Here is a 57095-nt window from a genome sequence, read left to right as displayed (position 1 = left end):
TACGTTGATCACGTAGGCGGTCTTCTTCATCTTCTTGAAGCTCTCGGCGTTAATCATGCCCAGGGTTTCGGGGGTGCGGGGCATGTGGATGGTGATGAAGTCAGAGCGCTCTACTAGCTCATCCAGTTCAACCAGTTCTGCGCCTAGGGCTGCTGCGCGGGCTGAGGTGACGAAGGGGTCGTAGGCGATAATCTCGGTGCCGAAGGCCTTGAGGCGTTCTGCAACCAGGCCACCGATTCGGCCCAGGCCGATAATGCCGATGGTCTTTTCAAAGAGCTCAACGCCTGAGAAGGCGGAGCGCTTCCACTGGCCTGCCTTCATGGAGGCGTCGGCGGCGGCGATGTTACGGGCCAGGCCCAGGATATGGCCGACGGTGAGTTCGGCGGCGGAAATGACGTTGGAGGTGGGAGCATTAACCACCATGACGCCTGCCTTGGTTGCGGCCTTGATATCGACGTTGTCGAGGCCAACGCCCGCGCGGGCAATGACCTTGAGCTTCTTGGCGGCGGCGATGGCTTCTGCATCGACCTGGGTGGCTGAGCGCACCAGAATGGCGTCTACATCGGCAATGGCGGGGAGGAGTTCGTCGCGGTTGGCGCCGTCGCAGGAGCGGATTTCAAAGTCGGGGCCCAGGGCTTCAACGGTGGCGGGTGAGAGTTCTTCAGCGAGCAGAACGACGGGTTTTGCAGTCACAGGTGGTTTCCTTAGATAGCGGGTGACGGTTAGAGAAAGTGGGGCAGCTGGCGCTTCGGACCCTAAGGACGCCGCTGGTAGGGGTGCTCTGGTGAGAGCAGGAGTGCGGTGGTTAGGCTACAGTTCACCGTACGGCTGTAGCTAAATCGCTCCCCCAGTTTACTGGGGGTTGGCAAGAGCCGGCCACCTTGCCCTGAGTGGGTGAGGTAGCCGGCTCTTGAAAGTTCACTGCTGGTGCAGATGAGAGTAGCTTGGCTTAGCGGGCAACTGAGCCGTCGACGTAGTCTGAGTCAACGGAGTTGTTCCAGGCAAAGAGCTTGCGCAGTTCGCGGCCGGTTGCTTCGATGGGGTGGGCTTCGCCCTTGGCACGCAGTTCCTTGAACTCGGGGCCGCCGGCTGCCTGGTCTTCCATGAAGCGCTTGGCGAAGGTGCCGTCCTGAATATCGGCCAGAACAGCCTTCATGTTTTCCTTGACCTCGGGGGTGATGACGCGGGGACCTGAGACGTAGTCGCCGTATTCTGCGGTGTCTGAGATGGACCAGCGCTGCTTGGCGATGCCGCCCTCAATCATGAGGTCAACAATCAGCTTGAGCTCGTGCAGCACCTCGAAGTAGGCGATTTCGGGCTGGTAGCCAGCTTCGGTCAGGGTTTCGAAGCCGTACTGGATCAGCTGGGAAGCGCCACCGCAGAGAACTGCCTGCTCGCCGAAGAGGTCTGATTCGGCTTCTTCCTTGAAGGTGGTTTCAATGACGCCTGCGCGGGTTGCGCCCATAGCCTTGGCGTAAGCCAGGGCCAGGTCGAGGGCCTTACCTGAGGCGTCCTTTTCAACTGCGACCAGGGCGGGAACAGCACGTCCTGCTTCGAATTCGCGGCGGACGGTGTGGCCGGGGCCCTTGGGGGCGACCATAGCAACGTCGACGCCCTCGGGAGCTTCGATGTAGCCAAAGACGATGTTGAAACCGTGGGCGAAGAAGAGGGCGTCACCTTCGTTGAGGTTGGGGGCGATGTCGTTCTTGTAGACCTCTGCCTGAACCTGATCGGGGGTGAGGATCATGATGACGTCTGCTTCGGCAGCTGCTTCGGCAACGGTCAGGACGCGCAGGCCTTCTGCTTCTGCCTTGGCGCGTGACTTTGAGCCTTCTGCAAGACCGACGCGGACGTCTACGCCTGAGTCACGCAGGTTGAGGGCGTGGGCGTGGCCCTGGGAGCCGTAGCCGATGATGGCGACGGAGCGTTCTGCGATGTTCGCCAGATCTGCGTCGTCGTTGTAGTAGATCTTTGCCATGGTGTTCGATCTCCTTGATCGCTTGTGGGGCAGCAGTGGCTGCCAAACCTTGGTTGTCATGAACCGTCAGTCTCTAGCCTAATAGCTTCGGCTATTTTTGAGACACAGGTTTCATATTTTGGAATAGTGTTTTGTGGTGACCCTTGGTCTAGCCGCGCAGGGCCTTCTCGCTCATTGACCGAGGCCCACGAGAGAGCCCGATAGTGCCAGCACGAACAATCTCACGCACGCCGAAGGGTTCTAACACTTCGAGCAGGGCGTTGATTTTGTTGGCAGAACCGGTGGCCTCGATAATGACGGACTCGGTAGAGACATCCACAATCTTGGCACGGAAAAGGTCGGCGGCCTGGGTGACCTGGATGCGGGCTGCCGCGTCCGCCTTGACCTTAATAAGAATGTGGTCGCGTTGAGCCGACTGTTCATCGGGCAGTTCCACAATCTTCAGCACGTGAATCAGCTTATTGAGCTGTTTGGTGACCTGCTCAAGTAGCACGCCCTCAGCATCGACCACTACGGTGATGCGGGAGATACCCGGAACTTCGGTGGGGCCCACGGCCAGGGAGTCAATGTTAAACATGCGGCGGGCAAAGAGGCCTGAGACTCTGGCCAGCACGCCGGGCTTATCTTCTACAAGAACCGAGAGGGTGTGGCGGCTCATAGCATCTCCTCATCTTCGCCCCAGGAGGGTGAGATATCTTTAGCAATCTGAATCTGGTCGTTGGACACACCCGCAGGCACCATGGGCCAGACCAGGGCATCGGGGCTGACATTGAAGTCCACGACGACAGGACGGTCGTTAATGGCCAGGGCCTGTTTGATGGTTTCCTCAACATCTTCATCGCTCTCACAGCGCAGGGCGGCGCAACCATAAGCTTCAGCCAGTTTGACGAAGTCAGGCACGCGCTCGGTACCCATGCCGGTCTTGAGGTGGGTGTTGGAGTAGCGGCCATCGTAGAAGAGGTTCTGCCACTGGCGCACCATACCCAAGGACGAGTTGTTGATAATGGCGACCTTGATGGGGATGTTGTTCTGCACGCAGGTGGCCAGTTCCTGGTTGGTCATCTGGAAGCAGCCGTCACCGTCAATAGCCCACACAACCGAGTCGGGGAAGGCAACCTTGACGCCCATAGCGGCGGGGACGGAGAAGCCCATGGTACCCAGACCGGCTGAGTTGATGAAGTGGCGGGGGTTTTCGCTCTGGATAAACTGGGCCGACCACATCTGGTGCTGGCCCACACCGGTGACGTAGTAAGCATCGGGGCCAGTAAGCTCACTCAGCTTTTCGATGACGTACTGGGGGGAGCCCAGACCATCGTCAGTCTTGGTGTAGCCCAGGGGGTAGGTTTCCTTGAAGCGGTTAACCAGCGCCCACCAGTCGGTCAGGTCGGGAAGTTCAGAGGCGAACTCGCCTTCGAGAATCTCGTTGAGTTCGGGCAGCACGTAGCGTAGGTCGCCCACGATGGGTACGTCGGCAATACGAATCTTTGAGATTTCTGCGGGGTCTACATCGACGTGGATGACCTTAGCGTGTGGAGCAAATTCCGAGACGACGCCGGTGACGCGGTCGTCAAAACGGGCGCCCAGGGCAATGAGCAGGTCGGACTTCTGCATGGCGGTCACTGCCGGGACGGTGCCGTGCATGCCGGGCATACCCAGATTCTGGGGGTCTGAGTCGGGGTAGGCGCCGCGGGCGGTCAGGGTGGTGACGACGGGGGCGCCAGTGGTTTTAGCAAGCTTCAGCAGCTCGTCGGACGCTTCAGCGCGGACGACACCGCCGCCCACGTAGAGGACGGGGCGCTGGGACTCGGTGATAAGCTTAGCCGCTTCGCGAATCTGCTTGGAGTGGCCGCGGGTGACGGGGTTGTAGCCGCGGGGGTCGGTGTTAGCAGGCGGCCAGGAGAAGTCCATCATGCCCTGCTGGGCGTCCTTGGTGATATCGACAAGGACGGGGCCGGGGCGGCCGGTCGCCGCAATTTTGAAGGCCGTGGCGATGCAGCGAGGAATCTCTTGGGCATCACGCACCATAAAGGAATGCTTGGCGATGGGCATGGTCATGCCCACAATGTCGGCTTCCTGGAAGGCATCGGTACCGATGACCTTAGATGAGACCTGACCTGTGATGCACACCAGGGGCACAGAGTCCATATTGGCGTCCGCGATGGCAGTGAGCAGGTTGGTGGCACCAGGACCCGAGGTGGCAATAGCTACGCCAACTTTGCCGCTGGCGATAGCATAGCCTTCTGCCGCGTGCCCTGCCCCCTGCTCATGGCGCACCAGAATGTGGTTGAGCTTTTCAGAATCAAAGAGGGGGTCATAGGTGGGCAGAATCGCGCCGCCGGGCAGGCCGAAGATATCGGTAACACCCAGTTCTTCGAGGGAGCGGACGATGGCTTGAGAGCCGGTCATGCGCTCTACCTGTGAGGTTTCTGAGCTGCTACGGTTGCCCAGGTTTTTAGCTAGATCTGCAGGGTTGATGGGAGTTCCCGCTGTCATTGGTGATCCTCGCGATGGTCTGAAGATGATCTTGTGTGTGAGCGGTGGATGCGCCCGTTGGGTGTAGGTAGTGCCGGGTTGCGGATAAACCTAGAAAAAAACCCTCCGCCTGGTTGAGCGAAGGGTGCGCACGCCGTAAGACACATCAAAGACTTATGTTGCGCACTCGTTCACGAGTCGCACCACAAGAATAATCTGTGACTGCTGGCGTGTTGTCATACCCTTTATTGTTCGTGCCCAAGGGCACACCGGTCAAACTGGTCTTAGAATGTGACACAACATTTTCACACGTCAAGATACTGCAATATAGCCTCTGCGCATCATTCTCGGCGATTCGACACAAATTTGCACATCGTCATTTAAAGACTTTTAGGCAATCAGTAGCACTTTTCTGGCCAAGACTTCAGCTATAGCACGTAGACTGATGACATGACTGAACCCCAGCTCACCAGTAGTGAAATCGCCAAGGCCCTGCATACTGTCTTCGATAGTCAGATTATTAACTATGGAGCTTACAACCTGGTTTTTGCTACAGGTTCATCTATCTACCGAAACCCAGATGTAGCATCCCGCCAGGAAGAGGATCAAAGCCATTTCCTCATTGGTTACAGGGACACCCCGCGAGAGGCAGTCATTGCCCCACTCTCGCTGCCCGAAGTTCGCGGCACCGGGACGCCCACCTCTATCGACAACACCAACGCCGCACGCACCTTTAGCCTTTCAGAGTTTTCCTTTGGGCTAGAGTCCACGAATGGCACCTCTTTTTCACTCACCTTCGAGCCTCACATGACTGTAGCAACCTCAGAAGGTAGCGGCGTACTCGACCAGGCACTTGATATCGAAGATTTCAAGCGGGTCATTATTGAGGCTTGGGAGCTATAGCTCTCGCCCATCCACACAAACTGCCCTCAGTGAAATGCCGGTCAGCCCGGTCAGTATATACAAAGAAGCCCAACCAGCTAGCCGGTCGGGCTTCTTTTTCTGTGCGCCCCCTGGGACTCGAACCCAGAACCCATTGATTAAGAGTCAATTGCTCTGCCAATTGAGCTAGAGGCGCATATGTACTTGTCAGGCCGAGAACCTGTCTCAGCAACGGGTTCTACTATACGCACCTTTTATGGTGCGCGCAAGCCGAAATCAGCATTTGTGAGCACCTCCACACAAGATATGATTACCCGCCCGCAAAACCTCTTTTAGACACAAAGAAGCCCGACCGGCGAACCGATCGGACTTCCCCTTCCGTGCGCCCCCTGGGACTCGAACCCAGAACCCATTGATTAAGAGTCAATTGCTCTGCCAATTGAGCTAGAGGCGCATATGTACTTGTCAGGCCGAGAACCTGTCTCAGCAACAGGTTCTACTATACGCACCTTTTATGGCGCATGCAAGCCGAAATCAGCATTTGTGAAAACCTTCATAAAAACTGAAATTTGCACCCTAAAGTCAGAGGCCCCCTGCCCTAGTAGCAGGAGGCCTCGACGCACTACTTACGATACTCGGCAATCATCTCTGGCGTAATAACGTCCATGACAGCGGTATTTACACGTTCAACGACAGGCTCCGTGACATTAGCCTCGGGTACGTCGGTCTCTGCCGACGGAGCCTCTGCTAAAGATTCAGTGATAGCCCCAATCTGGGCAGCATGCTCACCGGCAACATCATCCAGCACCTCACCACCGCCGTGGTGTTCATTGAGGCTTTCGATGATATGAATGAGCATTTCGCGAAATTCAGGGTTTGAGAGCTCGCCGGCAGATCCAAGCTTGCGGTCAATGTTCTCTGCTTCGGCCAGCACGCGCCGCCCCTCTTCGGTGATACCTAGAAGGTAGCTGCGGCGGTCAATAGTGTTACGGATGCGGAAAACATGCCCGTGCGCTTCGAGTCGCGCAAGGGTCTTGCCCATGGTCTGCGCCTGCACGCCCACCAGGGCTGCAACCTTTACCTGTGAAATCATGCCTTCGCGGGCAATGACGCCAAGTGCTGTCACGCCAGCATGGGTGAGCCCAAGCGACTTCAGCTGATCATTCCAGCTGTATTCCAGCATGCGCGCTGCAGTTGAGAGGAGTCGATTAATCGACCAATTACGAATTTCTGGCATAGCACCATTATAAGCATACTCAGTACTTATATACCTAGACATGACAGGTGCTTGACACAACCGCCTGTACACTGAGTAATTGTTGAACGACCCCGTATCTCAACTCAATCCTGAGGAACGTGCCCCTGATAAGCTGTGAACAGTGGCATGCTCCTGCTAGCTACACCCCCTTCTCTGATCACCTTTGTGAAAGGACGCCCGTGGAACGACTTGCCCAGGGAACCCCCGCACCCCAGTTCACCCTACCCGCCGCTGGGGGCGGAACAGTCTCTCTGGCTGACTATGCCGGCCAGAAAGTTGTCGTCTACTTCTACCCCAAGGCTTCTACCCCCGGGTGTACTACCCAGGCCTGCGACTTTAGAGACAACCTGGCATCGCTCACCTCACAGGGCTACACCGTCCTGGGAATTTCCCCCGACGGAATCAAGGCCTTGGACACCTTTACCGAGAACCAAAGCCTTACTTTCCCCCTCCTCTCTGATGAAGACCACGCTGTCGCAGAAGCCTATGGCGCCTGGGGTGAGAAGAAAAACTACGGCAAGACCTACATAGGACTGATTCGCTCTACCATCGTCATCGATGAACATGGGGTGGTTGAGGTGGCCCAATACAACGTACGCGCTAAGGGTCATGTGGCTAAGCTCCGCCGGGATTTAGGTATTGACTCTTAGGTCAGGCACGCGTATTTAGCAAAATCTGCCAAGTTGATGTAGCATAGACACTGTTGTGCTGACAGCACCGCATGCGCGAGTGGTGAAATTGGCAGACACGCAGGATTTAGGTTCCTGTGCCTTACGGCGTGAGGGTTCAAGTCCCTCCTCGCGCACACTGACGAAACACCCGTTCAGCCCGGTTTATCCACGGTTGGACGGGTTTTTTGATAGCCAGAACCTGGCGGCCACAGCCTAGATCAACGACCCTCAGAACGAAGGGGATTCTCTTATGGCAACTCCAGCCCTCACCCGTCGCACCCTGATTCACTACGGTTCACTACTTACCGCTGGCTTTGCCCTCGCAGCCTGTTCATCATCACCAGAAGCCGAGCCATCTGCGTCCGCCTCCGCCACCGAGGGCGCAGGGCCAACCTTCCGCTTCGCTCAAGGCGCCCAGGTGCTCACCCTAGACCCGGCAGCCACTTACCGGGTCGAAAGCCACCGCATCAGCGCCCAGATCCTAGAGCCCCTAGTGCGAGCGGACGTCAATACCGGAGAGCCTTCCCCCTCCCTAGCCCAAAGGTGGGAGGTCAGTGAAGACGGCCGCACCTATACCTTTACCCTGGTAGAGAATGCCACCTTTAGCGAGGGCACCCGGCTCACGGCTGAGGGCGTAATAGCCAATATTGAACGCTGGGCGCAGCTGGGCAAGGCCCCCCTCACCCGAATAACCCAGCCCTTCCATCAGCTCTTCGGCACCGTTCAGCTCGCTGAAAACAACAGCTCAAGTCCCCTGGTAACCGGTTGGTCAGCACCAAGTAACACCAGTCTCAAGCTCACGCTTAGCCGTCCCTCCCGCAGCTTCCTCAAGGCCCTCACCCAGCCTGCCTTTGGGCTGGTTTTACCCAGCAGTATCGGGGCGGACGGCTACCTCACCAGCACCCCCATAGGGACCGGAGCCTTTATGCTCAGTTCCTGGGATGACAGCACCGCCGTTCTTACCCGTAACACCGCCTACCGGGGTGAGATTCCAGACCTAGCAGCCATCGAATTTCTCACCATCCCCGATGCCGAAAAACGCTACTACAACTTACTTGAAGGAAGCATCGATGCCTACGATCAGGTAGCCCTCAAAGACTATGTGCCCCTGGCTCTTGATGGGTACCCGGTTCAGTCCCGCGACCCCTATGCGATTGCCTACCTAGGCATCAATCTTTCTCACCCCACCTTCGACGATGCTCGGGTGCGCCAGGCGCTAGCCCGCGCCATCGACAGGGCCGCTATCGTCGAGGCTTATTACCCTCAGGGCACCAATACCGCCCCCGACTTCATTCCCGCCCTCTTCCAGATGAAGAACGAGGACATGGAGCAGGTCTATACCTACAACCTCTCCCGTGCTCAAGAACTCCTCAGAGCAAGTACCTACGCCAACCAGGCCATTGATTTCTACTACCCGGTTAACCTCTCTCTGCCCTCCCTACCCTCCCCCGAAGGTATCTACTCGCTGATCTCGGCGAACCTGGTTGAGGCAGGCTTCAACATCGTGCCCAAACCCTACCGCTGGTCGGACGCCGGCTCCGAGGACGTGCCTACCGCCCACCCCGACTACGGGCTAGAGCTGACCGGCTTTATCGGAGCTTTCCGCGACCCCACCGCCTTTCTGGGGCATGTGCTGACCCCGGCGGCGTCCGCGCCCATCACCATCAGCGAACCCAGCCCGAGCGCAAGCGCCAGTGCCACCACCTCCCCCTCTTCCACAGCAGCTACCACCGAACCGACCAAGACTACTGCCAGCTACTCCAGTATCCGTCAGGCCATCGACGAAGCCGATACCCACACCGATATCGCCGAATGGCGGGAAGCCTACAAGGACATCAATAACCAGGTAGCCAACCTACTCTCTGCAATTCCTCTGGTCTACCCGGTCTCGGGCGTCACTCAGGGGCAGCGGGTGCGCACCTACACGGTAAGTGCTACCTGCATCGATGATTTCTCAACCGTGCACATCGACGACTAGCCCACCGCAGGCGCCCGCAAAAGTACGTCAAAGAACCGTGCGTGTTAGGTACGTCGCTCTATCTGTACTACTCTAAAGAAGAGAACGGGGCCGATGGGCCCCACCCCAGCCGGTGTCCAGCGTCGGGCACCACAGTCTTAGAGTGACGGAGTGTCAATCACGTGGCAAACGAAGTACAGACCGACGTCGTCCTAGTGGGCGGCGGTATCATGAGCGCAACCCTGGGCGTCCTACTCAAAGAAGTAGAACCCACCTGGAATATCACCCTGCTGGAGCGCCTCGATCAGGTAGGGCAGGAGTCATCTAACCCCTGGAACAACGCGGGTACCGGCCACTCAGCGCTCTGCGAACTCAACTACGCTCCGGCAGGCCCTGACGGAACTGTCGACCCGGCTAAGGCTCTGGGTATTAACGAACAGTTCCAGGTCTCCCGCCAGCTCTGGGCTTCCCTGGTTGAAGAGGGCAAGATTAAGGACGCCAGTTTCATTAACCCTGTGCCCCACATGTCCCTGGTCTTCGGTGAAGACCATGTGCGCTATCTAGGCAAGCGCTTTGAGGCCTTCGAGAACCAGAAGCTCTTTGAGCGCATGAAGTTCTCCACCGATTTCGACCAGATTCGCCAGTGGGCTCCCCTGGCTGTGGAGGGTCGCGACCCCAACCAGAAAATCGCCGCTACCTGGTCTCCCGAGGGTACCGATGTGGACTTTGGCAATCTTACCCAACAGATGGTGGATTACCTGGTCGAGCAGGGCGTCACTGTTCAGTACGGCCAGCAGGTCACCAACCTTGAGCAGCAGAGCGACGGTCGCTGGCTGGTCAAGGTCAAGAACCGCCTGAACTCCGAGCACAGCCAAACCATCCGCGCCAAGTTCGTCTTCTTGGGTGCCGGTGGTGGAGCCCTCAACCTCCTGCAGAAGTCAGGTATTAAGGAAGGCAAGGGCTTCGGTGGCTTCCCCGTCTCCGGCCTCTTCTTCCGTAATACCAACGAAGAAACCGCTCTCAAGCACAATGCTAAGGTCTACGGTCAGGCTTCAGTCGGTGCCCCACCCATGTCAGTGCCCCACCTCGATACTCGCTACGTCAACGGCAAGCGCTCCCTGCTCTTTGGCCCCTACGCTGGTTTTAAGACCAACTTCCTCAAGCAGGGCTCCCTGCTCGATATGCCTCTCTCTCTGCGCCCGGACAACCTGGTCCCCATGATCCGTGCGGGCCTGGACAACGTGGATCTCACCAAGTACCTCATCGGTGAACTCCTCAAGAACCGCGACGAGCGCGTAGCCTCCCTGCGCGAGTACTACCCCACCGCGGTAGCTGACGAGTGGGAGCTCATCACCGCTGGCCAGCGTGTGCAGGTTATTAAGAAGGACTCCAAGAAGGGCGGCATGCTGCAGTTCGGTACCGAACTCATCGCCTCGGGCGATGGCTCGATTGCGGCCCTGTTGGGTGCCTCCCCCGGCGCCTCAACCGCCGCCCCCATCATGCTGACCCTGTTGGCCCGTTGCTTCCCCGCCAAGATAAACCAGTGGGAACCCCGCATCAAGGAACTGGTGCCCGGCTACGGCGTCAAGCTCAATGACAACCATGACCTGGCAGACAAGCTCTTCGCTCACACCGCCCAGGTGCTGGGTATCGACAACTAGCCCGAAGGCGTCCGCCCACCGAGCAGCTCACCACATCGTACGCTGCCCCGACCTCACCGGCCGGGGCAGCGCATCTTTAACGGGGTTGCTCAACTGCTGGCGCACCTTTTTATCATGCTACTGATAAGATGTTTACTGATTAAATCACTGCATGCCCTAAGGACGACACCATGGCTCTCGAAGAACAAACCATTAGCCGGTCCGTGACCGAGGATGCCCACAAAGAGGTGTCCAAGCCCGCCAAACTCTCGGAGATGAGCGGGTCAAGCTGGAAGTATATTTTCAAACGCGCTCTCAGCGAATTCACGAACGACGGCTGCACCGACCTTGCAGCCGCTCTCACCTACTTTACGGTGCTCTCAATCTTCCCCGGCCTTCTGGCTGTAGTGTCTCTCCTCGGTGTCTTTGGGCAGGGTCAGCAGACCACTGACGCGATTCTCAACTTCCTTGAAGACTACGCCCCGGCTGAAATGCTGACTCTCCTAGAGGAACCCATTACCCAGCTCACCAGCTCAACTGCTGCTGGTCTGGCTCTGGTTACCGGTGTGGTTGGTGCCCTCTGGACAGCATCAGGTTACATCGGTGCCTTTGGCCGCGCGATGAACAAGATTTACGGTGTGGTCGAAGGGCGTCCTATCTGGAAGCTTCGCCCCTTCAATCTGCTGGTAACCGCTGCTATGGTGCTGATTGTAGTTGCAATGATGCTGGTTCTCCTCTCATCAGAAGACGTACTGACCACAGTTCAGAACGCTATTCCCGCTGTTGAGCTCGGTGGTTTCATCGGTATCTGGATGTGGCTTCGCTACCCCATCATGCTGGTTCTAGCTGTTATTTTAATTAGCCTGCTCTACTTCGCGACCCCCAATATCAAGCAGCCTAAGTTCCGCTTCCTCACTCCCGGTGCCGGTATCGCTCTCATTGTGATGGCAATTGCAGCACTTGGTTTCACCTTCTACGTTTCGAACTTCGGTTCCTACAATGCCACCTACGGCCTGATTGGTGGCGTTATCGTGATGCTGCTTTTCATTTGGATCATGAACAATGTGCTGCTGCTCGGTGCTCAGATTGACGCTGAAATTCAGCGCGGCCGCGAGCTGCAGGCAGGTATCAAGGCTGAGGACGAGCTCCAGCTGTCCCCGCGTGATGACACCATGGCGATCAAGCTCCAAGAAAAGAAGGAGAACCTGGTCGAAGAAGGCCGCAAGATTCGCCTAGCCCACAACGGTGTTGACTTCGAACAGATGGCAAAGAAGCAGGAAGACAAAGACTCCGAGTAACATACAGTTTCTGAACTTCTCTGTCCGCTATTTTCACTCCGGCTCCTACTGTGTGTAGGAGCCGGAGTTTTATGCTTAAGGGTATGTACGAGCCCTGCTTTTCGATTGAGACGCTTTCAGCCCCCACGCTCGGCGCGGACGTACCACCTCGCCCCTGTGAGGGCCAGCAGGTGGTGGCGGTGCACGGCTTTGCCGCCACCCCCGAGGTGACCTGGCAGACGACAGGCTGGGTGCGCCAGTTACACCGAGCTGGGGCTGACGTGCATCTGGTGACGCTGCCCTATCACCGGCTGACCATTGCACAGCACGCAGATGCAGACGAAGTAGAAGAGCGGGAGCAGACCCGACAAGTGGATGTAAGCTGGCGGCAGGGCGGTCTAATTACCTCTTTAGCTGATGCCCTGCACCAGGCCCTCTCTCCATTAAAATCACCGGTTCACCTGCTGGGCTATTCTTTGGGCGCCCGCATCTGCTGGCAGGCTGCCCTGAGTTACCCGAAGCTAGTACAAACCCTGACCTTGGGGGGAATGCCCCTAGATAGCCACCTGACTGGGCTGCAGACAGCTCTGGCCCAGGGCAACAGGTCAGGCCAGCCCCTGCCCGCTGGCTTGCAGGCTGTCCTAGCGGCTAGCCCTATACCTCACGCTCATCTGGCGTCCTTCACCGCCCAGCCGGTTGAGCCCTTCAGTGCTCAAGACCTACCGGCCTGCCCCACCATCCTTTTCGCGGGAACTCAGGACGACCTGACCACAGACCTGCCTGCCCTTGCCGCTACCCTGCCGCACCCGGCGTCCGCCTATCTGGAGCTAGCTGGCCGTGACCATATTAACTCCCTGACCAGCGGCCAAGCCCGCCGGGCAGCTGCCGACTTCATAGCGCGTCACGCGGTCTCACCGGCTGGCAGGGAACCTAGCCACACGGTAGCGTAGAGGGTAGCAGCAGGTAGCTCTATCTGCCCCGATCCCCGATATTCCCTCCCGCTACAAAAGGAGCCCCATGCACAAGGTCAAGGCCGTTGTTTCGCTGGCCAAGGATCAGCCCGTCGAAGTTGTCACCATCAATGTGCCCGACCCCATCAAGGGTGAAGCCCTGGTCAAGGTGCTCACCTGCGGTGTCTGCCAGACCGACCACCACTACGTCCAGGGCGGAGTCGGCAATGACTACCCCTACCTGCTGGGCCACGAATCAGCAGGAATCGTCGAAGCCGTGGGTGAGGGCGTGACCAATGTAGCTCCCGGTGACCTGGTGATTCTCAACTGGCGTGCTGTCTGCGGCGAGTGCCGCGCCTGTAAGAAGGGCAAGCCCCAGTACTGCTTTGCAACCCACAACGCGACCCAGAAGATGACTCTTGAGGACGGCACCGAGCTCTCCCCCGCCCTGGGCATCGGCTCCTTTGCCGAGAAAACTCTGGTAGCAGCCGGGCAATGCACCAAGATTGACGCTGAGCTAACCGAAGACCAGTACGCCGCCATCGGCCTGCTGGGCTGCGGTGTTACCGCCGGTCTGGGCGCTGTGCTCAACACCGGTGAGGTTGCCCGCGGTGAGTCCGTCGCTGTGATTGGTTGCGGCGGTGTAGGTACTGCCGCTGTTGCCGGAGCCAAGCTGAGCGGGGCGACCACCATCATCGCTGTAGACATTGACGACGATAAGCTAGCCCGCGCCAAGGAGCACGGGGCCACCCACGTCATCAATTCCAAGAACCAGGATCCTGTTGCCGCTATCAAGGACCTGACCGAGGGCTTCGGAGCCGACCTGGTCATTGACGCGGTGGGTGTTGAAGCCACTTTCAAGCAGGCCTTCGAAGCCCGCGACCTGGCCGGACGCGTTGTCCTGGTGGGTGTGCCCGCCCCCGGTACCACCTGGGAAGCTCCCCTGGACGAGGTCTTCGGCCGGGGTGGCTCCATCAAGTCAGCCTGGTACGGCGATACCTTACCCTCCCGCGACTTCCCCATGTTCGTGCAGCACTACCAGCTGGGCAACCTCGACCTGGACGGTTTCGTCTCAGAACGCATCAGCCTGGACCAGGTCAATGAGGCCTTTGAAACCATGAAGACCGGCAAGGTTCTACGCTCGGTTGTTGAGCTCTAGGGAAGGAGGCTCCTTTGTCAGAACGCATTGAACGAGTAGTCACCTCCGGTACTTTCTCCCTGGACGGGGGCACCTGGGAGGTCGATAACAACGTCTGGATTATTGGCAACGACAGCTCGGTAGTCATTATTGACCCCGCCCACGACGTCGACAAGATCTCAGCTAAGGTAGCTGGCCGCACGGTAGAAAAAATCCTGCTCACCCACGCCCACGATGACCACATCCGCTCAGCCAAGGAAGCCGCCGACCGTTTCGAGGCTCCGGTCTACCTGAACCCGGCAGACCGGCCACTGTGGGAGATGGTCTACCCTTCCTGGGACTTTGATGGGGAGCTGGCAGAGGGCGACACCATTACTATTGGCTCCACCGAGCTGAACGTCCTGGCAACGCCCGGCCATTCCCCCGGCTCCGTCTGCTTCTACGCACCCTCCCTCTCCTGGGAGAACAGCGAGGGAGTGGTCTTCTCGGGCGATACCCTCTTCCAGGGAGGTCCCGGGGCTACCGGACGCTCCTTCTCCAGCTTCGAAACCATTATCGAGTCAATCTCAACCAAGCTCTTGACCCTGCCCGAATCCACCGCTGTGCTCACCGGACACGGGGACTCCACCGGTATCGGTCTAGAAGCTCCCGAGCTGGAGAACTGGATTAAGCGCGGCCACTAGCCGCGAGGGCGTCCGCTCTCTCAACCTATAGCAAGGGGGCCCTACCGTCAGCTGACGGTAGGGCCCCTTGTGTTGGGAGTGATGAGGGTCGGCACTAGGGCAGCAGGGCCAGACGCTCCTCGTAGGTGCGACGCCACAAGAACCCGTAGAGGTGCCCCAGGCAGAAGTAGATTGCAGCAGCGATGAGAGGAATAATCAGGGCCACCTGATAGCTGTAGGATCCGCTCAAATCAGCTGCCCACACGAATCCCACCGCAATACCGCCCAGGGAACAGGCCTGCAGGGTAGAAAGAGCCAGGTCCAGGTTTTTACGCACCGAGAGGCTGGTGGCCACTGAGTCCATGGTGACCAGGCAAATACCGTAGGCAAGACCCACGCTGATCAGAGGAATCACCATACCCATAGCAGAGGTGGGCAGAGACAGGGTCATGGCAGTGAGGGTCAGGCCCACCCCGCTCACCAGCCAGGCCCCCCACCCGAACATGGGCAGGCGCTCAAAGAGCACAAACAGGGCAGAGATAACCGCGCACAGACCGAGTAGGGCTATGAGGAAGCCGGTGATGCCTATCTGGTCGGTTGAAATGGCGTAGGCCACGATAGCTGCCTGGGTAGCGCCCAGGGACAGGCCCAAGCAGATGGTGCCTAGCTGGGGTATCCAGAGCAGGGAGCGGCTTACACCGCGCAGGGGCTTGCGGCGGTTGCCCCCGCTAACGTCCCGGGTCTCAACCGGTAGATTTTCCGGGCGCCACAGCAGCATGAGCAGGCCCAGCATATCGAGCACGATGACCGAGAAGAGGGCCGACTGGGCGGTGAGGAAAACCGTGGTCATACCGGCCAGCACAGCCCCGGCGGGCAGGGCGATGACGTCAAACATGGTCTCTAGAGAGATGGACGCGTTGAGCTTGCGGCGGTCCTTAGTGGTCAGGTACTCGGCACTCCAGTAACTTCGCATCATGGCACCCAGGGGAACGGTAGTCACGCCGGTTACCGCGCAGGCGGTGAGAAACCTGCCAATAGAGCCGTTACTGGTCTCTGCAAAGCGCAGGGATTCTAGCATCAGCCACATGAGGGCCAGAATGTTGAGCACGGTGACGGCGAAGAAGATTCTCCGCTGGCCCCAACGCTCAGAAATAGATCGGTAGACCGGCACCATCAGGGCTGCGCTCAGCCCTACCGTACCTGCGGCATAGCCTCCCAGGGTCGCTTCGTTATTCTGCACGGCCAGCATCATCATCACCGCCAGCATCACCATAGCTGCAGGCAGTCGCATGAGCAGGGAGAAGAAGAGGAAGCGCCAACCGTGGGTGAGCAAAAGGTCGCTCATCCGTGTGCGGGCATACTGGGCCGAGATACGTAGCCGTTTGATGCTCTCGCGCAGGCTGGTTCGTAGGTTGGGGTTGCTAGCCCGCTGTCGGTCGCGCCGATAGCCTAGCCCCGTGCGAGGGGATGAGCTACGGTTCTTGGGGTTACGGTGGGGGCTCACGCTGCTCCTGCATCTGCGACGAGGGAAGATCCCTGGGGCGAGCTGGTAAGGACGATGTGCTTGTTAATGCGGTTCTTCATCTCGGTCACGTGCGAAATCAGGCCAATGACTCGCCCGCGCTCGCGGAGTGAGTCGATGGTGGTCATGACCTCCTCAAGGGTTTCATCGTCCAGGGAGCCAAAGCCCTCGTCCACAAAGAGGGTATCAATGTCGATACCACCGTTAGCCTGCTGAACCACATCGGCTAGGCCCAGGGCCAGGGCTAAGGAGGCCATGAAGGTTTCACCACCTGAGAGGCTGTCGGGGCGGCGGCGGGCATTGTGCCAGGCGTCAAAAATATCCAGAGCTAGACCGGATTTCTTGTTGCGCCCCTCTGCCCTGTCGCTGTGTTCCAGCCGGTAGCGGCCGTGGGTCATCTTTTCCAGGTGCTCGCTGGCTGCTTCTGCTACCTCGGCGAGCTGGTAGGCCAGCACGTAGGAGGTCAGGGTCATGCGCAGGCGGTTGTCGCTGCCCGGGGCTGCTGTGGCGGTAGCGGCAAGTTCTCCTTTGAGATGGGCATCCTCAAGCAGTACCCGGCTCTGGTCTAGGGCGGCCTCGAGCAGGCCCAGTACCTCTTCTAGCTCAGCGCTAGCCCCGGCCAGGCGGGTGGCCTGGCTAATCAGGGTATCTCGTTCGGCGTTGAGCTGGGCGATGCGGGTAGCAAGTTGGGTAAGTTCTTCGGTCGTGGGTGCCTGCTCCCCGCTGGCCTGAAGCCTAGCAATCTTTTCTAGAGCGGGACTGCTGAGTTGGGTTGTAACTGCCAGGGTGCGGCCCCGGTGGGCGGTGAGCTGCTGTTCAAGCTGGCTCACCTGGGACTTGTCCAAGAGCTGGTTTTTCACCTGCTGGGCATCGTCCAGGCTAGCTTCGGCTAGGGCTCGGCGCAGGTTTTCTTGGGCGGACGCCAGCGCCTGCTGTCGGCGGTCCTGGTCGGCGTAGGCTGCACGTAAGGAGGGTAGTTGCCTGGCCAGCCGGTTGAGAGTGGAGATACGGTCGGAGAAACTCGGGCCTTGGCGGTGCGGCGCTAGCTCGGCTTCGAGACTTTGTCGCTGATCTGTGAGCTGTTGCAGTTTCACCTCTTCACCGGTGAGCTGGCGCTGGGCCTCGGCCAGTTGTAGCTGCTTTTTCTCAAGGTCCTTTTCTAAGGTGTCAATACGCTGGGCTAGGGTCTTGCGATGAGCTACCTGGGCCTGGGCTAGAGCGAGCTCTTCCTGGGCTGCGGTGACTGCGGCCTGGGCTTCTTCAGGTTCGGGGGTGCCCTGCTCTACCAGCTGTGCCAGGGTACTCTGGGCTGCCGTTAGGGCGGCAAGGGCCTCTTGGGCCTCTGTCTCTGCCCGATCGCGGGTGCGCCGTGCCTGGGCGAGGACCTCTTCTGTCACGGGCTGAGTGGCTTGATCGTAGCTGGCAGGGGCAGGGTGCTCTGTGGACCCGCAGACGCTACAGGGTTGCCCCTCGGTCAGGGCTTCGGCCAGAATCTGGGCGGCGGCATCGAAGCGTTGGCGCTGGAGGCTATCGGCATGGGCGGACGCTGCCCTCCGGCTTTCTTCTGCCCTGAGGGATAACTGGCGGGTGGTATCTACGTGTCTGCGGGCCTCCACCATACGCTGGGCTGCGGTGAGACGGTCGCGGGCACCGGTCAGGAGAGCACGGGCGGCTTCCTCACGGGCAGCGGCCTGCTCGGTCTCCGCGTAGTCCTGGCGCTGCTTCTCAAGGGTTAGGCGGGACTCTTCAAGGCTCTGGGTTAGCTGGCTGTGGCGGCTGGTGAGCTGTTTGAGGGTAGCGGCGCTGGTTTTTTCTTGGACGGCTAGGGCGGCGCTATCTTTTTCTGCCTGCTGATAGCGGGTGAGCTGGTCAATGTGAGTGCTGGCCTGGTCACCCAGCTCCTGGCTGGTGGTTTCTGCCAGGGGAGCCTCAAGTACGGCCTGGGTTTGGGTCAGTAGACCGTATTCCAGGGCACTTTCGGTCAGGTTTTCCCGCGCGGACGCCAGCAGCTCACGGCTGCTCTCCAGCTGGGCTTCTGCACGCTCTACCGCTTGCTGGTAGCTGGTTCTCGCCTGCTCTTCGGCAGTTACGTCAGGAATCAGTTCGGCAGCTACCCGGTGTTCTTCAAGGCGGGCACGGCTTATAGCTATCTGGCCCTCTTGGCCTGCTAGAGTTGCCTTCTCTTGGATGAGGTCACGATAGGTCGCCCAGTCTTTCTGTAGCTGGGCGGTTGCAGTATGCCTGGCTGCGAGCGCTTCACGCTCTTGGGCGCTAACATCTCGCCGGTCTTCTAGCTTTTGTGTCAGGTCAGCTAGCTCGCTGAGCACCTGGCCTAGGTGGGCGGGAAGGTCAGCTACCGAGGTGGCACCTGTTTCTGTGGACGCGGCAGGGCCTTGCTCTGCGTCCGTTTCGATTTGTTCTTCGGTAACTGTCGGGCCGTCTAGTCCTAGAGCCTGGCGGGCCTGGTCTACTCGGGCAGCCTGTTCGGCGCGTTCTGCCCTTTGCTCTAGCACCTGTAGCTCTCGCTGGGCGGCTTTGGCTGCGGCGTCGGCGTCCTTGGCGTGTTCGTGGAGCAGGGCCTGGACCTTTTCGAAGTCCTCGGTGCCAAAGAGCTGTTTGAGGAGCTGTTCCCTTTCACCAGAGTCAGCTACCAGAAAGCGCTGGAATTTGCCCTGGGGCAGTAGCATGACCTGGTTGAACTGCTGGGCGTTGAGCCCTAGCACGGAGAGCATGAAGTCGCCGGCGTCCTTATGGCGGGTGATTGCCGGGTCGGGTTCCCAGCTGCCGGTGGTAGCGTCGAACTTCTCGATCAGGGTCTTGGCCTGTTCGGTGATGGTGCCCTGACCGCGTTTCTTGGGGCGCTCGTAGGCCGGGCTGCGGTCGATACGGTAGCGGTCGGTGCCGATAGTGCAGTCGAGGATAACGCGGGGCTGCACGTGAGGCTCAGCGAAGCGGGATTTGAGGTCGGTTCGCCCCGATGAGGTGGTGCCGTAGAGGGCAAAGCAGATAGCGTCGAGGATGGACGATTTGCCGGAGCCGGTCGGGCCGTTGAGCAAGAAGATTCCCTCGCGATTGAGGTCATCGAAGTCTAGGGTTATGGTGCCTGGGAAGGGGCCGTAGGCGGTGAGTTCTAGTCGGTGGATTCGCATTTAGTCGCTCGCTCCCCTGGTGCGTACCTGGTCAAGGACGTCGGTCAGGTAGGTGGTTTCGGCTTCGTTGAGGGCTCTGCCGCGGACGTGGTCGTAGAAGGACTCACAGATGGCCTGTACGCTCTGGGGCTGGCGGGTGCGGCGGTAGCTGTGTTCCTGGGCGGAGCTTATTCCCTCGGGAGCGAAGTACAGCTCTTGCACGTGGGCGTAGTGAGCCTTGAGCTGGTCAAGGGCTCCAGCCGGTCGCTCAGCATCGGTGAGGGTAATACTGACAAAAGCCCGGCCGTAGGCCGCCACGGTGCTTTCGGCAAGCACCTCGTCGAGGGTGCCCTTGAGGGTCTTGAGCACCAGGTGGGTTTGCCAGGTATGTTCATTCACCTCGATAGTTCCGTCAGGAGCTACGTCGATAATCCAGGCCCCCTTACGGTGGTTTTGCTCGCTAAAAGAATAGGCCAAAAGAGAGCCGGAGTACCTGACGGTATCGGTAACCTTCTGCCGCCCGTGCAGGTGCCCCAGGGCGGTGTAGCTGGCAGCGGCAAAGGTGCTCGCCGGCACCTGCTGCACCCCGCCTACCGAGATATCGCGTTCTGACTCTGAGGGCTCTGAACCCGTGGCAAAGCAGTGGGCAAGCACCACCGTGGCGGCAACCTGGCGGGTAGCGGCGTCCTCTTCCACCCTCCTCATAGCTTCAGCCAGCACGCTCGCGTGGCTGGCCTCGGTGCCCCAGCGGGCAGCAATCGGGCGCGGCTCTAGGTAGGGTATGCCGTAAAAGGCCACCTCAACGCCCCCGGCGGACAGCAGGACGGGCTGGCCCACCTGGGTTTGCGAGGTCACCAGGTGCACGCCCGCAACACTCAGCAAAGAAGAGCCAAAGCCCAGGCGAATAGCCGAGTCATGATTACCACTAGTTGCTACCACCTGGGCCCCGGCCTGCACCAGGCGGGTGAGGGTACGGTCAAAGAGCTGCACGGTCTCGGTGCGGGGCTGGGCCTGATCATAGACGTCCCCGCTGATCAGCACCACGTCAATACCCTGTTCCTGAATCAGGTTCACCAGCTCATCGAGCAGCTGCTCGGCATAGGAGTGCAGGGAGGTACCGTGAAAGGTGCGGCCCAGGTGCCAGTCTGAGGTGTGCAAGATACGCATACCACCAGTTTAGTGGTCCCGCTCTTACCCCGCTTTAGAATAGGGAGCATGACTTCTGTTTTTCCTGCCCCCGATGCCCTCTCCCCCGCCTACCGGTCGGCCCTGCGTGGCTCCCTGCTGGGTACCGCCCTGGGGGATGCCCTGGGCTACCCCCTAGAGACCAGCACCGTAGAACAGATTGCTGAGCACTGGGGCGGGCGTACAGGAGCCGACCTTATCGCGGCTATCGCCCGGGAACCCCTGCTCGTTTCAGATGACACCCAGCTCACCCTGGCAACCCTCGACGGGCTCACCGAGGTGCTGGAGTGGAACAACGAGGGCCAGGCAGCCGACGAGCTGGCCTGCATCTGGCTAGCCTACCTGCGCTGGTACACCGGCACCGGCCACCCGGCGCCCGAGACCGCCCCCTACTCCCTTCCCCGCCCCCTCGATGCGCTTCAGGTGATGCGCCAGCAGCGGGGCCCGGGCAAGGCAACCCTGGCAGCCCTTGCCACGGGGGAAATGCGGTTTATCTCTAAAAACATCAACCCGCAGGCCCTGGGCACCGGGGCGCTCATGCGCTCTGCCCCCTTCGGTTACCTGCCGGTGGCCGATGACGCTACCGTCATCAAGCTATCCGCCCACGCCGCGGCCCTCACCCACGGCCACCCCGAGGCCGTCATCTCTGCGAGCGCCTACGCCCTGCTCATTCGCTATCTGCTGGGTAGCACCAGCCAGGGTACCGCGCAGGCTCCCCGCCCCGGTGTGCTTGAAGCATGCACCCAGCAGGTGCTGAACTGGCTGGGCACGGTGGAGCAAAGCCAGGCCCTACCCGGCGATGCCGCGCTCACCCGCACGGCGCTGGGCACCGCCGTCCGCCTGGCTCAGCAAGAAGCGCAGGTGGCGGACGCCTGCCCCCACTTCGGCGAACTCCTGGTGGCCCCCGATGTGCTCGGCTACGCCCTCTTCTTAGCTCTGCGGGCAGAGGCGGACGTCGCTGCGGAGAAGCTGAACCAGCAGCAGGCAGTGAGGGAAGCCCTGGGCGCGGCAATTGCAGTCACCGGCGATTCAGATTCAATCGGGGCTCTGGTCGGCTCCCTGCTCGGAGCGCTCTGGGGCGACACTGCTTTCCCGGCAGACCTCGCCCCTGCTACCGACGCCGCAGAAGCCCTGAACCTGGTTGAGGTAGCCTGGTTCAAGCAGCTTGGGGTGTAGGTAAGGGCAGGCAGGCTCGCAGCGAAACTGCTGGCTGCGGGGCTGGCGTGAATCGCTTGTGAGCGCTAGCGAACCAGCGAGAGGGTCGGCAGTGAGCGTGAGCCTGTCTGCCCTTCTTTCGCTAGGGTTCCTAAGCTGCAAGCACCTCTGTGCGGTGGTCCAGGTACCATTCGTCAGCGCGTTCCACGGCCAGGCGTTGGATAGCTCCGCCCATGCCATTGCGCATGGTGTAGGCCAGGGACTGCAGCGGTAGCAGGCGGGCCACTATTTTGGCGCGTTCCAGCTGGGTTTCATCGAGCGCTTTAGAGAGGGAACCCCAGCCGTAGAAGTTACCCAGGGCGGCATGGTCAACGGCCGCGTCCCCTACAGAGGCGTGGTCCCAGTCGATAACGCCGACCAGTTTGTCGCCGTTCCAGAGAATATTGTGGCCGGCTAGGTCGCCGTGGACGAGAACCGGTGAGGCAGGTTCCAGAGCCAGTACCCGATCTATGGCTGCGTGAGCTACCTTCTGGGCGCCGGTGAGCAACTGAGGTACGACCTGCTCGCGCAGGAGCACCTCCCAGTTATCGCGTCCACCCCAGTGCTCGTGCACCATGTCAAGGTAGGGCCCGTAGCCGCTGAAATCTACCGAGTGGATAGCTTTGACCAGGGTGGCAAGCTGCTTGGGCGGGGCCGAACCCTGCAGGCGAGGCTCCCCCTTAATCCAGGTTAGCCCTACAGCGGTGAAGCCGTTCCGGGTGATAACCCGGGTGATGGGTCGGGGTACCGCAAAGGGAAGGTCCTGGGGTAGCCGCCGCAGGATCTCGGTGCGGCGGGCTACCAGGTGCCCGGTCTGCTGGGTTTTGGCGATACGCACACTCAGCTCCGCCCCCATGTTGACGATGATGTGGGCAGAGCCGGTGGTCCGGATGTCCCAGCGGTCGCGGGGAATGTTCAAACCGGCTTGCTCCATCACCGCCGTGACCACGGGAAGAGCCTTCATCTGTTCAATGAGTGTAAGGTGCGCTGCCATAGGGTACCTCGTACAGGATTGTTACTGGGCCAGGGCGGCCTGTAGGTGGGGAAGAAGCTTGGCTAGGGCCTGGCTCCGGTGGCTGATGGCATTCTTGACATCGGCGGGCACCTGAGCGCAAGAGAGGCCAGCGTATTCGCCGGTGAAACCGTCGGCTGCCAGGATCGGGTCATAGCCGAACCCGCCCTCACCGCGGGGCTCGCGCAGCAGGGTTCCGGCAAGCTCCCCCTCCTCCACAGCCTCTTTACCTTCGGGGGTAACCATCGAGGCGGCGCAGACGAAGCGGGCGCGGCGGTGTTCATCGGCGATATCTGAAAGCTGCGCTAGGAGCAGGTTGAGGTTGGCTTCATCGTCTCCGTGCCGGCCGGCCCAGCGAGCGCTGAAAATACCGGGGGCACCGCCCAGCACGTCGACCGACAGGCCTGAGTCGTCGGCAATAGCAATCAGGCCGGTAGCCGCGGCTACCGCGCGGGCCTTCAAGAGGGAGTTCTGGGCAAAAGTAACGCCGTCTTCAACCACGTCGGGGGCACCTGCTGCACCGGCGTCGATCACCTCGGTGTCAACGTCCAGCCCCTCGATAGCGCCGCGCAGCATCTCGCGGAACTCGCGCAGTTTCCCCTGGTTGTGGGTGGCAAGAACGATTTTGGCGGGCATTAGTCCTCCAGGGCTTCGCGCTGGATCTGGGCTAGCTGCGCGGTGCCGTGCAGGGCCAAATCGAGCAGAGAGTTCAGTTCGCCGCGGTCGAAGGGGGCGCCCTCTGCGGTTCCCTGAACCTCAACGAACTTGCCTTCGCCGGTGACGACCACGTTCATGTCGGTCTCGGCGCGCACATCTTCTTCGTAGGGCAGATCAAGCATAGGAACGCCGTCGATGATGCCCACAGAAATTGCGGCAACAGAGCCGGTGAGGGGCTTAGCCTTGGCCGGGATAATGCCCTGGGTCTGGGCCCACTTGATGGCGTCGGCCAGGGCGATATAGGCGCCGGTGATAGCGGCGGTGCGGGTGCCGCCGTCCGCCTGGAGCACATCGCAGTCGAGCACGATGGTGTTCTCGCCCAGCTCAGCGGTGTCGATGACGGCGCGCAGGGAGCGGCCAATCAGTCGAGAAATTTCGTGGGTGCGGCCGCCAATCTTGCCCTTGACCGACTCACGGGAGTTACGGGTGTTGGTGGCGCGCGGTAGCATGGCGTATTCTGCGGTGACCCAGCCGGTGCCCTGGCCCTTGAGCCAGCGGGGCACGCCCTCGGTCAGTGAGGCGGTGCAGAGCACCCGGGTGTTGCCGAATTCAATCAGGGCCGAGCCTTCGGCGTTCTTTGACCAGCCGCGGGTGACGGTGATGGGGCGGAGCTGGTCGGGAGTGCGGCCGTCGCCGCGTAGGGTGGGTGCTGCCATGTTTTCTGTCATGGTTTCAGCCTAGCGTCTGTTGCCCGGGGCGCACAAAAACACGGGCGCTTTTCTGCACCCGTGTTGTCTGCGTTGGCTACTTGTGGGCAGGGGCGGTAACTAGCTCCCCTGGTGGCGGCTAATGACGTTCAGGGTGGTGGTCTGCGGGTTGCTGGCATATTCCTCGGGGCTACGGCGGGGGTTGACCCGGTAGGTTGCCGAGGCCTCAGCCACCGATATCGGCCCGTCAAAAACGCTCTTGGCTTCGGCCAGGGCAATAGCGGGGTCGTTCCAGATGGGCAGGTGGGTGAGCAGTAGATTGCGGACGCCTGCCTCGGCTGCCGCTTCACCGGCACGTTTGCCGGTCAGGTGGATGCCGCGCAGGGCGTCGTCGCGGCCCTCCTGGTAGGCCGCTTCGCAGAGGAAAAGGTCTGCCTCGCGGGCTGCTTCAATCAGGCCGATGCAGGAGTCGGTGTCGCCGGAGTAGGTGAGCACGGTCTTGCCTTCACCGGTTTCACACTCGATGCGCAGGGCGTAGGGCTCCTTGGTGGGGTGTACGACCACGTGCGGGGTCACTGTGAAGGGGCCGATTTTGACCTCGGCGTGGTTGGTCCACTCATGGAACTCAAACTCGGTGTGCATGCCCGGTTCGATGGGCAGGCCGTGGGTGTTGACCAGGTACTGGTGAATATCGCTGGGCCCGTAGAGGGGAATGGGTCCCTTAGACCAGCCGTTGGGGTTCCATTTGACCGCTACGTGCAGCCCTGAGAGGTCGATGCAGTGGTCGGGGTGCAGGTGAGAAATCAGGATGGCGTCGATATCTTCGAGGTTGATGTGGGTCTGAAGGGTGCCCAGGGCTCCGTTGCCCATATCGACGATAATGCGCCAGGTCTTTCCCAGGTCATCAATAGTCGAGACCATGTAGCAGCTGGCCGCTGCATTGGGCCCGGGGAAAGAACCGGTACAGCCTATGACGGTCAATCGCATCAGTGGCCTTCCTTCTTCTGTGTGTGTCTGTGGGTTAGGGAGTGTCTGTGGTGATGGTAATGCGCGGGGTGGTAACAGTCTGGGTGATGAGTTCGGGAGGAACGACTGCCAGGGAGCCGGTGGGGAATCGTTCTGCCACCGAGTTGGTATGGCGTACCTTGGCGACCTCGGGCCCTAGGAAGCGGCGGGCTAAGTGCTCGAAGGTTTCGGTTTCACCGGTGGCCAGGAATTCGTGGGAGGGCGGCAGGGCGGCAGGGCGCTCTAGGCCAGCTCTTAGCAGAGCCTTGTAGACGTCCTTAGCCGACTCTTCCGAAGACGATACCAGGGTAACGTCATCGCCCATGATGTAGGAGATGACGCCGGTAAGCAGGGGGTAGTGGGTACAGCCCAGCACCAGGGTATCGACCCCGGCCTCCTTGAGAGGAGCCAGGTATTCTTCGGCAGTCTCAAGGAGCTCAGGGCCGCTGGTAATGCCCTTTTCAACGAACTCTACGAAGCGGGGGCAGGCCACAGAGTAGATTTCAAGGTCGCTCATGACCGAGAAGGTGTCTTCATAGGCCCGGGAGGTCACGGTAGCTTCGGTGGCGATGACACCGATTTTACGGTTGCGGGTTGCCGCCACCGCTCGGCGGGCGGCGGGCTGGATAACCTCAACCACCTGAATACCGTACTTGCGGGTGTAGCGCTCGCGGGCGTCCCTCAGCACAGCGGCCGACGCCGTGTTGCAGGCAATCACCAGGAGCTTGACCCCGGAGTCCACCAGCTCGTCCATGATGCGCAGGGCATGGGCTCGCACCTGGGCGATGGTCAGGGGGCCGTAGGGGCCGTGGGCGGTGTCGCCCACGTAAATCACCGACTCGTGCGGTAGCTGGTCCATGATGGCGCGGGCAACGGTTAGGCCGCCCACTCCCGAATCGAACACGCCGATGGGGGCGCTTGCGGTGGGTTCGGCAAGCACCTGACTACCCCAGGGGGTTACGAGTTTCGGGTTGGTTTCGCTCATTACACACCTGACATTAGCTAAAGGTTGAAGAAAACTGTAGGGCGCCCATCGCAGCGACCAGCTTTTGAGTGGACTATCACGCCCCGGCGCCCGCGCGGGGCGTCATAATCGGTCACGAAAGATTATTTACGGTGCGGACGGCCCCGCCCCGGCCTCGTCCAGACCCAGCAGGAGGCTCTGCATGAGGCTTTCTTGCAGCCAGGTGACGAAGTTATAAAGCAGGGCCATGTAGTCTTCGGTGCTCTCTACGCTGCCCCAGTCGGTGTGTTCGCCGATGCGGTCGGCGTCCTCAGCGCTGTTAATCCCTAAACGGGTGCCCAGGGTCAGACGCACATCGTTGAGGGCGGCTGCCCAGCTGTTGGCTCTTTCGGTATCTAGGCGCACAACTCCGGCCTGCAGGTCCATGGAGGCCTGGGTGAGGTGTTCAATCTTGGCCCGGCGCAGGGAGAGGTCGGTGAAACGGCGGTATTCGTCGGCAACTTCCGGATCGTCGCTCGCCACCGGCAGCATACGGGCAACAGCGGGGTCACTGGGCACGCTGGCGGTTTCAGAAATCCCCACCAGGGCCGCCAGGGGGTCAGCATTGGGGTCTTCTTCCGGCTCCAGCGCCAGGGCGACGTCCTCAAACAGGCGGGTGAGAACCTGCACCTCTTCAGGGGTGAAGCGGGCGGTAATGCCACGGGAGGTTGGGGTAAAAGGTTCAGCCATAAGACTATGCACCTGCCTGCTCGATGGTTGCCCACAGACCCCAGGTATGCAGGGCGGTGGTGTGCCGTTCGGCCTCTTCTTTGGAGCCGCTAAAGACGGTGGCCCTACCTTCGGTGTGTACCTGCATCATGAGCTGGTGGGCTTTTTCGGTGCTGTAGCCAAACTGGGTGCGCAGCACGTAGGTCACGAAGCTCATCAGGTTAACCGGGTCGTCCCAGACAATGACCGCCCAGGGCAGGTTGAGCTGGGTGCTCTCGTCTAGGGCTAGATCGAGCTCAAGATCTGCCAGGGTGTCTGTGGCTGAGGCAGCCGAAGGCATAGGGTGCACTCCTTAGGTCATTTGTACCTTATCTATCATAGGGCTCTTCCGTCTCTCGCACCTCAGCTCGTTCACTGTGGGAGCAAGCAAAGCTGAGGGACAGGGCTGGGCTTAGGCACAGACAAAAGGATAAAGTTATACCCGTGACTCAAAAAACTTCCCTCCTGACCGACCACTACGAGCTGACCATGGTGCAGGCTGCCCTAGCCTCAGGTGCTGCCCACCGGCGTACCGTCTTCGAGGTTTTCACCCGCAGGCTTTCGGGCGGACGCCGCTACGGCGTCTTGGCAGGCACCGGCAGGTTGCTTGAGGGGCTAGAGAACTTCCGCTTTGATACCGAAGAGCTGGAGTTTTTGGCCTCCCGTAAGGTGGTCAATGAGCAGACCCTGGATTACCTTGCTAACTTCCGTTTTTCCGGTTCTATCCGGGGCTATGCCGAGGGTGAGGTCTTCTTCCCCCACTCCCCCGTGCTTCAGGTCGAGGCCTCTTTCGCAGAGGCCTGCCTGCTCGAGACCTTTATCCTCTCAATCCTCAACTTTGATTCTGCTGTCGCCACCGCGGCCTCCCGCATGACGGTTGCCGCCGGCAAGCGTCCTTGCCTGGAGATGGGCTCCCGCCGGGCCCATGAGCAGGCCGCGGTATCTGCCGCCCGCGCCGCCGTCATCGCTGGGTTTACCGCCACCTCTAACCTTGAGGCTGGTCGCCGCTACGGCCTTCACACCGTCGGTACCAGCGCCCACGCCTTTACCCTATTACACGACTCAGAACGCCAGGCCTTTGAAGCCCAGCTAGCTTCTCTGGGGGTGGGCACCACCCTGCTGGTCGATACCTACGATGTTGAGAAGGCCGTGAACCTTGCCGTTGAGCTGGCCGGGCAGGAGCTTGGAGCGGTTCGCCTTGATTCTGGCGACCTAGTGGCCCAGGCCCAGAAGGTGCGCGAACAGCTCGATGCGCTGGGAAACACCGACACCAAGATTACCGTCACCAGTGACCTGGACGAGTACGCTATCGCCTCACTCGCCGCTGCCCCCGTCAACTCCTACGGGGTGGGCACCAAGCTGGTCACCGGCTCCGGTGTTCCTACCTCTTCCATGGTGTATAAGGTGGTTCTGCGCGAGAACTCCCAGGGAGTAATGGAGCCTGTCGCTAAGGCGTCCTCGGGTAAGGCGTCTGTGGGCGGCAAGAAAACCGCCGTCCGCCGTCTTGATACCACCGGCACCGCCACAGCCGAAGTGGTGGGGCTCGATATTGAGGCTCCGGCTGACTCCAACGACCGCCCCCTCATGGTAGACCTGGTGGTGAACGGGCAGATCCAGCCCGGCTTTACCGGGGCTGAAGGCGTACGCCGAGCTGCCGAGCGTCATGCCCGCTCCCTCACGGAGCTGCCGGTAGCCGCTACCCGTCTCTCCCCCGGCGACCCGGTCATTCCCACAGAATTTGTCTCTTAAGAAGAAGGATCACACGATGTCAAAAGCACTCATTATTATTGATGTTCAGAACGACTTTTGCCAGGGCGGCTCGCTCGCTACCGAGCGTGGCGCAGAGGTTGCTGCCCTCATTAGCGAGTATGTAGAGAACCACCACAGCGACTACGAGGCGATTGTTGCCACCCAGGACTGGCACGTTGACCCCGGCACCCATTTTTCTGAGAACCCCGATTTCAAGGACTCCTGGCCGGTGCACTGCAAGGCCGAGAGCCAGGGTGCCGAGCTGCACGAGGATCTCGATACCGACTACATCGAGGCCTACTTCCGTAAGGGCGAGTTTGAGGCCGCTTACTCGGGCTTTGAGGGGCTGCTGGCTCCCGAGGATTCTGTGATGACCGGCGAGCGCGAGGCCGGTGCCCCGGCTCAGGACGATACCCCCAAGGTGTCGCTGGATGACTGGCTGGCTGAGCGCGATATTACCGATGTTGATGTGGTGGGCATTGCCACCGATTTTTGTGTGAAGGCTACTGCGCTGGATGCGGTAGATGCTGGCTATGAGACCCGTGTGCTGCTTGATTTGACGGCTCCGGTTGATGAGGACGCCCTCGATGAGGTGAGCGATGAGCTTGAGGACGCCGGGGTGACGGTCGCCGAGGTGCTGTAGCCCAGGAAATTTGATGTTCTAGTGGCTGTGCTTGTGGTACTAGCAGGCTGGCTCGGGGCTGGGGTCTACGGCGACTGATGGTTGTGATGCTAGCAGGCTGGCTCGGGGCTTGCTCTACGGGGGCCGGTGGTTGTGGTGCCAGCAGGCTGGCTCGGGGCTGGGTCTACGGCGACTGGTGGTTGTGGTGCTAGCAGGCTGGCTCGGGGCTTACTCTACGGGGGCCGGTGGTTGTGGTGCCAGCAGGCTGGCTCGGGGCTGGCGTTTAAGGGTGCCTGCTGGCACCACAACCATCGGCCCTAGGCAAGAGTACCTACTTACGCCCCACGAACCAGTCCTGCAGCTTGTCCAGGCGGGCCTGGAGTTGTTCTGCTGAGGCCTGGGCGACGGCGGGCCCGCCGCAGATTCGGCGTAGTTCGTTGTGGATAGAGCCGTGGGGTTTGCCGGTGCGGGCTGCCCAGGCGGCAACATTTTTAGCCAGCTTGTTGCGTAGGTCTTTGAGCTGGCGGTGGTCGACGACCTGGGGGGCGGCGGACGCCGGTCGGCGGGAGGCGTGGTCTTTTTGGCGGGCGCGGAGCAGGGTGCCTACCTGGTCGGCGTCGAGTAGGCCGGGGATGCCGAGGAAGTCTTGTTCTTCGTCGGAACCGATTTCAAGACCGCCGGAGGCGAATTCGGCGCCGTCGAAGAGGACGCCGTGGAAGGATGCCTGGGAGCCGATGGCTTCGAATTTGCCGCGGGTGAGCTGGTCGCTGGCGACTTCTTCTTTGTTGGCTTCTTCGATGAGGTGGTCGTCTAGGCCTTCGTTGAGGGGGTCTACTACTTCATCATTTGCGCCCTTGCGGTCGAGGGCGTGGTCGCGTTCGGTTTCCATTTCGTTGGCCAGCATCATGAGCTGGGGTACGGAGGGTAGGAAGACCGAGGCGGTTTCGCCGCGTTTGCGCGAGCGCACGAAGCGGCCGATGGCCTGGGCGAAGAAGAGGGGGGTGGAGGTTGAGGTGGCGTAGACGCCGACGGCTAGGCGGGGGACGTCCACGCCTTCGGATACCATGCGTACGGCGACCATCCAGCGGGCCATACCAGCTGAGAACTCTTCGATGTTGTTGGAGGCTTCTTTATCGTCGGAGAGAATGAGGGCGGGTTTTTCGCCGGTAATTTTTTGGAGCTGTTTGGCGTAGGCGCGGGCGTCAGCGTGGTCGGTGGCGATGACGAGGCCGCCGGCGTCGGGGACGGTGCGGCGTACTTCGGTCAGGCGTTTGTCGGCGGCGGCGAGTACGGTGGGGATCCATTCGCCGTCGGGGTTGAGTGCGGTGCGCCAGGCTTGGGCGGTGACGTCCTTGGTGAAGCCCTCCCCCAGGTTGGCGGCCATTTCTTCGCCGGCGGAGGTGCGCCAGCGCATCTGGCCGGAGTAGGCCATGAAGATGACGGGGCGCACGACGTGGTCTTTGAGGGCGGGGCCGTAGCCGTAGGAGTAGTCGGATTTGGAGCGGCGGATGCCGTCGGCGTCCTCTTCGTATTGGACGAAGGGGATGGCTGCGGTGTCGGAGCGGAAGGGGGTACCGGTGAGGGCTAGGCGGCGGGTGGCCGGTTCGAAGGCTTCGCGCAGGCCGTCGCCCCAGGAGAGGGAGTCACCGGCGTGGTGGATTTCGTCCATGATGACCAGGGTGCGGCCGTTTTCGGTGCGGGCCCGGTGCAGCATGGGCTTGTTGGCGACCTGGGCGTAGGTGAGGGCGACGCCCTGGTAGCCGCGGCCCATGGTACCGTCTGAGTTTTTGAAGTTGGGGTCGATGGAGATGCCGACGCGGGCTGCGGCGTCAGCCCACTGGCGTTTGAGATGGTCAGTGGGGGCGACCACGGTCATGCGGTTGATGGTGCCGCGGTTGAAGAGTTCTTTGGCGACGGTGAGGGCGAAGGTAGTTTTACCTGCGCCGGGGGTTGCCACGGCCATGAAGTCGCGGGGGTTCTCTGTAAAGTACTTGGTCATGGCTTCGGCCTGCCAGGCGCGGAGCTTGGGGGCGGTTCCCCAGGCGGCGCGGTCGGGGTAGGCCGGGGGCAGGGGCGGGTTGGAGCCTTCGCCGAAGAGTGGTAGCTGGCTGTCGTTCATCTCATATCTTCCCTTCCCTCTGTGGCTGCCCTCAAGGTTTTTGGGCACCACAAAAGTTTAGCCCCATTCGGGAGCGAATGGGGCTATGAGTCATCTCTCGATGAGTCTGGTTGACTAGGCTACCGGCAGGGCGGGTAGCAGGTTGCTCAGGGTTTGGCCGGCGAGGTTGATGGTTTCAGTTCGGCCGTCGGTGGCGTTGATAACGATGGCGCCCGAGACTACGGTGAGGACGACTTCAAAGTCGGCTTCGGGGTTGTCCCCGTAGTAGACCGGGGCCTGGCTGAGAAGTAGCTGGGCCAGGGTTGAGGTGCTTGAGCCGTCGGAGGTGAGGGTGATGGTCTCGTTGGTGGTGTAGGTGACGCTCACGGTCTGCTGCTGGCCGTTGGTTGTCTGCGCTCCGTAGGTTGCGGTCATCTCTGCGCTGTTGACGCCGGTGGCGGTTACGGCGCTGCCGCCGCTCTGCTTGACCAGGTGGCGGGTTTCGCCGTCACGCGCGCTGTCGATGGGGAAGGGGTCCCAGCCGTCGGGGAAGGTAACCACGTAGTCCAGGCGGAAGGAGGCTCCCGCGGCGAGGACGGCGGTGCCCGCTACGGGTGCTCCGGTGGTGTCTTCGGGGCTGGAGAACCAGAGGCCGGTGCCGCCGTAGGTGCCGGAGTTGAAGCCGCCCAGGCTACCGCCGGGGGTGAAGGTGCCCTCACCGTTGGCAACCAGGCCGGTTGCGCCGTCCGTAATGAGGCCGGTGGAGTCGTCAAACTGCACGTCACCGGTGGAATTGCTGGTACCGCCGAATATTGAGGCTACGCCGACGTTAGTGTTGTAGCCGGCGCTGGCGTCCTCGATAGCGACCTGGGAGAAGAGCCCCCAGCGTACAGTCAGAGTAGGGGTAATGACGCTGGTGCTGGCGGCGTAGGCAGGCACAAGGGCTGAGGACGCGACGACGGGCGCCGCCCAGAGGCCGGCTGTGGCCAGGGTACGGCGCGAGGTTTGGGGTGAGGTCATGTGTGTTTCCTTAGAGGTGGTTCTGAGCGCGTGATGGTGTGTTAGTTTTCGTCGTTGTCGCCGGGTGCAAGGCCCTCGTAGATTTCCTTGCATTCGGGGCAGACGGGGAACTTTTCGGGGTCGCGGCCGGGGGTCCACTTTTTGCCGCAGAGGGCGCGCACGGGCTTGCCGGTGAGGGCGGACTCCATGATTTTTTCTTTGCGCACGTAGTGGGCGAAGCGTTCGTGGTCGCCGGGTTCGACATTCTGTACTTCTTCGCGTTCCAGCAGGGCGGTGCCGCCGGAGTGGGCAGTTTCGGGGAAGGGGTCTTCGATGCCGGGAATCGATGACATGCCGGGTCTCCTTTATCTCAAGGCACGTGGTCTTGACTACCAGTGTAGTGCCCCCGTCAAGACGGCGCCCACCCCTTGCTATAGAGCAGGGGGCGGACGCCGGTGATGGGTTGCCTGCTTCTAGCAGGCCGAGAGATGGTTTAGCTGTAGCGGGCTACGCGCTGGTAGATATCTGCCGTGTGCCGTTCGTAGTTTTTGGCTCCGGCACGGACCCCCAGGAAGAAGGCCGCTACCCCGATCAGGGCGGTGACGATAGCCCCCAGCCAGAACCAGACCATACTACCGACAATGTCGGTAGCAGCCATACCGATGAGGGTCGGCAGTGAGAGAGCCATGGGGATGAAGAGCAGGAAGCCACGTGCCATGGTCTTGGCCATACCATCGGGCTGTTCCGGGGTCTTCCAGGGGCTGGTTCCCGGCGGTACTACCGGTGCATTGAAGGTGGTGTCCAGGTAGTTGGCCATGCCGTTAGCGATGTAGTAGGTTCCCAGAGCGCTCACCAGCAGGGGCAGGGCCCAGGTGGCGTGACCGGTCAGGAAGGCGAAAGCCAGGGTGCCCACCACAATCATGGGCAGGTAGAGCAGCATCATGCCGTAGGCCCGCCCCAGTCTGTCATCTATACCGCGCAGGGGTGAGATAGCGTGCAGGGAGAAGGCTGACCCTTCAAAGGAGGCCAGATTGGTCTGGGAGCAGCCTGCCATAGCCGGTATGAAGGCGGCCACCGCGATCAGAGGCATAGGGTTGGCCGCAGTCTCTGCCTCCCCGTTGAGGGCGAAGGTGAATGAACCTGAAAGTATGATCATCAAGATATACATGAGCGGCATCATGAGCACGTTGAGGTTAGCGCGGGAGTCTTTCAGCATCATGTTCAGGGTACGGGCGGCGATAGCACCGCGGACGGTGGCGGGGAAGCGCCCCAGAAGCCCCAGGTTACCCTGAGCCACGGTTTTCCCTTTCTCCTGCACTCCGATGGAATCCCCCACGCTGGCCATGGTCTTAGCCGCAAAGAACTGCCAGATGACCCAGGTGAGGGCACAGTAGACCAGGGTGAGCGCGGCAAGAACTGTTGCCAGGCCAAAGCGGCCTGCCCCAACCTGCGGGGCGATAGCCCAGGCTGAGGCTACAGGAGTCCATTGCAGGTAGCTGAGAATCTGCCGGAGCTGGTCGGTGTTGCTGGTAATGCCCGTGATAGTCGCCAGCATCAGGGGCCCGGCAAACACTAGGGCGGTAAAAGCCACGATGGTCAGGACGTTGCTCACCGAGCGTCGCGAGCGGACGGGGATTGAGGCCACTGCGGTCAGGCGTCCGCCCAGAATGGCAAGAGCAAGCCCCAATAAACCTGCCGGGATGAAAGCCAGGGTAGCCGCCAGCGAGTAAAAGTTGGAAGTAATGAGAGCCAGCGTGGCAAGTACCGTCAGCACACCGGGCAGGCCTATGAGCGCCCCGATGGCCTGACCGGCCATCAGCTGGCGGACGGTGATGGGGTAAGGTGCCAGGCGCTCCGGGTCAAGGGTGGGGTCAGCTCCTGCCGCGACCAGGGGAATGAGCCACCAGGCCAGGGTCAGCAGGGCACCGCCCACCCCCAGAATCAGCAGGGAGTCTGCCTGGTTCTGCAGGGTGAACCCTAGACCGGCTACAGCTGTCAGGGCACCGAGCCCGTAGAGCAAGCCAAAGACCAGGCCCACAATGGACCAGACATTGCCCTTACGGAAAATCGCCAAGAAATGGTCAAGCTTGAGTTTTAGGAGGACTGCAACCATGAGATTCCCTCCGATACAACGCGTCCGCCCACCAGCTCAACAAACCGCTCTTCTAGGGTTACGCCGCCGCGCACCTGCTCCACGGTGCCAGAGGCCAGAATGCGGCCAGCGTTCATGATGGCCACGTGGTCGCAGAGGCGCTGGACCAGGTCCATCACGTGGGAGGAGATGATGACGGTTCCACCACCGGCCACATAGGCCTTGAGAATATCCTGAATGTTGGAGGCAGAGACCGGGTCGACTGCCTCGAAGGGCTCATCGAGCACCAGCAGGGAGGGGGCGTGAATCATGGCGCAGGCCAGGGCAATTTTCTTGGTCATACCGGCTGAGTAGTCGGAGACCTGGCGGCCAGCTGCCCCGGTCAAGTCCATGGCAATGAGAAGGTCACGGGTTCGCTCGGCCACGGTTGCCTTATCGAGCCCGTGCAGGCGGCCAGCGTAGGTAAGGAGCTGCTCGCCGGTGAGCTTGTCAAAGAGGCGGACGCCGTCAGGCAGCACACCCACCCGGCGTTTAGCATCTAGGGGGTTGGCCCAGACGTCCAGACCGCCCACCAGAACCTGCCCGGCGGTGGGCTTGAGCAGACCCGTTGCCATGGAGAGGGTGGTGGTCTTACCTGCGCCGTTACGCCCTACCAGCCCGTAGAAGGAGCCTCGGGGCACGGTGAGGTTGACTCCGTCTACCGCAGCCTGTTGGCCAAAGACCTTCACCAGGTTGGTGATCTCCAGGGCTGCGTTGCCCCTGCTGGCTTCTGCCACTTCAGCTTCTACCGGCGCTGAAACTGGCTCAGTCAAGCCGCTGCTGGGTGCCTCTACAGGCCGGTTGTGGGTTTGGTCGTAAGGTTCATTCTGCGGGGGAAGGTTCTCGTGTGCCATATCTCCACTGTAGCTAGCATCACGGGCCTTTCCCTCCCCCGTTAGGGTGATTCCTTAAAAAAGAGCCATCATCAGGGCTGAGCGGGCCTTTGTGACGCGAGGGTCGGCTGAGCCTACGACCTCGAACAGTTCCAGCAGGCGTTCGCGCACCGTGGTTTTAGTCTCCGCATCCACGGCCTTGAAGAGGGCGATAAGACGGTTGAAGGCGTCTTCCACATGCCCGCCAGCTACATCTAGGTCAGCAACGTTGAGCTGGGCCTGCACATCGGTAGCGTCGGCGGCAGCTTTTTGGCGTTCTTCTGCCAGGTTCAGAGTAGAGACGCGGTGGAGCAGGTGAACCTGAGCCAGGCCGATTTTAGCGTCCGTATCCCCCGGGTTCTCGTTGAGCGCGCGGGTGTAGGCGGCTTCAGCTCCCTGATAATCACCACGGTCCAGAGCCTCGATAGCTTCCCGGTGCAGGGGCGGCAGGGGCTTCTCAGCCTCCGACAGTACCGGTTCGAACCCACCGGGCAGACCCTGCTGGGCGGCGAGCTGCAACACCTGGCCCAGCACCTCGGTCAAAGCCTGGGGCTCAACGGGACCGTTGAAGAGCGGGGCCGGGCGGCCAGCAAGCACAGCCACGGCCGCAGGCACACCCTGAATCTGGAAGGCCTGCCCGATCTCGGGGGTCTTGGTGATATCAACGGCAGCCAGCAGCAGATTGCCGCCGGCAGAGTTCACCAGGGCCTCGACCTGCTCCAGCATCTGGACCGACGCCGGTGAGTGAGGCGCCCACAGGGCAAAAATCACAGCACCCCGGTTGGACTCCTGCACCAGCTGCTGGAACTGGGCCACATCGGTTACGTCCAGTCGCCAGCTGGCTGCGGCGCTCTCCTCAGCAGGCTCAGCGCTGGAACCTGCCGAACCCGTAGCCCCCAGATCCAGGGCGTTTCGTACCGAAGCGGGTAGGTTCTGATCGTCAATCCCGGCCATTGGCCTTCCTTTCACAACGACAAATATCTCTACACTCTATGGTGCCAAAGCTCAGCCGGTGAGCGGGCACCCCTGCCCTAGTTCTAGCCCAGGGCAGAATCACGATAAGGTTGAACACAGTAACTACACCACTACCCGAGTAGCCAGCATGCCCTCATCTTTTTCTCTCTCCCGACTCCTGCGGTCTCTGACCGCCCGCACCAGCCGCGCACAGGCGTCCGCGCAACCAGATTCCCCGGCCAACACCGAAGAAAGCGGCACCAGGCAGTCACAGAACAACAAGTTCGCGCTACCTGCTATACCGGGTGCCCGGCCCCGCCACCGCCTCCAGGTGCCCGAAGAACCGGCCCACCTCAAAGAGAATAAGGACGGCGCCGCCCCCGCTCCCCCAGAAACCCACGCCCTCGCCCCCGGCAAGGGACGCTACATCAGCAACCCAATCTACTTTGGTTTCATGCTGGCCGTCGGTGTGGGCCTGGCCTGGATGGGCATGTACTTCGTGCTCAACATTGGCGCCCTAGCCGGTTGGCTGACCGGCGCAGTGTTCATCGGTCTGGGGCTAGACCCGGCTGTACGCAAACTCGAACAGTGGGGCCTCCCGCGCGGGGCAGGCGTCACCGTCGTCTTCCTCTTCTTCGTTGCGGTAGCTGCCGCCCTCATCTTCTGGATAGTACCCATCATCGCCCGCCAGGCAGTTTCCTTCATCACCGGCTTCCCCCAGCAGTTTGAGAACTTCCTCAACTCAGATCTTTTCTCAGGTCTCGATGAGCGTTACCACATCCGCTCAGCGGTAGATGCCGAGGTAGAGAAGTTCTTTGAACAGGTCACCTCAGACACCTCTGTGGTGAGCGGCTTTATGAACTCCCTCATGAACGCGGGCTCCACCCTGGCGGAAATCACCACCGGCACGATTATCGTGCTCTTCCTCTCCATCTACGTGCTCGCCTCCCTACCCACTATTAAGGCCTGGTTCATCCGCCTGGCTCCTGCCTCCAAGCGTGAACGCGTCGGCTACCTCACCGAAAAAATCACCAGCTCTGTTGGCCAGTACGTCATGGGCCAGGCTCTCGTGGCGATTTGCAACGCCACCTGTGCCGCCATCATCATGCTGATCGTGGGCGTTCCCTTCGCCCAGCTGCTCATGCTCTTCGTCCTGCTCCTGGCCTTCATTCCCCTGGTCGGTGGCGTCAGTGCCGCCGTCCTGGTCTCGGTTGTCTCACTCATCGACAGCTGGCAGACCGCCCTCTTCTTCCTTATCCCCTACCTGATTTACCTGCAGATTGAGGCCTACTTCATCTCCCCCCGCATCATGAGCAGGGCAGTGGCCGTGCCCGGTGCTGTAGCTATTATCGCGGTGGTTGCCGGTGGCTCCCTCTGGGGTGTTCTCGGTGCCCTCATCGCCATTCCCGTCGCAGCCTCCCTGCTGATTCTGGTCAACGAGGTACTCGTACCCCGCCAGGACCAGCTCTAACGAACCATCTGCTTTCCTTAACCCGGTAGCACCCTGCCTTTGTGCAGTCGCCGCTACCGGGTTTTTCTGCGCTTCTCACGCGCCCTAGGTCTGGTGCAACCCGCCGGGTTCTACCAGAATCTACGGGTTGCCCAGCACCGCTCGTGCCAGTGGCGGCGTTCCTCGATAGCCCGCTGGGCACCAAACATGTGGTCCTGCTGCCAGACCACCAGGTGCGCTACCCCGGGCTGGATAGGCCGTTCACATTCGGGGCACTTATAGGTTTTCAGAGCATTGATAGAAGGGATGTACTGCACATACCAGTCCCCGTCTTGGGCCCGCTCCACTCGCGGGGCAGGGTCAAGGATACGGGAAATATCGCGCCCAGCGGGGCGGGCTTTCTGCCACTTGCTGGGGGCGGCCCCGGAGTTAGAGTTGGGGCGGCGGGGCTTAGATGAAGAACGACGAGGCATTCCCCCATTCTTTCATGCACCGGTGTGCCCGCCCAAGCCACCTGTTAGAGTGGTACGGTGCGTTTAGTTATAGCTGATTGTTCCGTAGACTACATGGGCCGTCTCAATGCCCATCTACCCCGTGCTACCCGCCTGCTCATGATCAAGAATGACGGCTCGGTGCTGATTCACTCCGACGGCGGCTCCTACAAGCCCCTGAACTGGATGAGCCCGCCCTGCCGTCTGCATATTTCCCCTCGCGAAGAGTTCGAGGGCACCTCGGTAGCCGAGGATCTTGACCCCGATGTGAGCGAGCTGTGGACCGTGCAGGCCGCCAAGAGCGACGACAAGCTAGTCATTCGTGTCTTCGGCACCCACGGGGAACTCAGCCACGACCTGGGTATTGACCCGGGCCTTATTAAGGACGGCGTTGAGGCCGACTTACAGCGCCTGTTGGCTGAACAGATTGAGCTTCTTGGTGCGGGCTACCGCCTGGTGCGCCGCGAGTACCCCACGGCAATCGGCCCGGTGGATATTTTGGCCAAGGACGCCGGGGGCGTCTCTGTGGCAGTCGAGCTCAAGCGTGTGGGTGATATCGACGGCGTAGAACAGCTCACCCGCTACCTAGAGCTCCTCAACCGTGACCCCCTGCTAGCACCGGTTCAGGGTGTCTTTGCTGCCCAGCGCATCAAGCCCCAGGCCCGCACGCTGGCAGAAGACCGCGGCATCCGCTGCGTTGCTCTCGACTACGATGCAATGCGCGGAGTAGATGACGTAGAATCCCGCCTCTTCTAAGACAAGAAAAAACAAGGACGCCGCCCTCCCCCATCTCTGGGGAAGGGCGGCGTCCTTTCATCACAGAAATCTAGTTAGATCTGTGCGTGCTTAGCTGCGATGGTGACTCGATCGTTAGAGACGGTCAAGAAACCTTCGTGCAGGCGGGTGGTCTTCTTCTCACCGCTGGTTGCCTCGATCAGAAGCTCACCGTCTTCAGCGAGAAGGGCCATGGTGGGGATGTGACCTGGCATGATACCCAGGTCGCCATCGACGGTGCGTGCGCGCACGTACTTGGCTTCGCCAACCCACACGACTCGTTCACGGGAAACGACTTCAACTTTCAGTGCCATGATTACTTGGCTCCAGACTGTGCCTTGATTTCCTCGTAACGGCGCATGACGTCGTCCATACCACCGATGTTGTAGAAGGCCTGCTCGGGGATGTGGTCAACATCACCGCGGCAGATCATCTGGAAGGATTCGATGGTGTCCTTAATCGGCACGGTTGAACCCTCGACACCGGTGAACTGCTTTGCAGTGTAGGTGTTCTGTGAGAGGAACTGCTCGATGCGGCGGGCACGTGAAACAACGACCTTCTGCTCTTCAGAGAGTTCGTCAACACCGAGGATGGCGATGATGTCCTGAAGTTCCTTGTTTTCCTGCAGGATAGCCTTGACCTGGATTGCGGTGTCGTAGTGCTCCTGACCGATGTACTGGGGGTCCAGGATTCGGGAGGTGGAGGACAGGGGATCAATCGCGGGGTACAGACCACGTGAAGCGATCTCACGGGAGAGCTCGGTGGTTGCGTCCAGGTGGGCGAAGGTGGTTGCAGGTGCGGGGTCGGTGTAGTCGTCCGCAGGAACGTAAATCGCCTGCATGGAGGTGATGGAGTGACCACGGGTTGAGGTAATACGCTCCTGCAGCAGACCCATTTCGTCGGCCAGGTTAGGCTGGTAGCCCACAGCGGACGGCATGCGGCCGAGCAGGGTTGAAACCTCAGAACCTGCCTGGGTGAAGCGGAAGATGTTGTCGATGAAGAGCAGAACGTCCTGGTTCTGAACGTCACGGAAGTATTCCGCCATGGTCAGGCCGGTCAGAGCAACGCGCAGACGGGTTCCCGGCGGTTCGTCCATCTGGCCGAACACGAGAGCGGTGTCCTTCAGAACGCCAGCTTCTTCCATTTCAACCCAGAGGTCGTTACCTTCACGGGTACGCTCACCGACGCCGGTGAATACTGAGGTACCACCGAAGTTGCGGGCAACGCGGGTAATCATTTCCTGGATCAGAACGGTCTTACCAACGCCTGCACCACCGAAGAGACCGATCTTACCGCCCTTGATGTAGGGGGTCAGAAGGTCGATGGACTTGATGCCGGTTTCCAGCATCTCGGTCGAACCTTCGAGGTCTGCGAAGCCGGGGGCTGCGCGGTGGATGGGCCAGTAGGTGTCGGCCTTGATTTCGTCGTTGGAGACGTCGAGGGCGTCACCGAGGACGTTGAAGATGTGGCCCTTGACGCCGTCGCCTACGGGGACGGAGATGGGAGCGCCGGTGTCAACTACAGCCTGGCCGCGGACGAGGCCGTCGGTCTGCTGCAGGGAGATTGCGCGTACCAGTGAATCACCGAGGTGCTGGGCAGTCTCGAAGGTGATCTTACGGGTGGTGCCGTTGAGGGTCAGATCAGCGGTCAGCGCGTTGTAGATGTCAGGTACCTGGCCGGCAGGGAACTCAACGTCAACGACAGGGCCGATAACGCGAGCAATGCGACCGGTTGCGCCCTGAGCCGGCGCGGTAGCCGATTCGTTCAGAGTGGCAGTCATTGTTCTCACTTACCTATGTAGAGAGTGGAAAGTTGTCTGGTGGATTAGGAGGCGAGTGCGTCGGCGCCGCCAACAATTTCGCTGAGCTCCTGAGTAATTTCTGCCTGGCGAGCGTTGTTCATCAGGCGGGTGTACTTCTTGATGAGCTCGTCAGCGTTATCACCTGCGGACTTCATCGCGCGCTGGCGGGACGCCAGTTCGGAGGCCGCTGCTTCTAGCAGGCACGCATAGATGCGGGAGGCGATGTAGCGGGGTAGCAACTCGTCGAGAACTTCCTTGGGGCTGGGCTCGAATTCAAAGACTGAGTTCTGCTGGAACTGGTCGTCTTCGAGACGTTCGCCGGGCAGGATTTCTTCACCGAGTTCGCGTGCGTCTGCTACCTCGATGGGGAGCAGGCGCAGGACGCGGGTTTCCTGGCTGACCATGGAGACGAATTCGGTGTAGATGATGTGGAGGTCATCGACGTCACCGTTTTCGTAGGCTGCCAGGATGGCGTCGCGTGCTGCAACGGCCATCTCGACGTTGGGGTTGTCGGTGTTGCCTTCCCATGCCTGCTCGTATTCGCGTTCGCGGAAGTCAAAGTAGGACTTTGCCTTGCGACCGATGAGGTAGAGCTTGACTTCACGTCCCTCACCGCGGAGCTTCTCAATAAGACCCTCGGTTTTTTTGAGGACGGATGAGGAGTATGAACCCGCAAGGCCGCGGTCGCTGGTGAGGACGAGAACTGCAGAGCGACCGGTCTTTGCCTTTGAGCGTGCGTTAAGCAGGGGGTGCTCAATGTGGTGCTGGGTCGCGATGGCAGTGACGGCCTTGGTCAGCGCATTTGCGTAGGGGCTAGCGGCCTCTGCGCTCTTACGTGCCTTGTTAATGCGTGAGGTTGCGATCATCTCCATCGCCTTGAAGATCTTCTTCATAGACGATGTTGAAGTAATCTTTTGGCGGTAAACCCTAATCTGGGCTCCCATAGAGATTCCTTTCACTCCTAGGGTGAGGGCCCCTCCCCCAGGTTCTGTTGGAGGGGCGTCTCACCTGCTAGGAAAATCGCTAACCGATGGTTTCCTGTGATACTTCGCTGTCTGACAGGGGCTGGTGCTCTTCGTGACCGGCCTCAACGAGGTGGCTGGTGCCTTCTGAGCGGAAGCCCTGCTTGAAGTCAACGATGGCAGTCTTGAGAGCTGCTACGGTTTCGTCTTCGAGCTTGCCTGATGCTGCGATGTCCTGCAGTACTGAGGTGGAGCGGCGCAGGTGGTCGAGGAACTCTGATTCGAAACGCAGAACGTCTGAAACTTCGAGGTCATCGAGGTAGCCGTTGGTGCCTGCCCAGATTGAAACAACCTGGTCCTCAACTGCGTAGGGGGTGTACTGGGGCTGACGCAGCAGCTCGGTGAGGCGAGCACCGCGGGTCAGCTGGGCCTTTGAGGCTTCGTCCAGGTCGGAAGCGAACATTGCGAAGGCTTCCATGGCGCGGTACTGAGCAAGGTCGAGCTTGAGGGTACCGGAGACCTTCTTCATCGCCTTGGTCTGTGCTGCACCACCAACACGGGAGACGGAGATACCTACGTCGACCGCAGGGCGCTGGTTAGCGTTGAAGAGGTCTGACTGCAGGAAGATCTGGCCGTCGGTGATGGAGATGACGTTGGTGGGGATGAAGGCTGAAACGTCGTTTGCCTTGGTTTCAATGATCGGGAAGCCGGTCATTGAACCTGCACCCAGCTCGTCGGAGAGCTTTGCACAGCGCTCGAGCAGGCGGGAGTGGAGGTAGAAGACGTCACCGGGGTATGCTTCGCGGCCCGGAGGACGACGCAGCAGCAGCGATACCGCGCGGTAGGCTTCTGCCTGCTTTGAGAGGTCATCGAAGATGATGAGGACGTGCTTGCCACCGTACATCCAGTGCTGGCCAATGGCGCTACCGGTGTAGGGAGCCAGGTACTTGAAGCCTGCTGCGTCAGATGCGGGGGAAGCCACGATGGTGGTGTATTCCAGTGCGCCCTGCTGCTTGAGGGTTTCGCGTACTGCTGCGATGGTTGATGCCTTCTGACCGATAGCAACGTAGACACAGCGAACCTGCTTGTTGGGGTCACCGGTTGCCCAGTTGTCCTTCTGGTTCAGGATGGTGTCAACGGCGATAGCGGTCTTACCGGTCTGGCGGTCACCAATGATCAGCTGACGCTGGCCGCGGCCAATCGGAATCATGGCGTCGATTGCCTTGAGACCGGTCTGGAGGGGCTCGTGAACTGACTTACGCTGGGTAACGCCGGGAGCCTGAAGTTCGAGGGCGCGGCGGCCTTCGGCTTCAATGTCGCCCAGGTCGTCGATGGGGTTACCCAGGGGGTCAACTACGCGGCCCAGGTAGGCGTCGCCTACGGGTACTGAGAGAACCTCGCCGGTACGGTGAACTTCCTGGCCTTCTTCAATGCCGGTGAAGTCACCGAGGATGATGACACCGATGTCACGAGTGTCGAGGTTCTGTGCCAGGCCAAGGGTGCCGTCTTCGAAGCGAAGCAGCTCGTTAGCCATTACTGAGGGAAGGCCCTCAACGCGTGCGATGCCGTCGGATGCTGATGCAACACGACCCACCTCTACGCGCTCTGCATTGCCGGGTTCGTAAGACGCTGCGAATTCATTCAGCGCGTTACGGACATCATCGGCGTTGATGGTCAAATCGGCCATCTTATGTCCCTGCTCTCCTAATTTGTTGGTGTGCCTGCCGACTGGCGGCAGGCCCACCGAAACTTGTGTGACGTGCTCAGGCTGGGCCTTTAGGCTTGCCCGATGTCGTCTGTGTATCTTCTAAATCACCGTCGAGGTCTCGACTGTGTAAATCGCCTATGCGAAAGCGCGGCTGAGTTCTGACAGTCGGGTGGACAGCGAGCCATCGATGACTTCGTCCCCTACCTGCACGCGTAGACCGCCCAGAAGTGCGGGGTCTACGGTGATGTCGAGCTTCAGCTCCTTGCCGTAGGTCTTGTTGAGTGACCCCTGCAGCTTTGCAATCTGCTCTGCAGTCAGCGCGGTTGCTGAGGTAACTCGTGCGATCCAACGGTTTTGACGCTTGACGATGATTTCTACGAACTCGTTAGCCAGACGGGCTGCGGTGGTTCCGCGGGCCGCAGTGGCAACTCGTTCTAGCAGAAGCTTGCCTTCAGCGGTGGCTACACGGCCACCGAGGCTGACAGCCAGCTTCTTGAGTGCTTCCTTGCTTGCCCTGGTATCGGCAAGAGCAGCCTGTGCTTCTGCTGAGGCATCAACGGTGTTGATGAAGGTCAGCAGTTCGTTGACGGTCTGCTCCAGTGCATCGATACCTCCGCGCTGTTCAGCAGAAAGCGCTACTGAGGTAACAGCGGTTGTTTCGAGGGCATCAGCCAGATCGCGTTCTTCACTCCAGCGGGCTTCTGCTGCTGCAGAAACGATAGCCAGAGCGGCGTCGGAAATCTTGCCGCCCAGAACGGAGCGGGCGATGCCTGCTCGCTGCGCTGCTTCGCGGGAAGGATCGGTTAGACCTCGCCGGAACCCGCCATTGCTGTCGATAGCGTCGACAACAGCGAAGAGCTCTTCTGCGAGGTGGGTCGGGTTATCGGTAGGCTGGGCCACCAGAACCTGTTCCACCTTGTTCAGTGATTCAGTCGATACTGCTGACATTAGCGGGCTGCACCTGCCTGCTGCTGCGCGTCAAGGTCAGCAAGAAAACGATCGACTACACGTGCGGATCGCTCATCATCGTTGAGGGATTCGCCCACAATCTTGCCAGCCAGTGAGGTTGCCAGAGCGCCAACTTCGGTACGAAGTGATGCTGCGGCAGCTGCACGTTCTGCCTCGATGGTCTTCTGGGCGTTTTCGGTGATGCGAGCGGCCTCAGCGTTTGCGCGCTCCTTAGCTTCTGCCACGATGGCGTCGCCTTCGGCGCGTGCTTCTTCGCGAATCTTCTGAGCTTCCAGACGAGCGCTTTCGAGCTGCTGGCCGTACTCTTCGCGTGCTGCCGCGGCCTCTGCCTGAGCCTTTTCAGCCTTGGCTAGACCACCCTCAATTGCTTCTTTACGGTCCTGGTAAATCTTTTCGAATGCCGGGACAACGTACTTGGTGACGATGAAGAGGAGGAGCAGGAACCCGATGGCGGTAATGGCGATTTCCCAGACATTGGGGATCAGAGGGTTCGCGCCCTCTGCTGCTGCCATTAAGTGAGACATAGGGGGTTTTCCTGTTCTATAGTTTGGTCAATCTTTCGGCGGGGCCAAAAATTACTTGATAAACGCAAGAACCAGGCCGAGAACTGCCAGTGCTTCAACCAGTGCGAAGCCCAGGAAGAGCATGGGCTGCAGGGTGCGCTGTGACTCGGGCTGACGGGCAACAGAGGTCATGTAGGCTGCGAAGATCAGACCTACGCCGATGCCACCGCCGATAGCTGACAGACCGTAACCAACTGCGGTAAGTGAACCGGTGAGTTCCATGATGTTTGTTTCCTTTCACAGTGCCCCTTGCGGTTTGTGTGTTGTGTAAGGGGCAGAGTTTTGATGTGGACACTCCCCGCTAAAGCGGGTTGCTTTTCTCGTCCGCCGGTGTACCCGACGGAGAAAACCTATATTTTTAGTGGCCTTCTGAGACCGAGCCCTGCAGGTAGACCGCAAGGAGCAGGGTGAAGACGTAGGCCTGGATAACCTGAATCATGAGTTCCAGGAAGTAGAGGAAGAGACCCAGGGCGCCTGAACCGACCGAGGCGATAGCAGCGATGCCGCCTGCTTCAACAATCAGGTACTGGGTAAGGGATGCTGCAACCATAATCGCCAGGTGGCCACCGAACATGGTAGCGAAGAGACGCAGGGCGTGGGTTGCGGGGCGGATGAGCATGTTTGACATGAACTCAATCGGAATCAAGATGATGTAAACAGGCCAAGGAACGCCGGAGGGCATGGTCATGTCCTTGAAGAACTTCCCCAGACCCTTGCGCTTGATACCAACACCAACCCAGGTCAGGTAGGCGATACCTGCCAGGGCGTAGGCAGAACCTACGTGAGACATGGTGGGCAGCTGGACGACGGGAATTGAACCGTAGAGGTTGTTGACCAGGATGAAGAAGAAGGCGGTGAAGAGCAGGGGAACGAAAGGCTTGTAGTGGTGGGCGCCAATCAGTTCCTTGCCCAGGCTGTTACGGACCAGGCCGTACCCCATTTCGCCCACGAACTGGGTGCGTGAGGGAACCATGGCACGCTTGCGGGCAGCGAAGAGGAAGAAGCCAGCAACGATGACCACCGACAGGATGACCAGAAGCATCTGCTTGCTGAACTCAAAATCACCGATCGTGAAGATGGCAGGCAGGTGCATATCATCGATAGTGGGCGGAACGTAGCCCTGCTGCTCTCCCGCTGCGACAACTAGCCCGTTTGAAATCAAGGCAAGTCCTTTCATTGCTTCGTGTTGGCCGCTGGCTCCAGCAACCTCAGAGGTTTAAAGAATCAAAAGTATGTGTGTGCCAACCGGTTTCAGTTGGTCTTATTTACGCTGCTGCATGTGGATAAATACCAGGTAGATACCACCAAAGGCGCCAACGAATCCGCCTACCCAAGCAATCCAGGTTGTACCTAGTAAGTGGTCCAGACCATAGCCTACCAAACTCCAGATACCAATGCCTATCATGACGTACAGAAGTGTCATAAAGGCCCCGGCTGTTCCGCCACCGGCAACCAGGTCGCCAGCAGAGCGTAACTGCTTATCTTGCTTGTACCACTTATCGTCGGTGTTGCCCACGGGTGTATGCTCCTTTGCCTAGTTTCATCCTACCGAATCGAAATAGAGGATTCTCTGTTTCGAGATAATTTTCGTTTCAATGACAAGCTGGGCCACCAGTGCCAGGACGGCTCCGGTGAGAAGCCAGCCGTTACGAAAATCCTGCGGTATAGGGGCGAACACTAAGAGGCCGGTGAAAACCATAATCTTGAACGGATACATGGCCGCTAGAGCCGCTGCCGCCGCTTTCATCGACTTCTTCTCAGCCGGTATCACAACCATGATTCCGACCGCGAAACTGAGATAAACCAGGGTAAGCCCCGTAAGGAACCCACCCGCAGCCGGTTTACCTGCGATAAGTACACCAACTATCGTACCGACTAGGGCCAAGATAGCCAAAGCCAGTGAGACCGACCGGAAGATTTTTAACCAGGGCATCTCGTTGATGCCCAGCGGCTTAGGCCCCATTTTTCTGACGCACCTTCCCGAGCAAGGTCGGCAAAAAGATGTAAAGGGCCAAGATAAGCACAACTAACAGGGCAGACCAAACAGCGTTCTGGGTCTCGAAGGGTAAAGCCAGCACGGTCACAGCAGTCACCACAAAAGTAGTGAGTGTCACAAGGGTTGCACTGCCCAAGTGGCTGAAACCGACATCCGTCAGGCGCTGATAGGCATGAGTGCGGTGGGGTTTGTACCACTGCTCACCCCGCACGATTCGGCGCAGTAGCGTGGTTCCGGTATCTGTTAGGTAAACCAGTAGAGGGGCAAGGATGTACTCAACATAAACCCCCGAAAGGAAAGCACCCACCGCCATAGAAGCGATAGCTCCCCCCAGGAAGTAGGAACCAGCGTCCCCCAAAAACACATTTTTACCGGTGCGCACGTTCCAGGGTAGGAAGGCCAGGCAGGCCGCAGCCACGGCCGCTCCCCCGGCAAGCAACCAGGGCATTTGATTGACCCACCCCGCGTAAGCGTAAGCCCCGCCCACAGCAAAACCGTGAAGGCCCGAGATGCCGTTAATGCCGTCCATAAAGTTCACCACGTTGATGTATGCGGCGATCGCAAAGACCCCTAGGGGAACCCAGAAGATGGAGGTCCCCAGCATCAGGGTCATTCCCAGAGTGACGATAGCGCCGATGAGCAGCTGGGCCGCAAAGCGAACCTTGATAGAGACCCCTCGGTAGTCCTCCATCCAGCCCAGAGCACCCGATGCCACCATGCCAAAGAGCACGAAGAGGGCAATAGACCGATCAGTAAAAATCTGTCCGTCGATGAGGGCAACCAGGTAGGCCAGCACCGCTGCAAGTGCGGTTGCTAGCCCCATGCCTCGGAATACCGGGGAGCTGTGGGAAGACCGTGCGGTGGGGATGTCGACCAGGTTCCAGCGGTGCAGGAGCGGACGCACGGCGAAGGGTAAGAGCAGACCAGCGACCAGGCCGACAACGGTGGGCACCAGAAGCAGAGCCAGAAGTTCTGAGGTAGTCATTAGGCCTCCTGCCCCCGGTGCTCGGTGCGGTCGTATCCGCGGTGGCTACGGTAGTTTTCAAGCCAGCGGGCGTAGTCAAGGTCAGCTGGGTCAAGCCTGGGAGCTTGAGCCCTCATGATATTTTCGTTCTCTTCGCTACGCTCGTGTACCTCGTCCTGGCCGAAAAGTACCTCGTCGCGCTTTTCGCCCGCACGCAGGCCAATAACCTCGATAGCCACGTCGAAGCGCTCATAGAGGCTGCGCATATGCTCCGCCACCTTGAGAATCTTAACCGGCTCGCCCATATCGAGTACCATCACCTCGCCGCTGCGTCCGATTGCCCCGGCCAGCATGACCAGCAGGCAGGCGTCTGGAATCAGCATGAAGTAGCGGGTGGCGTTCCGATCGGTCACGGTCAGGGGGCCGCCGTCCAGAATCTGTTTGGTAAAGAGGGGCTTGATAGAACCTCGAGAGCCAAAAACGTTGCCGAAGCGCACCGAGACATAGGTACGCCCGGTCTGCTCGCCATACCAGCTCGTCAGCATTTCCGCGCTGCGCTTGGACTGCCCCAGGGCTGTAGTGGGGTCAGCAGCCTTGTCGGTCGAGATATTGACAAAAACCTGAACATCAACCTGAGCTGAAGCCTTTAGTACGTTAGCGGTACCCAGAGTATTGGTTTTGTAGGCTTCCTTGGGGTAAGCCTCAAGGGCAGAGACGTGCTTAAGAGCGGCAGCGTGAAATACAACCTCAGGCTGACGTTCAGCAAAGACCGCCTCTAATGCCTCAGCATCCCGCACGTCCGCCAGAATCACGCTGGGGTCGTCCAGGCTTGATAGGCCGGTCAGAGAATACCGGGTATCCATGAGTAGGGACTCGTCGCGGTCGAGCATCATAAGCTCCGCCGGCTGGTAGGCACTAATCTGGCGGCAGAGCTCAGAACCAATCGACCCGCCAGCACCGGTCACGAGCACGCGTCGACCCTGCACATAGCTACGAATGAGGTCATGGTCAATCTTGTAGTCAATTGTGCCGCGAATCTTCTCAAGAAGCTCACGCTCATTATTCTCTTCACTGCGTCGGCGACCATGGCCAATATCGGGAACGGCAGAGTTGATGCGTATGGTTTCTACACCCATCTCTTTCATGCTCTGGGCGATGCGGACCAGGCGTCGTTCGGGAATCTCCTCACCAATAGCAATGAGCACCTTCTCGGCCTGGTGATCTTTCACCAGAGTAGCTAAATCAGCGCTGGTTCCCTCTACCTTGACCGAGTGAATTCGGGCGTTCCGCACCGACCGGTCATCGTCAACAATCGCTACCGGCAGGTACTTGGCCTTAGGGTCGGTCATCAAGGTTGACACCAGGTTGCGGCCCAGAAAACCTGCACCGTAAACAATCACCCGCTGCACATCTTTACCGCTGGGGCGGTTGGTCTTTTCCTCATAGATTCGCTTGCTATAGCGGAAGCCCATCATCAGCAAAACAGCGATGGGGAAGGCAATCAGCACCACAGAGCGGGGTACCCCAAAGGCTCGGGACGATACCATCAGCAGTATCTGCATAATGATGGTGTTAGCTAATATCAGGGGGTAGAGCTTGCTGCCCTCTTGCAGGGTGCCGTAGCTGTGGACTCCGCGGTAGAGACCCATCATCAGGCCACCACCGATTTGCAGGGCGACCATCACCAGGGCAACCATGGTGAGCCCGCCTGCATCGATCTGGCTCAGATCCATGCCGTAGCGCAAAACAAAGGCAGCGGGTAGGGCTATCAGCCAGGCTAGGGAGTCTAGCCCCATCTGCACGTACTTCCACCAGGTTTTCCGCACGGTGCTCGAGGTCAGAATGGGGATAGAGGTGGTCTGCGGGGACGGTTCTTTAGACATTGCTGCCCTTCTCTTTCTTCCCCTGCGGGGTTCGGCCGGTCATGGCCCTAAAGGCCCGGGTGCGCAGTTCTTCTGGTGCTAGGCGGTAGACACCGCGTATGGCTAGGTTCTGGGCGAAGCGGACGGGGCTCAGCACTCCCCCGGTATAGAGCCTGCGCTGGACCTGGAGGTCCTTGCGCAGGGCTTCTAGCCCACCGCGTCGGGTATAAGCTGTAGCAACCCGGTAGCTTACCAGGGGCTGGCTCAGGTTGCCCAGGACGAACCCAGCTCGACTCATGCGGGCCCAAAGCCAGTAGTCTTCGGCTCCCGGAACCTCAATGTAACTGCCAACAGCCTCTACAGCGCTCTTGCGGAAGACCACGGTGGGGTGCAGCATGGGATTGCGCTTCGGAAGCATCTCTCGGATAGCTCTCGCCCCGGTCACGGCCTTCCGTTCGGCCTCGGGGCGGGCGGGGTCGTCCGTAAATTCGTACATGGCGCTACCCAGCACGTCGTACTGGCCCGCGGCAAGCAGGGGAACCTGCTGGGCAAAACGGTCAGGAGCAGAAACATCGTCTGAGTCTGCCCGGGCCACAATATCGTAGTCGCAGTAGGTGAGCCCCTCGTGCAGAGCGGCAGCTAGCCCGTGGTTCTCGGCAAGGCGCACCACGGTCACCGGCAGGGAGCTCTGCTCTTCAAAATCAGCAATAACCTGAGAAAGCTCAGCGCTCACGGGGCCATCCTGCACCAGTACCAGCTGGTTGGGGCGCAGGGTTTGGCCCTCGGTATTCGAGGCTAGGGCCAGGCGCAGGTGCTCGGGCTGATCCCCGGCATAAACGCTCATCAAGACAGAGAACTTGGGGTCGCTCCCGTAGTTTGCTTTGATACGCTGGGCCAGCTGGGGGGTTTCAAGCTGGTAGACGCCGTCCAGCACCTCGCTGTTGGAGCGATAGCCGGCGGCGGCGTCCTGAAGCCCCTTGAGGAAGTAGCCGGTGTAGGTCTTCTTCTCATCGGTGCGCAGCAGGGTGCTAACCCACAGGCGAGCTGTTGAGCCGCCGTAGAGCAGCTTTTCCAGCGGGGTTAGGGTGCGACGGGCACAAAAAACCCAGAGCTTATTGCGTACATCGTTGTAGAAGCGGGGGCCGGGTTTGGCGTCTGTGGTGCCAAAGGTCTTGGTGTGGTGGCGGGCTACCGACCGCTCGGTAGCAATACCGTTGCTGTGGTGAATCAGGCGGGTGGTGTATTCGAAGTCGTCGTTCCAGATAAAGAAGTCTGCCAGGGGCAGGTCGGTGGCTCGCATGGCGGCAGCGTCCATCAGGATTGACACAAAGGACGCCGAGCGGATAGGGCGGGCACCCACAGCGGCTGCCCGCGCGGTACGGTCAGGGCCCGCGGCGAACATGGTACGCATGGTGTTCATGGGGTGGTCCTGGCCGTTGGTCCACACCACCTTAGAGGCCACGACGGCCGGGCGCTCTGCCCGCACCGGGGAATAGTCAGCCCAAGCCCGGTAGGCCTCAGAGAGGGTATTTTCGGTAGGTTCCGTGTCGTCATCCATGACCCAGACCAGGTCTGCCGCATGCCGATTCAGGGCCCGGTCAATGCCCACGGTGAAGCCGCCTGCGCCGCCCACGTTCTGCGGCAGGTGCACTATGTCGGTAGCCAGTGAACTCCGATAGCTGCCCAGGTACTCTTCGGTACCGTCGGTAGAAGCATTATTGACGATGATGACCGTATCGGGAGTCAGCTCCCCCGCCTCTATCCCGGCTAGGGTCTGTTCAAGCAGCTCACGGCGGTTATAGGTCACCACTACAGCAACAATGCGCTCCTGGGGGCGCACCTGGGGTGTCGGGGCAGATACCATGGGCAAACAGGTCCTTTCGTGGGGTGAGGCCACCTGCAAAGGCGTGCTTACCCCAATTTCAGGGCACAAAGCACGCAACTCTATCTAAGTTTAGCGAACTCACCTGTGGATTATCCCAGCGCAGGCGGCCAGAAGCCCAAACCTTAGCCCTTTGTGGCCTGCCCTACGTGTTTTTTGCTCCGGCCTATGTCACCCTAGGGGGTAGGGGCACAGACGGCCCACCGGTAACCACCGTACGGACGGAGTAAAGGCATGGCTCAGGCCACATGGAAAGTAATTGGGGCAAGCGGGTTTGTGGGTTCATCGATTGTAGCCCGGCTAGCTGCCGAAGGCGTCCAGGTCGATGCGGTTGAGGCTCCCCGCCTGCTCACGCGCACAGCCGAAGCCAACCAGCTCATTCGCGAAGCCCGGCAGCTAGACGGCATTATTGATACTCTCGCTGAATCTTTTGCCGGGTGCGAGGTTGTCATCAACGCTTCGGGCCTGGCTGCCCCTGACCAGGAAGACCTAGCTCCCCTGCTAGGCGCTAATGCCCTGTTGTCTGCGGTCATTGCAATTGCTGCCCAGCGCACCGGCGTCAGCAGGGTAATCCACCTGAGCTCTGCTGCTGTGCTTGGGCCGGTCCCTGTTCTCAGTGCAGAGGCAGAACCCCAGCCGTTCTCTGCCTACTCTTTCTCGAAGGCCCTGGGCGAAGAGGTGCTTCTGGCCCTGCGGGCTTTTATCGAAGAAACAGCTGCTCAGGGGCAGGCTCCCGGCTCTGAAGCGTCGGAATTCCCGGCGGCTCCTTCTCACTCCCCCGTCGCTGTAGCCGGGGATCACGCGGTTGATATCTGCATTATCCGGGCTACGAGTGTGCAGGGCCGCGGACGCCGAACCACCGAGGCTTTCGCAAAAATTGCGTCCTCCCCGCTGGCGTCCGTCGCAGGGCGCACCCCGCGGCGCACCCCGGTCTCCTCCAACTACGCCCTGGCAGAATTCGTCTACCGGGTAGCCAGTTTCACCGGCCCTCTGCCCGCCATCGTAATGCAGCCCTGGGAAGGGGCAACCACCGAGTCCGTCCTTATTGACGCAGGACGCCGCCGCCCCCTACACCTACCGGCCCCCCTCTGCCGGGCTCTGGTCGCCACCGGCTACAGGGTCTCTGAGCTCCTGGGGGACCGCCTGACCGGGCCCGTCCGCCGGGTTGAGGTGATGTGGTTCGGTCAGGATATTGACGATTCGTGGGCTCAAAAAAATGGCCTGGTGCCCCAAGCACGGGTGAGCGAGGTGCTTCGCACCGCCCACAGCGCACTGGGCACCAGGCAGGACCGCAAGTTTGAAAACTAGACGGTAGGAGTGCCTTCTTTGCCCTCGCCATCCGCTTCGGTCAGCGGTTCGGTGGGGGCTTCTTTCTGGGTGCCGAACACCAGCGAACGGGCATCGGCCACCGAGTAGGGCTTGGTGTTGTCTTGTACCACGCGGGCCTCGGGAGCATGAGCGCTGGCGGTACGGCGCTGGTCAACGGCTGCGGTACCGCTAGCACCGCCTACCAGACCCGCAGCGAGCGAACCAGCTACAGGAGCGGCGGCCTGGCGGGAGGTAGCCTCAACCTCTTCTGTCTCAGGCTCATCCACATGGCGGGGAGAAAACTCGGTATCTTCCATTGCCTCTGAGCTTGCTACCAGAGCTGACTCGGCTTCGCGGCGGGCCTTCTCCTGGGCCTCAAATTCGGCGCGGGTTAGCACACCGGGCACGACCTCGCGCAGGCGCTCTACTGAAATTGCGCCCTCACGCACAACAACCAGACGGTCAGAGGTGCAGTCCACGATGGTGGAGGGCAGGGCATCCTTGGCTTCAAAGCCCTCAGGACGGTTCTCGGGGCGGGGTCCACCGTCAAAGATAACGGCTACGTCATCGCCCAGCTGGGCCATGGCTTCCTGGGCGGTTGTAGCTGCCGGGCGCCCGGTCTTATTGGCTGAAGAAACAGCCAGAGGGCCCAGGTTTTTCAGAAGCTCAATAGCTACAGGGTCGTTAGGCACGCGCAGGGCAACGGTGCCCTGGGTCTCGCCCAGGTCCCAGTTCAGGGAGGGCTGAGAATAGAAAATCAGGGTGAGAGCACCGGGCCAGAACTCGGTAGCCAGGGCGCGGGCGTCCTCGGAAATTTCGTCGGCCAAACCCGGCAGCACAGACTGGTCGTAAATGAGTACCGGCGGGGGCATCTGCCGGGTACGGCCCTTAGCGGCAAGCAGGTTCCCAACGCCCTCAACGGAGAAGGCGTCGGTGGCGATACCGTACACGGTGTCGGTAGGAATCACGATGGTCTTGGCTGCGCCGATTGCTGAGTTGGCGGTCGCGATGGCGTCGCCCAGGGTCTCAGGGTCGGTTGCACTAACAATGGTTGCTTTCACGCTCATTATTCTTTCACATTCTTAGGTGCCTGGTAGCGGTTTATAGCCCGAGGTGTGACGGGGTTTACCCGCGAAATCATCAATAGATTCGATACCTTCAAAGCCGACGGCGGCAAGGGCCTGCCGCATCAGTTCCCGCTGGGTTTCGGCGTGCTCCATAATCAGGTAGCCACCGGGAGCAAGAAGAGCATAGGCTCGGGCTGCGATGGCGGTAGGTAGCTCCATGCCGTCCTCTCCCCCGCCGTAAAGAGCCAGGGCCGGGTCGTGGTCGCGAACCTCTGGATCTTTAGGAATTGCCCCGGCAGGGATATAGGGCGGGTTGGAAGCCACTAGGGTCACGGTTCCCTCGTAGCCGGGTAGGGCCGTGCGGGCGTCGCCCGCTACCAGTTCCACCCCGGCTGGGCCCAGGTTACGCTCGGCCCAGGCGGCAGCGTCGGTTGAGAGTTCAACGGCGAGGACGCGTGGGGTCGGCACCTGCTCATCTGCGGCTAGCTCGGTAGCAAGGGCAGCTGCAATGGCACCTGACCCGGTACACAGGTCAACCACCAGGGGCTGGGCGGGCAGGGCCTCAGCCATGCCCCGGTAGGCGGTGAGGGCGTGCTCCACCAGCAGCTCGGTCTCGGGTCGGGGCACAAAAACCCCCGGCCCTACCGACAGGGTCAGGCCCCGGAAGTGGGCCTGGCCGGTCAGGTGTTGGAGGGGCAGGCGCTCACCGCGCAGGGTCACCAGACGGGCAAAGCCCTCAGGTGCCGGATGTCCCAGCAGGGCCAGGGACTGAACACGGCCCCGCGATACCGGCTCACCGGCGTCCTTCTCCAGTAGATAAGCGGCAAGAAGCTGCGCGTCCACCGCAGCTGAGTCAATACCGGCTGCGCCAAGATAGAGCGCAGCCCGGCGAAGGGCTGAATCAAGCTCTTCGCCGGGCTCCAGGCTAAAATCAGCCACGCTTACTTGTCTTCCTGACCGAGCTTCTCAAGGCGGGCAGCCTCGTCCATCTCAATAGCGGACTGCACAACAGCCTCAAGGTCACCGTTGAGTACGGCATCCAGGTTGTAGGCCTTGTAACCGGTGCGGTGGTCGGCAATACGGTTTTCAGGGAAGTTGTAGGTGCGGATGCGCTCTGAACGGTCCATGGTGCGCACCTGAGAATGGCGCTTCTCGGCGTTCTCGGCGTCAATCTGCTCCTGCTGCCAGGCAAGCAGGCGGGCACGGAGCACGCGCATAGCAGCTTCACGGTTCTGAATCTGTGACTTCTCGTTCTGCATAGCAACCACGATGCCGGTGGGCAGGTGGGTAATACGCACAGCGGAGTCGGTGGTGTTCACCGACTGACCGCCGGGGCCTGATGAACGGTAGACGTCAATCTTCAGGTCGTTCTGGTTAATCTCGATTTCCTCGGGCTCATCGACCTCGGGGAAGACCAGCACACCGGCAGCTGAGGTGTGGATACGGCCCTGGGACTCGGTCGCCGGAACACGCTGCACGCGGTGCACGCCGCCCTCGTACTTGAGGTGGGCCCAGACGCCCTCCGCGGGGTCAGTCGAGGTGCCCTTGATAGCTACCTGGGCGTCCTTGTAGCCGCCCACGTCGGTGGTCTGGGAGGAAATCATTTCGGTCTTCCAGCCCTTGGATTCAGCGTAGCGGGTGTACATACGCAGCAGGTCAGCAGCGAAGAGGGAGGCCTCGTCGCCGCCTTCGCCACCCTTGACTTCGAGAATGACGTTGCGGCCGTCGTCCGGATCACGGGGAATCAGCAGCCGGCGCAGCTTCTCTTCAGCCTCGGGCAGCTGGGATTCAAGCTCCTTGACCTCGTCAGCAAAGTCGGGGTCTTCGGCGGCCATCTCGCGGGCAGCTTCGATGTCGTCGCGCAGGGTGTTGACGCGGTTGTAGGCTTCAACGATGCCGTTGAGCTCTGAGTAGCGGCGGCCCAGCTTACGGGCCTTGCCCTGGTCAGCGTGGACGGCGGGGTCAGCCAGCTGCTTCTGGAGGTCTGCGTGCTCGTCGAGCAGACCCTGGATAGATTCAATCACGGTGATGTCCTTTCCTTATTCGCCGTGGCCCAGGCCGCTCTTAGCAACGGTGAGCAGGAATTCGACGTTGGACTGGGTCTCGCGCAGCTTGGAGAGCAGAACAGACAGGGACTGTTCCTGGTCCATGCCGGCCAGCACGCGGCGCAGGCGCCACATGATCTTGACCTCGTCGGGTGAGAGCAGGGCCTCTTCGCGGCGGGTTGAGGACGCGTTGAGGTCGATGGCGGGGAAGATACGCTTGTCTGCCAGCTGGCGGGAAAGGCGCAGTTCCATGTTGCCGGTACCCTTGAATTCTTCGAAGATGACCTCGTCCATCTTGGAGCCGGTCTCGACCAGGGCGGTCGCCAGAATGGTCAGTGAGCCGCCTTCTTCGATGTTGCGGGCAGCACCGAAGAACTTCTTGGGCGGGTAGAGGGCAGCTGCATCTACACCACCGGAGAGGATGCGGCCTGAGGCGGGCGCTGCCAGGTTGTAGGCACGGCCCAGGCGGGTCATGGAGTCCAGCAGGACGACGACGTCGCGGCCCTGCTCCACCAGACGCTTGGCACGCTCGATGGCGAGCTCGGCAACGGTGGTGTGGTCATCTGCCGGGCGGTCAAAGGTGGAGGCGATAACCTCACCGTTGACGGTGCGCTGCATGTCGGTGACTTCTTCGGGGCGTTCGTCCACCAGAACCATCATGAGGTGAACCTCGGGGTTGTTGGTGGTAATCGCGTTGGCGATGGACTGTAGCATCAGGGTCTTACCGGCCTTGGGAGGTGCCACAATCAGGCCGCGCTGGCCCTTGCCAATGGGGGCAATCAGGTCGATGACGCGGGTACCGAGCTTCTTGGGATCGGTCTC

At 60.4% G+C, this 57095-nt stretch carries 53 protein-coding genes and 3 tRNA genes (2 of these 56 cut by a window edge); 15 read left to right on the top strand and 41 right to left on the bottom strand.

Translation table 11 applies throughout. The features are described from left to right. The 4 genes from serA to ACRCJM_RS04185 form a co-directional block, all read right to left on the bottom strand. On the bottom strand, positions 1-693 hold the beginning of the coding sequence (gene serA, locus ACRCJM_RS04200) for a phosphoglycerate dehydrogenase (protein ID WP_431463914.1). Its footprint begins 903 nt before the window's first position; only the first 693 of its 1596 coding nucleotides appear in the window; it begins with the start codon at positions 691-693; its stop codon lies off the left edge, out of view. Positions 694-949: 256 nt separating this feature from the next. Beyond that, complete coding sequence (gene ilvC / locus ACRCJM_RS04195; protein WP_185174491.1) at positions 950-1978, bottom strand: ketol-acid reductoisomerase; 1029 nt, start codon at positions 1976-1978, stop codon at positions 950-952. Between the two features lie 148 nt (positions 1979-2126). Next, the gene (gene ilvN / locus ACRCJM_RS04190) at positions 2127-2636 is read right to left on the bottom strand and encodes an acetolactate synthase small subunit (RefSeq protein WP_185174490.1); all 510 of its coding nucleotides are present in this window, start codon (positions 2634-2636) and stop codon (positions 2127-2129) included. Next, complete coding sequence (locus ACRCJM_RS04185; RefSeq protein ID WP_431463984.1) at positions 2633-4384, bottom strand: acetolactate synthase large subunit; 1752 nt, start codon at positions 4382-4384, stop codon at positions 2633-2635. The genes ilvN and ACRCJM_RS04185 overlap by 4 nt, the downstream gene beginning before the upstream one ends. A gap of 516 nt (positions 4385-4900) precedes the next feature. Between ACRCJM_RS04185 and ACRCJM_RS04180 the strand changes: the two genes are divergently transcribed. Beyond that, positions 4901-5353, top strand: coding sequence for a hypothetical protein (locus ACRCJM_RS04180; RefSeq protein WP_431463913.1), 453 nt, complete (start codon positions 4901-4903; stop codon positions 5351-5353). A 102-nt stretch (positions 5354-5455) separates the two neighbouring features. Here ACRCJM_RS04180 and ACRCJM_RS04175 read toward each other — a convergent pair. The 3 genes from ACRCJM_RS04175 to ACRCJM_RS04165 form a co-directional block, all read right to left on the bottom strand. Beyond that, positions 5456-5528 (bottom strand) — tRNA-Lys (locus ACRCJM_RS04175). A gap of 185 nt (positions 5529-5713) precedes the next feature. Continuing rightward, positions 5714-5786: transfer RNA gene (locus ACRCJM_RS04170), tRNA-Lys, on the bottom strand. A 168-nt stretch (positions 5787-5954) separates the two neighbouring features. After that, positions 5955-6569: a MarR family winged helix-turn-helix transcriptional regulator gene (locus ACRCJM_RS04165; RefSeq protein WP_431463912.1), complete on the bottom strand. Its 615-nt coding sequence runs from the start codon at positions 6567-6569 to the stop codon at positions 5955-5957. Between the two features lie 200 nt (positions 6570-6769). Between ACRCJM_RS04165 and bcp the strand changes: the two genes are divergently transcribed. The 8 genes from bcp to ACRCJM_RS04125 all read left to right on the top strand — a co-directional run bounded on the left by bcp (position 6770) and on the right by ACRCJM_RS04125 (position 14906). After that, positions 6770-7240, top strand: a complete 471-nt coding sequence (bcp, locus tag ACRCJM_RS04160) for a thioredoxin-dependent thiol peroxidase (RefSeq protein ID WP_431463911.1) — start codon at positions 6770-6772, stop codon at positions 7238-7240. Between the two features lie 73 nt (positions 7241-7313). Beyond that, positions 7314-7395: transfer RNA gene (locus tag ACRCJM_RS04155), tRNA-Leu, on the top strand. Between the two features lie 116 nt (positions 7396-7511). Beyond that, the gene (locus ACRCJM_RS04150; RefSeq protein ID WP_431463910.1) at positions 7512-9239 is read left to right on the top strand and encodes an ABC transporter substrate-binding protein; all 1728 of its coding nucleotides are present in this window, start codon (positions 7512-7514) and stop codon (positions 9237-9239) included. A 161-nt stretch (positions 9240-9400) separates the two neighbouring features. Then, positions 9401-10879 (top strand): malate:quinone oxidoreductase, encoded by a 1479-nt coding sequence (locus ACRCJM_RS04145; RefSeq protein WP_431463909.1) that lies wholly within the window; start codon positions 9401-9403, stop codon positions 10877-10879. A 170-nt stretch (positions 10880-11049) separates the two neighbouring features. Continuing rightward, positions 11050-12156 carry a YihY/virulence factor BrkB family protein gene (locus ACRCJM_RS04140; protein ID WP_431463908.1) on the top strand — a complete coding sequence of 369 codons (1107 nt, stop codon included), beginning with the start codon at positions 11050-11052 and terminating at the stop codon, positions 12154-12156. 71 nt (positions 12157-12227) lie between these two features. After that, a complete protein-coding gene (locus tag ACRCJM_RS04135; protein ID WP_431463907.1) occupies positions 12228-13085 on the top strand; it encodes an alpha/beta fold hydrolase in 858 nt (285 codons plus the stop codon). Between the two features lie 67 nt (positions 13086-13152). After that, positions 13153-14244 (top strand): S-(hydroxymethyl)mycothiol dehydrogenase, encoded by a 1092-nt coding sequence (locus ACRCJM_RS04130; RefSeq protein ID WP_431463906.1) that lies wholly within the window; start codon positions 13153-13155, stop codon positions 14242-14244. 14 nt (positions 14245-14258) lie between these two features. Beyond that, positions 14259-14906, top strand: a complete 648-nt coding sequence (locus tag ACRCJM_RS04125; protein ID WP_431463905.1) for an MBL fold metallo-hydrolase — start codon at positions 14259-14261, stop codon at positions 14904-14906. A 94-nt stretch (positions 14907-15000) separates the two neighbouring features. Here the strand turns inward: ACRCJM_RS04125 and ACRCJM_RS04120 are convergent, their stop codons facing one another. The 3 genes from ACRCJM_RS04120 to ACRCJM_RS04110 are packed head-to-tail and all read right to left on the bottom strand — an operon-like array spanning position 15001 to position 20702. Next, a complete protein-coding gene (locus tag ACRCJM_RS04120) occupies positions 15001-16389 on the bottom strand; it encodes an MFS transporter (RefSeq protein WP_431463904.1) in 1389 nt (462 codons plus the stop codon). Next, the gene (locus ACRCJM_RS04115; RefSeq protein ID WP_431463903.1) at positions 16386-19556 is read right to left on the bottom strand and encodes an AAA family ATPase; all 3171 of its coding nucleotides are present in this window, start codon (positions 19554-19556) and stop codon (positions 16386-16388) included. Before ACRCJM_RS04115 ends, ACRCJM_RS04120 begins: the two co-directional genes overlap by 4 nt. Then, entirely contained in the window at positions 19557-20702 is a 1146-nt protein-coding gene (locus ACRCJM_RS04110; protein ID WP_431463902.1) for an exonuclease SbcCD subunit D, read from the bottom strand. A 48-nt stretch (positions 20703-20750) separates the two neighbouring features. Between ACRCJM_RS04110 and ACRCJM_RS04105 the strand changes: the two genes are divergently transcribed. Next, positions 20751-21896 carry an ADP-ribosylglycohydrolase family protein gene (locus tag ACRCJM_RS04105; RefSeq protein ID WP_431463901.1) on the top strand — a complete coding sequence of 382 codons (1146 nt, stop codon included), beginning with the start codon at positions 20751-20753 and terminating at the stop codon, positions 21894-21896. 130 nt (positions 21897-22026) lie between these two features. On the opposite strand, the gene ACRCJM_RS04100 is transcribed toward ACRCJM_RS04105, so the two are convergent. The 7 genes from ACRCJM_RS04100 to clpS form a co-directional block, all read right to left on the bottom strand. Next, complete coding sequence (locus tag ACRCJM_RS04100) at positions 22027-22908, bottom strand: phosphotransferase (protein ID WP_431463900.1); 882 nt, start codon at positions 22906-22908, stop codon at positions 22027-22029. A gap of 21 nt (positions 22909-22929) precedes the next feature. Then, positions 22930-23562 (bottom strand): RdgB/HAM1 family non-canonical purine NTP pyrophosphatase, encoded by a 633-nt coding sequence (rdgB, locus tag ACRCJM_RS04095; protein ID WP_431463899.1) that lies wholly within the window; start codon positions 23560-23562, stop codon positions 22930-22932. After that, the gene (rph, locus tag ACRCJM_RS04090) at positions 23562-24299 is read right to left on the bottom strand and encodes a ribonuclease PH (protein ID WP_431463898.1); all 738 of its coding nucleotides are present in this window, start codon (positions 24297-24299) and stop codon (positions 23562-23564) included. Before rph ends, rdgB begins: the two co-directional genes overlap by 1 nt. Before the next feature lie 111 nt (positions 24300-24410). Beyond that, positions 24411-25277, bottom strand: coding sequence for an MBL fold metallo-hydrolase (locus ACRCJM_RS04085; protein WP_237185882.1), 867 nt, complete (start codon positions 25275-25277; stop codon positions 24411-24413). 34 nt (positions 25278-25311) lie between these two features. After that, positions 25312-26280 (bottom strand): glutamate racemase, encoded by a 969-nt coding sequence (gene murI, locus ACRCJM_RS04080; protein ID WP_237185881.1) that lies wholly within the window; start codon positions 26278-26280, stop codon positions 25312-25314. A 126-nt stretch (positions 26281-26406) separates the two neighbouring features. Then, on the bottom strand, positions 26407-26988 hold the full coding sequence (locus tag ACRCJM_RS04075) for a DUF2017 domain-containing protein (RefSeq protein ID WP_377128768.1): 582 nt from the start codon (positions 26986-26988) through the stop codon (positions 26407-26409). 4 nt (positions 26989-26992) lie between these two features. Then, entirely contained in the window at positions 26993-27307 is a 315-nt protein-coding gene (gene clpS / locus ACRCJM_RS04070) for an ATP-dependent Clp protease adapter ClpS (RefSeq protein ID WP_431463897.1), read from the bottom strand. 137 nt (positions 27308-27444) lie between these two features. On the opposite strand from clpS, the gene ACRCJM_RS04065 reads away from it, so the two are divergent. Together ACRCJM_RS04065 and ACRCJM_RS04060 are read left to right on the top strand one after the other, a co-directional pair. Then, positions 27445-28755, top strand: coding sequence for a nicotinate phosphoribosyltransferase (locus ACRCJM_RS04065; RefSeq protein WP_431463983.1), 1311 nt, complete (start codon positions 27445-27447; stop codon positions 28753-28755). Positions 28756-28771: 16 nt separating this feature from the next. Further along, entirely contained in the window at positions 28772-29398 is a 627-nt protein-coding gene (locus ACRCJM_RS04060; protein WP_431463896.1) for an isochorismatase family protein, read from the top strand. Positions 29399-29708: 310 nt separating this feature from the next. On the opposite strand, the gene ACRCJM_RS04055 is transcribed toward ACRCJM_RS04060, so the two are convergent. The 6 genes from ACRCJM_RS04055 to ACRCJM_RS04030 all read right to left on the bottom strand — a co-directional run bounded on the left by ACRCJM_RS04055 (position 29709) and on the right by ACRCJM_RS04030 (position 36431). Then, complete coding sequence (locus ACRCJM_RS04055) at positions 29709-31496, bottom strand: DEAD/DEAH box helicase (RefSeq protein WP_431463895.1); 1788 nt, start codon at positions 31494-31496, stop codon at positions 29709-29711. 114 nt (positions 31497-31610) lie between these two features. Further along, positions 31611-32495 carry a hypothetical protein gene (locus tag ACRCJM_RS04050; RefSeq protein WP_431463894.1) on the bottom strand — a complete coding sequence of 295 codons (885 nt, stop codon included), beginning with the start codon at positions 32493-32495 and terminating at the stop codon, positions 31611-31613. A gap of 41 nt (positions 32496-32536) precedes the next feature. Then, positions 32537-32827, bottom strand: a complete 291-nt coding sequence (locus ACRCJM_RS04045) for a DUF3039 domain-containing protein (protein ID WP_135013381.1) — start codon at positions 32825-32827, stop codon at positions 32537-32539. A gap of 140 nt (positions 32828-32967) precedes the next feature. Further along, the gene (locus tag ACRCJM_RS04040; protein ID WP_431463893.1) at positions 32968-34587 is read right to left on the bottom strand and encodes a hypothetical protein; all 1620 of its coding nucleotides are present in this window, start codon (positions 34585-34587) and stop codon (positions 32968-32970) included. Beyond that, the gene (locus ACRCJM_RS04035) at positions 34569-35459 is read right to left on the bottom strand and encodes an ABC transporter ATP-binding protein (protein ID WP_431463892.1); all 891 of its coding nucleotides are present in this window, start codon (positions 35457-35459) and stop codon (positions 34569-34571) included. Before ACRCJM_RS04035 ends, ACRCJM_RS04040 begins: the two co-directional genes overlap by 19 nt. Before the next feature lie 54 nt (positions 35460-35513). Beyond that, on the bottom strand, positions 35514-36431 hold the full coding sequence (locus ACRCJM_RS04030; protein WP_237185873.1) for a co-chaperone YbbN: 918 nt from the start codon (positions 36429-36431) through the stop codon (positions 35514-35516). 148 nt (positions 36432-36579) lie between these two features. Between ACRCJM_RS04030 and ACRCJM_RS04025 the strand changes: the two genes are divergently transcribed. Further along, positions 36580-37902: an AI-2E family transporter gene (locus ACRCJM_RS04025; RefSeq protein ID WP_431463891.1), complete on the top strand. Its 1323-nt coding sequence runs from the start codon at positions 36580-36582 to the stop codon at positions 37900-37902. Between the two features lie 110 nt (positions 37903-38012). Here ACRCJM_RS04025 and ACRCJM_RS04020 read toward each other — a convergent pair whose 3' ends face one another. Continuing rightward, on the bottom strand, positions 38013-38354 hold the full coding sequence (locus ACRCJM_RS04020) for an ATP/GTP-binding protein (RefSeq protein ID WP_283490676.1): 342 nt from the start codon (positions 38352-38354) through the stop codon (positions 38013-38015). Positions 38355-38411: 57 nt separating this feature from the next. Between ACRCJM_RS04020 and nucS the strand changes: the two genes are divergently transcribed. Continuing rightward, complete coding sequence (gene nucS, locus ACRCJM_RS04015; protein WP_237185871.1) at positions 38412-39128, top strand: endonuclease NucS; 717 nt, start codon at positions 38412-38414, stop codon at positions 39126-39128. A 74-nt stretch (positions 39129-39202) separates the two neighbouring features. Here the strand turns inward: nucS and ACRCJM_RS04010 are convergent, their stop codons facing one another. The 13 genes from ACRCJM_RS04010 to ACRCJM_RS03950 all read right to left on the bottom strand — a co-directional run bounded on the left by ACRCJM_RS04010 (position 39203) and on the right by ACRCJM_RS03950 (position 51835). Next, positions 39203-39460, bottom strand: a complete 258-nt coding sequence (locus ACRCJM_RS04010; protein WP_135011542.1) for a F0F1 ATP synthase subunit epsilon — start codon at positions 39458-39460, stop codon at positions 39203-39205. 2 nt (positions 39461-39462) lie between these two features. Then, on the bottom strand, positions 39463-40926 hold the full coding sequence (gene atpD, locus ACRCJM_RS04005) for a F0F1 ATP synthase subunit beta (RefSeq protein ID WP_185174462.1): 1464 nt from the start codon (positions 40924-40926) through the stop codon (positions 39463-39465). Positions 40927-40970: 44 nt separating this feature from the next. Beyond that, positions 40971-41891, bottom strand: coding sequence for a F0F1 ATP synthase subunit gamma (locus ACRCJM_RS04000; RefSeq protein ID WP_431463890.1), 921 nt, complete (start codon positions 41889-41891; stop codon positions 40971-40973). A 79-nt stretch (positions 41892-41970) separates the two neighbouring features. Then, complete coding sequence (gene atpA, locus ACRCJM_RS03995; RefSeq protein ID WP_237185867.1) at positions 41971-43596, bottom strand: F0F1 ATP synthase subunit alpha; 1626 nt, start codon at positions 43594-43596, stop codon at positions 41971-41973. Positions 43597-43752: 156 nt separating this feature from the next. After that, positions 43753-44565 (bottom strand): F0F1 ATP synthase subunit delta, encoded by an 813-nt coding sequence (locus tag ACRCJM_RS03990; protein ID WP_237204523.1) that lies wholly within the window; start codon positions 44563-44565, stop codon positions 43753-43755. Next, entirely contained in the window at positions 44565-45110 is a 546-nt protein-coding gene (locus ACRCJM_RS03985) for a F0F1 ATP synthase subunit B (protein ID WP_135011537.1), read from the bottom strand. Before ACRCJM_RS03985 ends, ACRCJM_RS03990 begins: the two co-directional genes overlap by 1 nt. A 51-nt stretch (positions 45111-45161) precedes the next feature. After that, entirely contained in the window at positions 45162-45371 is a 210-nt protein-coding gene (gene atpE, locus ACRCJM_RS03980) for an ATP synthase F0 subunit C (RefSeq protein ID WP_135011536.1), read from the bottom strand. 136 nt (positions 45372-45507) lie between these two features. Then, positions 45508-46311, bottom strand: a complete 804-nt coding sequence (gene atpB, locus ACRCJM_RS03975) for a F0F1 ATP synthase subunit A (protein WP_237209107.1) — start codon at positions 46309-46311, stop codon at positions 45508-45510. Between the two features lie 99 nt (positions 46312-46410). Next, on the bottom strand, positions 46411-46665 hold the full coding sequence (locus ACRCJM_RS03970) for a hypothetical protein (protein WP_185174458.1): 255 nt from the start codon (positions 46663-46665) through the stop codon (positions 46411-46413). A gap of 24 nt (positions 46666-46689) precedes the next feature. Next, positions 46690-47112: a hypothetical protein gene (locus tag ACRCJM_RS03965; protein ID WP_237185864.1), complete on the bottom strand. Its 423-nt coding sequence runs from the start codon at positions 47110-47112 to the stop codon at positions 46690-46692. Then, positions 47102-48130, bottom strand: coding sequence for an MraY family glycosyltransferase (locus ACRCJM_RS03960; RefSeq protein ID WP_431463889.1), 1029 nt, complete (start codon positions 48128-48130; stop codon positions 47102-47104). Before ACRCJM_RS03960 ends, ACRCJM_RS03965 begins: the two co-directional genes overlap by 11 nt. Then, complete coding sequence (locus ACRCJM_RS03955) at positions 48130-49992, bottom strand: polysaccharide biosynthesis protein (RefSeq protein WP_431463888.1); 1863 nt, start codon at positions 49990-49992, stop codon at positions 48130-48132. The genes ACRCJM_RS03960 and ACRCJM_RS03955 overlap by 1 nt, the downstream gene beginning before the upstream one ends. After that, positions 49985-51835: a glycosyltransferase gene (locus ACRCJM_RS03950; RefSeq protein WP_431463982.1), complete on the bottom strand. Its 1851-nt coding sequence runs from the start codon at positions 51833-51835 to the stop codon at positions 49985-49987. Before ACRCJM_RS03950 ends, ACRCJM_RS03955 begins: the two co-directional genes overlap by 8 nt. Before the next feature lie 252 nt (positions 51836-52087). Here ACRCJM_RS03950 and ACRCJM_RS03945 point away from each other — a divergent pair, with 252 nt between their 5' ends. Then, on the top strand, positions 52088-53161 hold the full coding sequence (locus ACRCJM_RS03945) for an NAD-dependent epimerase/dehydratase family protein (protein ID WP_431463887.1): 1074 nt from the start codon (positions 52088-52090) through the stop codon (positions 53159-53161). Here the strand turns inward: ACRCJM_RS03945 and ACRCJM_RS03940 are convergent. The 4 genes in view from ACRCJM_RS03940 to rho are tightly spaced (at most 21 nt apart) and all read right to left on the bottom strand, a layout consistent with a single transcriptional unit that may run on beyond the window. Then, entirely contained in the window at positions 53158-54222 is a 1065-nt protein-coding gene (locus ACRCJM_RS03940) for an L-threonylcarbamoyladenylate synthase (RefSeq protein WP_431463886.1), read from the bottom strand. The two genes, ACRCJM_RS03945 and ACRCJM_RS03940, sit on opposite strands and share 4 nt — an antisense overlap. Before the next feature lie 21 nt (positions 54223-54243). Next, a complete protein-coding gene (gene prmC / locus ACRCJM_RS03935) occupies positions 54244-55167 on the bottom strand; it encodes a peptide chain release factor N(5)-glutamine methyltransferase (protein WP_237206345.1) in 924 nt (307 codons plus the stop codon). A 2-nt stretch (positions 55168-55169) separates the two neighbouring features. Then, entirely contained in the window at positions 55170-56252 is a 1083-nt protein-coding gene (gene prfA, locus ACRCJM_RS03930; RefSeq protein ID WP_431463885.1) for a peptide chain release factor 1, read from the bottom strand. Between the two features lie 15 nt (positions 56253-56267). After that, positions 56268-57095, bottom strand: the 3' end of a protein-coding gene (gene rho / locus ACRCJM_RS03925) for a transcription termination factor Rho (protein ID WP_431463884.1). Its footprint extends 1269 nt past the window's final position; only the last 828 of its 2097 coding nucleotides appear in the window; its start codon lies off the right edge, out of view — the gene reads right to left on this strand; its stop codon occupies positions 56268-56270.

The organism is Rothia sp. L_38, assembly GCF_050689125.1.
In the GTDB taxonomy this organism is placed as follows: domain Bacteria; phylum Actinomycetota; class Actinomycetes; order Actinomycetales; family Micrococcaceae; genus Rothia.
This window is presented reverse-complemented; position numbering and strand designations above follow the sequence as displayed.

Coding starts and splice junctions, on each gene's coding strand:
- ilvC (WP_185174491.1), bottom strand. CDS start 1,978: ATGGCAAAGATCTACTACAACGACGACGCAGATCTGGCGAACATCGCA.
- ilvN (WP_185174490.1), bottom strand. CDS start 2,636: ATGAGCCGCCACACCCTCTCGGTTCTTGTAGAAGATAAGCCCGGCGTG.
- ACRCJM_RS04185 (WP_431463984.1), bottom strand. CDS start 4,384: ATGACCGGCTCTCAAGCCATCGTCCGCTCCCTCGAAGAACTGGGTGTT.
- ACRCJM_RS04180 (WP_431463913.1), top strand. CDS start 4,901: ATGACTGAACCCCAGCTCACCAGTAGTGAAATCGCCAAGGCCCTGCAT.
- ACRCJM_RS04165 (WP_431463912.1), bottom strand. CDS start 6,569: ATGCCAGAAATTCGTAATTGGTCGATTAATCGACTCCTCTCAACTGCA.
- ACRCJM_RS04150 (WP_431463910.1), top strand. CDS start 7,512: ATGGCAACTCCAGCCCTCACCCGTCGCACCCTGATTCACTACGGTTCA.
- ACRCJM_RS04140 (WP_431463908.1), top strand. CDS start 11,050: ATGGCTCTCGAAGAACAAACCATTAGCCGGTCCGTGACCGAGGATGCC.
- ACRCJM_RS04135 (WP_431463907.1), top strand. CDS start 12,228: ATGCTTAAGGGTATGTACGAGCCCTGCTTTTCGATTGAGACGCTTTCA.
- ACRCJM_RS04130 (WP_431463906.1), top strand. CDS start 13,153: ATGCACAAGGTCAAGGCCGTTGTTTCGCTGGCCAAGGATCAGCCCGTC.
- ACRCJM_RS04115 (WP_431463903.1), bottom strand. CDS start 19,556: ATGCGAATCCACCGACTAGAACTCACCGCCTACGGCCCCTTCCCAGGC.
- ACRCJM_RS04110 (WP_431463902.1), bottom strand. CDS start 20,702: ATGCGTATCTTGCACACCTCAGACTGGCACCTGGGCCGCACCTTTCAC.
- ACRCJM_RS04105 (WP_431463901.1), top strand. CDS start 20,751: ATGACTTCTGTTTTTCCTGCCCCCGATGCCCTCTCCCCCGCCTACCGG.
- ACRCJM_RS04100 (WP_431463900.1), bottom strand. CDS start 22,908: ATGGCAGCGCACCTTACACTCATTGAACAGATGAAGGCTCTTCCCGTG.
- rdgB (WP_431463899.1), bottom strand. CDS start 23,562: ATGCCCGCCAAAATCGTTCTTGCCACCCACAACCAGGGGAAACTGCGC.
- rph (WP_431463898.1), bottom strand. CDS start 24,299: ATGGCAGCACCCACCCTACGCGGCGACGGCCGCACTCCCGACCAGCTC.
- ACRCJM_RS04085 (WP_237185882.1), bottom strand. CDS start 25,277: ATGCGATTGACCGTCATAGGCTGTACCGGTTCTTTCCCCGGGCCCAAT.
- murI (WP_237185881.1), bottom strand. CDS start 26,280: ATGAGCGAAACCAACCCGAAACTCGTAACCCCCTGGGGTAGTCAGGTG.
- ACRCJM_RS04075 (WP_377128768.1), bottom strand. CDS start 26,988: ATGGCTGAACCTTTTACCCCAACCTCCCGTGGCATTACCGCCCGCTTC.
- clpS (WP_431463897.1), bottom strand. CDS start 27,307: ATGCCTTCGGCTGCCTCAGCCACAGACACCCTGGCAGATCTTGAGCTC.
- ACRCJM_RS04060 (WP_431463896.1), top strand. CDS start 28,772: ATGTCAAAAGCACTCATTATTATTGATGTTCAGAACGACTTTTGCCAG.
- ACRCJM_RS04055 (WP_431463895.1), bottom strand. CDS start 31,496: ATGAACGACAGCCAGCTACCACTCTTCGGCGAAGGCTCCAACCCGCCC.
- ACRCJM_RS04050 (WP_431463894.1), bottom strand. CDS start 32,495: ATGACCTCACCCCAAACCTCGCGCCGTACCCTGGCCACAGCCGGCCTC.
- ACRCJM_RS04045 (WP_135013381.1), bottom strand. CDS start 32,827: ATGTCATCGATTCCCGGCATCGAAGACCCCTTCCCCGAAACTGCCCAC.
- ACRCJM_RS04040 (WP_431463893.1), bottom strand. CDS start 34,587: ATGGTTGCAGTCCTCCTAAAACTCAAGCTTGACCATTTCTTGGCGATT.
- ACRCJM_RS04035 (WP_431463892.1), bottom strand. CDS start 35,459: ATGGCACACGAGAACCTTCCCCCGCAGAATGAACCTTACGACCAAACC.
- ACRCJM_RS04030 (WP_237185873.1), bottom strand. CDS start 36,431: ATGGCCGGGATTGACGATCAGAACCTACCCGCTTCGGTACGAAACGCC.
- ACRCJM_RS04025 (WP_431463891.1), top strand. CDS start 36,580: ATGCCCTCATCTTTTTCTCTCTCCCGACTCCTGCGGTCTCTGACCGCC.
- ACRCJM_RS04020 (WP_283490676.1), bottom strand. CDS start 38,354: ATGCCTCGTCGTTCTTCATCTAAGCCCCGCCGCCCCAACTCTAACTCC.
- ACRCJM_RS04010 (WP_135011542.1), bottom strand. CDS start 39,460: ATGGCACTGAAAGTTGAAGTCGTTTCCCGTGAACGAGTCGTGTGGGTT.
- atpD (WP_185174462.1), bottom strand. CDS start 40,926: ATGACTGCCACTCTGAACGAATCGGCTACCGCGCCGGCTCAGGGCGCA.
- ACRCJM_RS04000 (WP_431463890.1), bottom strand. CDS start 41,891: ATGGGAGCCCAGATTAGGGTTTACCGCCAAAAGATTACTTCAACATCG.
- atpA (WP_237185867.1), bottom strand. CDS start 43,596: ATGGCCGATTTGACCATCAACGCCGATGATGTCCGTAACGCGCTGAAT.
- ACRCJM_RS03990 (WP_237204523.1), bottom strand. CDS start 44,565: ATGTCAGCAGTATCGACTGAATCACTGAACAAGGTGGAACAGGTTCTG.
- ACRCJM_RS03985 (WP_135011537.1), bottom strand. CDS start 45,110: ATGTCTCACTTAATGGCAGCAGCAGAGGGCGCGAACCCTCTGATCCCC.
- atpE (WP_135011536.1), bottom strand. CDS start 45,371: ATGGAACTCACCGGTTCACTTACCGCAGTTGGTTACGGTCTGTCAGCT.
- ACRCJM_RS03965 (WP_237185864.1), bottom strand. CDS start 47,112: ATGGGGCCTAAGCCGCTGGGCATCAACGAGATGCCCTGGTTAAAAATC.
- ACRCJM_RS03960 (WP_431463889.1), bottom strand. CDS start 48,130: ATGACTACCTCAGAACTTCTGGCTCTGCTTCTGGTGCCCACCGTTGTC.
- ACRCJM_RS03955 (WP_431463888.1), bottom strand. CDS start 49,992: ATGTCTAAAGAACCGTCCCCGCAGACCACCTCTATCCCCATTCTGACC.
- ACRCJM_RS03950 (WP_431463982.1), bottom strand. CDS start 51,835: ATGGTATCTGCCCCGACACCCCAGGTGCGCCCCCAGGAGCGCATTGTT.
- ACRCJM_RS03945 (WP_431463887.1), top strand. CDS start 52,088: ATGGCTCAGGCCACATGGAAAGTAATTGGGGCAAGCGGGTTTGTGGGT.